At 60.0% G+C, this 57,671-nt stretch carries 52 protein-coding genes (1 of these 52 running past the window's edge); 27 read left to right on the top strand and 25 right to left on the bottom strand.

All coding sequences use genetic code 11. The features are described 5' to 3' along the window. The 10 genes from P0D73_RS36085 to P0D73_RS36040 all read left to right on the top strand — a co-directional run. Positions 1-390, top strand: partial view of a type VI secretion protein gene (locus P0D73_RS36085; RefSeq protein ID WP_408256064.1) — the 3' portion only. It extends 378 nt beyond the left edge of the window; 390 of the gene's 768 nt are visible here — the last part of the coding sequence; its start codon lies off the left edge, out of view; the stop codon is at positions 388-390. Positions 391-393: 3 nt separating this feature from the next. Further along, on the top strand, positions 394-1,443 hold the full coding sequence (locus P0D73_RS36080; protein WP_408256063.1) for a type IV secretion system protein: 1,050 nt from the start codon (positions 394-396) through the stop codon (positions 1,441-1,443). Continuing rightward, entirely contained in the window at positions 1,440-2,810 is a 1,371-nt protein-coding gene (locus P0D73_RS36075; RefSeq protein WP_408434974.1) for a TraI domain-containing protein, read from the top strand. The genes P0D73_RS36080 and P0D73_RS36075 overlap by 4 nt, the downstream gene beginning before the upstream one ends. Further along, complete coding sequence (traD, locus tag P0D73_RS36070) at positions 2,807-4,678, top strand: conjugative transfer system coupling protein TraD (protein WP_408256061.1); 1,872 nt, start codon at positions 2,807-2,809, stop codon at positions 4,676-4,678. The genes P0D73_RS36075 and traD overlap by 4 nt, the downstream gene beginning before the upstream one ends. Before the next feature lie 10 nt (positions 4,679-4,688). After that, positions 4,689-5,207 (top strand): hypothetical protein, encoded by a 519-nt coding sequence (locus P0D73_RS36065; protein ID WP_408256060.1) that lies wholly within the window; start codon positions 4,689-4,691, stop codon positions 5,205-5,207. Then, positions 5,194-5,415 (top strand): hypothetical protein, encoded by a 222-nt coding sequence (locus P0D73_RS36060; protein WP_408256059.1) that lies wholly within the window; start codon positions 5,194-5,196, stop codon positions 5,413-5,415. Before P0D73_RS36065 ends, P0D73_RS36060 begins: the two co-directional genes overlap by 14 nt. Beyond that, complete coding sequence (locus tag P0D73_RS36055; protein WP_408256058.1) at positions 5,408-6,022, top strand: IncC plasmid conjugative DNA transfer DtrJ family protein; 615 nt, start codon at positions 5,408-5,410, stop codon at positions 6,020-6,022. The genes P0D73_RS36060 and P0D73_RS36055 overlap by 8 nt, the downstream gene beginning before the upstream one ends. 298 nt (positions 6,023-6,320) lie before the next feature. Continuing rightward, positions 6,321-7,220 carry an ATPase gene (locus tag P0D73_RS36050; protein WP_408256057.1) on the top strand — a complete coding sequence of 300 codons (900 nt, stop codon included), beginning with the start codon at positions 6,321-6,323 and terminating at the stop codon, positions 7,218-7,220. A 9-nt stretch (positions 7,221-7,229) separates the two neighbouring features. Next, the gene (locus P0D73_RS36045) at positions 7,230-8,954 is read left to right on the top strand and encodes an ATP-dependent helicase (RefSeq protein ID WP_408256056.1); all 1,725 of its coding nucleotides are present in this window, start codon (positions 7,230-7,232) and stop codon (positions 8,952-8,954) included. A gap of 75 nt (positions 8,955-9,029) precedes the next feature. Next, on the top strand, positions 9,030-9,686 hold the full coding sequence (locus P0D73_RS36040; RefSeq protein WP_408256055.1) for an SEN1982 family lipoprotein: 657 nt from the start codon (positions 9,030-9,032) through the stop codon (positions 9,684-9,686). 222 nt (positions 9,687-9,908) lie between these two features. On the opposite strand, the gene P0D73_RS36035 is transcribed toward P0D73_RS36040, so the two are convergent. The 7 genes from P0D73_RS36035 to P0D73_RS36005 form a co-directional block, all read right to left on the bottom strand. After that, a complete protein-coding gene (locus tag P0D73_RS36035) occupies positions 9,909-10,346 on the bottom strand; it encodes a hypothetical protein (protein WP_408256053.1) in 438 nt (145 codons plus the stop codon). Positions 10,347-10,463: 117 nt separating this feature from the next. Continuing rightward, positions 10,464-10,673 carry a hypothetical protein gene (locus P0D73_RS36030; RefSeq protein WP_408256052.1) on the bottom strand — a complete coding sequence of 70 codons (210 nt, stop codon included), beginning with the start codon at positions 10,671-10,673 and terminating at the stop codon, positions 10,464-10,466. Between the two features lie 20 nt (positions 10,674-10,693). Beyond that, positions 10,694-11,119 (bottom strand): hypothetical protein, encoded by a 426-nt coding sequence (locus P0D73_RS36025; RefSeq protein ID WP_408256051.1) that lies wholly within the window; start codon positions 11,117-11,119, stop codon positions 10,694-10,696. 73 nt (positions 11,120-11,192) lie between these two features. Continuing rightward, a complete protein-coding gene (locus P0D73_RS36020; RefSeq protein WP_408256050.1) occupies positions 11,193-11,714 on the bottom strand; it encodes a hypothetical protein in 522 nt (173 codons plus the stop codon). 78 nt (positions 11,715-11,792) lie between these two features. After that, on the bottom strand, positions 11,793-12,245 hold the full coding sequence (locus tag P0D73_RS36015; RefSeq protein ID WP_408256048.1) for a bactofilin family protein: 453 nt from the start codon (positions 12,243-12,245) through the stop codon (positions 11,793-11,795). 11 nt (positions 12,246-12,256) lie between these two features. Then, entirely contained in the window at positions 12,257-13,186 is a 930-nt protein-coding gene (locus P0D73_RS36010; protein WP_408256046.1) for a hypothetical protein, read from the bottom strand. Between the two features lie 93 nt (positions 13,187-13,279). Next, the gene (locus P0D73_RS36005; protein WP_408256044.1) at positions 13,280-13,885 is read right to left on the bottom strand and encodes a DUF1845 domain-containing protein; all 606 of its coding nucleotides are present in this window, start codon (positions 13,883-13,885) and stop codon (positions 13,280-13,282) included. Positions 13,886-14,550: 665 nt separating this feature from the next. Between P0D73_RS36005 and P0D73_RS36000 the strand changes: the two genes are divergently transcribed. From P0D73_RS36000 to gmtX, 10 genes are all read left to right on the top strand, one after another. Then, positions 14,551-14,817, top strand: a complete 267-nt coding sequence (locus P0D73_RS36000; protein WP_408256159.1) for a DUF7696 family protein — start codon at positions 14,551-14,553, stop codon at positions 14,815-14,817. Beyond that, positions 14,814-16,142: a recombination directionality factor gene (locus tag P0D73_RS35995; RefSeq protein ID WP_408256043.1), complete on the top strand. Its 1,329-nt coding sequence runs from the start codon at positions 14,814-14,816 to the stop codon at positions 16,140-16,142. Before P0D73_RS36000 ends, P0D73_RS35995 begins: the two co-directional genes overlap by 4 nt. Before the next feature lie 180 nt (positions 16,143-16,322). Beyond that, positions 16,323-16,532, top strand: a complete 210-nt coding sequence (locus P0D73_RS35990) for a hypothetical protein (protein ID WP_088177004.1) — start codon at positions 16,323-16,325, stop codon at positions 16,530-16,532. Between the two features lie 11 nt (positions 16,533-16,543). Continuing rightward, complete coding sequence (gene ybiA, locus P0D73_RS35985) at positions 16,544-17,026, top strand: riboflavin biosynthesis intermediates N-glycosidase (protein WP_408256041.1); 483 nt, start codon at positions 16,544-16,546, stop codon at positions 17,024-17,026. A 79-nt stretch (positions 17,027-17,105) separates the two neighbouring features. Then, positions 17,106-18,503, top strand: coding sequence for a metallophosphoesterase family protein (locus P0D73_RS35980; RefSeq protein ID WP_408256040.1), 1,398 nt, complete (start codon positions 17,106-17,108; stop codon positions 18,501-18,503). 220 nt (positions 18,504-18,723) lie between these two features. Then, positions 18,724-19,257: a hypothetical protein gene (locus P0D73_RS35975; protein WP_408434972.1), complete on the top strand. Its 534-nt coding sequence runs from the start codon at positions 18,724-18,726 to the stop codon at positions 19,255-19,257. Continuing rightward, entirely contained in the window at positions 19,245-21,566 is a 2,322-nt protein-coding gene (locus P0D73_RS35970; RefSeq protein WP_408256036.1) for an AAA family ATPase, read from the top strand. The genes P0D73_RS35975 and P0D73_RS35970 overlap by 13 nt, the downstream gene beginning before the upstream one ends. 736 nt (positions 21,567-22,302) lie before the next feature. Continuing rightward, complete coding sequence (gene gmtY, locus P0D73_RS35965) at positions 22,303-23,703, top strand: gamma-mobile-trio recombinase GmtY (protein WP_408259143.1); 1,401 nt, start codon at positions 22,303-22,305, stop codon at positions 23,701-23,703. Between the two features lie 8 nt (positions 23,704-23,711). Then, positions 23,712-26,330 carry a gamma-mobile-trio integrase GmtZ gene (gene gmtZ, locus P0D73_RS35960; protein ID WP_408259146.1) on the top strand — a complete coding sequence of 873 codons (2,619 nt, stop codon included), beginning with the start codon at positions 23,712-23,714 and terminating at the stop codon, positions 26,328-26,330. A 32-nt stretch (positions 26,331-26,362) separates the two neighbouring features. Beyond that, complete coding sequence (gene gmtX / locus P0D73_RS35955; RefSeq protein ID WP_408434970.1) at positions 26,363-26,989, top strand: gamma-mobile-trio protein GmtX; 627 nt, start codon at positions 26,363-26,365, stop codon at positions 26,987-26,989. A 356-nt stretch (positions 26,990-27,345) separates the two neighbouring features. Here gmtX and P0D73_RS35950 read toward each other — a convergent pair whose 3' ends face one another. From P0D73_RS35950 to P0D73_RS35940, 3 genes are all read right to left on the bottom strand, one after another. Next, positions 27,346-28,560, bottom strand: a complete 1,215-nt coding sequence (locus tag P0D73_RS35950) for a porin (protein WP_408259487.1) — start codon at positions 28,558-28,560, stop codon at positions 27,346-27,348. 133 nt (positions 28,561-28,693) lie between these two features. Beyond that, positions 28,694-30,040, bottom strand: a complete 1,347-nt coding sequence (locus P0D73_RS35945) for an MFS transporter (RefSeq protein WP_408182323.1) — start codon at positions 30,038-30,040, stop codon at positions 28,694-28,696. A gap of 162 nt (positions 30,041-30,202) precedes the next feature. After that, entirely contained in the window at positions 30,203-31,441 is a 1,239-nt protein-coding gene (locus tag P0D73_RS35940; protein WP_408182325.1) for an isocitrate/isopropylmalate dehydrogenase family protein, read from the bottom strand. Positions 31,442-31,567: 126 nt separating this feature from the next. On the opposite strand from P0D73_RS35940, the gene P0D73_RS35935 reads away from it, so the two are divergent. Beyond that, positions 31,568-32,464 (top strand): LysR family transcriptional regulator, encoded by an 897-nt coding sequence (locus P0D73_RS35935; protein ID WP_408259484.1) that lies wholly within the window; start codon positions 31,568-31,570, stop codon positions 32,462-32,464. Between the two features lie 630 nt (positions 32,465-33,094). Here P0D73_RS35935 and P0D73_RS35930 read toward each other — a convergent pair. From P0D73_RS35930 to P0D73_RS35860, 15 genes are all read right to left on the bottom strand, one after another. Then, positions 33,095-33,832, bottom strand: coding sequence for a sulfatase-like hydrolase/transferase (locus tag P0D73_RS35930; protein ID WP_408259489.1), 738 nt, complete (start codon positions 33,830-33,832; stop codon positions 33,095-33,097). Between the two features lie 294 nt (positions 33,833-34,126). After that, positions 34,127-36,829, bottom strand: a complete 2,703-nt coding sequence (locus P0D73_RS35925; RefSeq protein ID WP_408259482.1) for a tetratricopeptide repeat protein — start codon at positions 36,827-36,829, stop codon at positions 34,127-34,129. Between the two features lie 140 nt (positions 36,830-36,969). Next, positions 36,970-38,124: a UvrD-helicase domain-containing protein gene (locus P0D73_RS35920; RefSeq protein ID WP_408259480.1), complete on the bottom strand. Its 1,155-nt coding sequence runs from the start codon at positions 38,122-38,124 to the stop codon at positions 36,970-36,972. Further along, a complete protein-coding gene (locus P0D73_RS35915; protein ID WP_408259477.1) occupies positions 38,121-39,755 on the bottom strand; it encodes an ATP-dependent nuclease in 1,635 nt (544 codons plus the stop codon). Before P0D73_RS35915 ends, P0D73_RS35920 begins: the two co-directional genes overlap by 4 nt. A 208-nt stretch (positions 39,756-39,963) precedes the next feature. Beyond that, positions 39,964-40,215, bottom strand: a complete 252-nt coding sequence (locus P0D73_RS35910; RefSeq protein WP_408259474.1) for a hypothetical protein — start codon at positions 40,213-40,215, stop codon at positions 39,964-39,966. Further along, positions 40,215-41,078: a shikimate dehydrogenase gene (locus P0D73_RS35905; protein ID WP_408182336.1), complete on the bottom strand. Its 864-nt coding sequence runs from the start codon at positions 41,076-41,078 to the stop codon at positions 40,215-40,217. The genes P0D73_RS35910 and P0D73_RS35905 overlap by 1 nt, the downstream gene beginning before the upstream one ends. 17 nt (positions 41,079-41,095) lie before the next feature. After that, positions 41,096-42,058: a sugar phosphate isomerase/epimerase family protein gene (locus P0D73_RS35900; RefSeq protein WP_408259471.1), complete on the bottom strand. Its 963-nt coding sequence runs from the start codon at positions 42,056-42,058 to the stop codon at positions 41,096-41,098. A 123-nt stretch (positions 42,059-42,181) separates the two neighbouring features. Continuing rightward, on the bottom strand, positions 42,182-43,264 hold the full coding sequence (locus tag P0D73_RS35895) for a Gfo/Idh/MocA family protein (protein WP_408259469.1): 1,083 nt from the start codon (positions 43,262-43,264) through the stop codon (positions 42,182-42,184). Positions 43,265-43,350: 86 nt separating this feature from the next. Then, complete coding sequence (locus tag P0D73_RS35890; protein WP_408182341.1) at positions 43,351-44,745, bottom strand: MFS transporter; 1,395 nt, start codon at positions 44,743-44,745, stop codon at positions 43,351-43,353. Between the two features lie 39 nt (positions 44,746-44,784). Further along, positions 44,785-45,684, bottom strand: coding sequence for an NAD(P)-dependent oxidoreductase (locus P0D73_RS35885; RefSeq protein ID WP_408182342.1), 900 nt, complete (start codon positions 45,682-45,684; stop codon positions 44,785-44,787). Between the two features lie 131 nt (positions 45,685-45,815). After that, positions 45,816-46,688, bottom strand: a complete 873-nt coding sequence (locus P0D73_RS35880) for a sugar phosphate isomerase/epimerase family protein (RefSeq protein WP_408182343.1) — start codon at positions 46,686-46,688, stop codon at positions 45,816-45,818. Positions 46,689-46,723: 35 nt separating this feature from the next. Next, positions 46,724-47,509, bottom strand: a complete 786-nt coding sequence (locus tag P0D73_RS35875; RefSeq protein WP_408182345.1) for a TIM barrel protein — start codon at positions 47,507-47,509, stop codon at positions 46,724-46,726. After that, positions 47,506-48,345: a 5-deoxy-glucuronate isomerase gene (iolB, locus tag P0D73_RS35870; RefSeq protein WP_408182347.1), complete on the bottom strand. Its 840-nt coding sequence runs from the start codon at positions 48,343-48,345 to the stop codon at positions 47,506-47,508. Before iolB ends, P0D73_RS35875 begins: the two co-directional genes overlap by 4 nt. Further along, positions 48,342-50,255 carry a 3D-(3,5/4)-trihydroxycyclohexane-1,2-dione acylhydrolase (decyclizing) gene (iolD, locus tag P0D73_RS35865; RefSeq protein WP_408259459.1) on the bottom strand — a complete coding sequence of 638 codons (1,914 nt, stop codon included), beginning with the start codon at positions 50,253-50,255 and terminating at the stop codon, positions 48,342-48,344. The genes iolB and iolD overlap by 4 nt, the downstream gene beginning before the upstream one ends. Then, a complete protein-coding gene (locus tag P0D73_RS35860) occupies positions 50,252-52,237 on the bottom strand; it encodes a bifunctional 5-dehydro-2-deoxygluconokinase/5-dehydro-2-deoxyphosphogluconate aldolase (RefSeq protein ID WP_408259456.1) in 1,986 nt (661 codons plus the stop codon). Before P0D73_RS35860 ends, iolD begins: the two co-directional genes overlap by 4 nt. A 519-nt stretch (positions 52,238-52,756) precedes the next feature. Here P0D73_RS35860 and P0D73_RS35855 point away from each other — a divergent pair. From P0D73_RS35855 to P0D73_RS35830, 6 genes are all read left to right on the top strand, one after another. Further along, positions 52,757-53,635: an IclR family transcriptional regulator domain-containing protein gene (locus P0D73_RS35855; protein WP_408182352.1), complete on the top strand. Its 879-nt coding sequence runs from the start codon at positions 52,757-52,759 to the stop codon at positions 53,633-53,635. A gap of 569 nt (positions 53,636-54,204) precedes the next feature. After that, positions 54,205-54,390 carry a hypothetical protein gene (locus tag P0D73_RS35850; RefSeq protein ID WP_408259453.1) on the top strand — a complete coding sequence of 62 codons (186 nt, stop codon included), beginning with the start codon at positions 54,205-54,207 and terminating at the stop codon, positions 54,388-54,390. A gap of 80 nt (positions 54,391-54,470) precedes the next feature. Next, positions 54,471-55,097 (top strand): hypothetical protein, encoded by a 627-nt coding sequence (locus P0D73_RS35845; protein ID WP_408259451.1) that lies wholly within the window; start codon positions 54,471-54,473, stop codon positions 55,095-55,097. A 408-nt stretch (positions 55,098-55,505) separates the two neighbouring features. Continuing rightward, complete coding sequence (locus P0D73_RS35840; RefSeq protein WP_408434967.1) at positions 55,506-56,060, top strand: hypothetical protein; 555 nt, start codon at positions 55,506-55,508, stop codon at positions 56,058-56,060. Positions 56,061-56,109: 49 nt separating this feature from the next. Beyond that, a complete protein-coding gene (locus P0D73_RS35835) occupies positions 56,110-56,577 on the top strand; it encodes a hypothetical protein (RefSeq protein WP_408434965.1) in 468 nt (155 codons plus the stop codon). A gap of 270 nt (positions 56,578-56,847) precedes the next feature. Then, a partial coding sequence (locus P0D73_RS35830; protein ID WP_408259439.1) for a hypothetical protein occupies positions 56,848-57,671 on the top strand: 824 nt, incomplete at its 3' end.

Raw genomic sequence — 57,671 nt, 5'->3', positions numbered from 1 at the left:
CCGGCGCAGTGGTTTTCTGATCAGAGCACGCTCATCAGCAATGACGACAAGACGGCCAAACAGTTGTTCCAGATGGGTAACGACGTTGTCTCGCACGTGAGCACACTCGCCAAGCGCCGTCAGGAAATACAGGATCAGCTGAACATGTCGCCGACGGCTGAGGCTACCGCGCAGCTGACGACGCACCTGCTGGACATTGTCGCGAGCCAAAACACTGACATGCTGCAGATGATGGCCGCAAAGCAGCAGAGCGACGCCGTCGCGCAGTCCGCAAAAACGGCCGACGACCAGACGCGCAATACGGCCAAAGCCGCACTGCAGATCCAGTTGGACAAGGAGCGGGCGGCTTACAACGCCACGCTAGGCTCATCGAATGTGTTGGGGCAATAAGTCGTGAGGCTCTTTTCTTTTGCTTCTGTGCGCTACGTGCTGCTTTCGGTCTGCCTGCTGCTTGGGGCGGCGCTCGCAGCGCCCGCTGCTTTTGCAGACGACCTGACGCTGCCGGACGGCTCGACGCTGACGTCCGGTCCTACAGCTACATCGGGGTCGTCAACAGCAGCGCCTCTCTCAAGCCCCAACGGCGAGTTCGCGAAAGGGGCGGGCGATGCGCAGCGGCAGATTTCAGGGCTGGTCGGAAACCTGATACCTAACGCCGTCACAGCAAGCAGCAACGTCCTGCAGTATTCGAACAAATTTGCGTGGGGGCTGGGAGTCATCACGCTCGTTCTGGCGGGCGTGCGGTTCGCCGGGACGCACCACGCGGTAACGGCATGGGTGGGCCTCTTTGAGGAAATTGCCGTTCTCGGTATTTTCGTCGCGTTGTATCTCGGATATACCACGTCCGCGCCGGGCTTCTGGAATTGGTTTCAGGATCTGGCGACAAGCATAGGCGGCGGCGCTAACAACGACATATCGACGCAACTCACGACGCTTGGCGGCAGTTTCCTGGATGCCGTGAAGTCAAAGATTGTGAACATCAAGTTGCTGACCGACTTCAACGGCACGCTCACAGACGTCGTTGCGCTCTTTCTTGCCTTCCTGGCGATGTGCGTCGCCTCAATCGTATTCACGTATTACACGGCAATCGGCCAGATTCATGCGGCCATCGGCATTGTGCTCGGTCCGATCGCAATGGCGCTCGGTTTTTCGAGTTACACCCGGAGTTACTTCCAACGCTGGCTCGACTGGATGATCAATGCTGGCATGTACGTCGTGATGGTGGCGGTCCTGTACAAGCTGATGGGCAGTTCGATTTCCAGCGCTGTCGGGAAGGCAACCAGCAACGGTACAGCGACGCAGCTGAGCGCCGGTTTTGCGTTCGATCTTGCGCTATTTCTCCTGATGCTGTCCTTCGAGATCCCCAAGCTCGCCGGCATATTTGGTGGCGGCTCGGGCGCGACGGGTACCACCGCGCTCAAGACAGCTATGAGGTTTATCCCATGAGCGCCGTCCACCGTCCAATGAAGGCAGGCGACCTGCTGGCGACTCACGGCAAGCGCATTGAACTTGTACGGCAGTGCGCCAATGAAAGCACCGACGCGGAGTTCGAACGCAAATGGCTGTCGGTGTTGCGCCGGTGCGCCGCGTGGTTTTCTTCCATGCCGCTCACGCCCGAACTGCACGCCGAGCCGGGCGGGGCTTTCCGGGCGACCATCGAGTCTACCTTCTATGCGATGCGGTTGGCCGGCGGCCAGAAGTTTGCGGCTGACATGACTTCGGACAAGCGTCGACGGCTTGAACCGCAGTACATCTACGCGGTGTTTCTCGCTGCGGCCTGCTCGTCGCTTGACGAGCCATGCAGGCATTTCGAGTTGGTGCGCGCGGCTGATCACATGCCGTGGAGTCCGGCGGCTCATGGCGCTTTCGGCAACTGGATTGGCGATGGCGACTATTTGGTGCAGCGTCGCGCGGCATCCCTGAAGGGCGAGCGGATGCGCACGGCGATGTTCGCGCAGACCGTCATTACGCCCGAATTGCTGTCGGGGCTGGATAGCGCGGTGCTCGCGGATCTGTTCGGCGCGATCAATCCGGAAAAGAGCCCGCAGGGTTTTGAAGCGCTGGTGCACAAGGTCGTGCGCCAGGCGATGGACGTTTCAGTCGAGTTTGAGCGCAAGGCGCAGCGCGGCGTATTTGCGCCGGTTAAGTTCGACGTGCCGTCCGCGGTGCATGTGGCACTCGAGCTTCAGCCGCAGGTTGTGCCCCGAACGCCCGTTCCGGCCGCCCCGGCGGAAGCTGCACCGCTCGCCCCATCCGCGCATGGAGCCAATGAGCCGCCGGCGGCGCCCGCACCGCCTGCTGCGGCCCATACGACCGGTCCGGCACAAGAGTCGACGCCCGGTTCCGCCTCAGGCGGCCCACAGCTTTCCCAGTCGTTGCTCGATGCGTTGGAGCGCAGCGAAGCCCAGGCCTCCACCGCGGCCGCGACTGGCCCCGTCGAACCCACGGCGCGCGCCACGCCCGCAGGTGCTGTAGACTCGTCGCAGATGGCGGCAGGAGTGCCGACAGCGGGGCGCCCGAGCCGCAACGGTCCCACTGACGAGGAACTGACCGAGGTACTCGGCCCGGGCTCCGCGATGATGCGCGAGTTTTTCAGGGCGCTCGCGGGCGATGTCGCGGCGGGCAAGGCAAAGGTCACGTGGGAAGAAAAAGGGTTGGCCGTGCAGAAGCGCCTGATCGGCGGCTACGGCATCACGAGCGATACGCTTGTTGAGCAACTCAGGAAGCGCAGCCTGCTGCTGCGAGCGGCCGGCAACGACATCTGCATTGTTGAGCGTGCTGGTCGCCTGATTTCGGAGCGCCCCGCGCCATGAACTACATCAACCACTTCCGCCCGATCTACGAGTTCCGCCCGCTGATCGTCTGGCCTGTCGCGATTGTGGGCATCCTCGCATCGGGCATGCCGTACGGATGGGCGTTCTCGCTCGTCTGTCTCGCGATCCTGATCGTCCGCGGCATTCAGGTGTGGCGGGCACTTAGCTTCCGCATGGCGATCTCGACCAAATGGCTCAGCAAGATTCACATCGGCAAGCTGCTGGACACCCAGCGCAAGATGCGCGAGCGCGAGGACTCGATGTATCTCGGCACCGGCTTTGAGTGGACCCAGAAGCACACGCAGATCGCGCACGACATTCTGCGCATGCCCGTCACCGACATTCCGTCCTTGCCAAAATGGCTCAAGAAGACGGAGCTGGGTCGCAAGGTCGAGGAGCGGATTGAACTGCTTTTCGCGCCGCGCGACAGCATCCGCGATCGCATGCCTCAGGGCTCGTCGTGGATTCATGGCATGGAGCCGAAAAAGGTCCGCGTGCCGTTCCACTACAAGGCGATGGGCGGGCACACGCTGGTTGGTGGCACGACCGGCGCGGGCAAAACCCGCACCTACGAGGTGATCTCGACGCAGGTCATCCACAACCCGAAAGACGTGCTGATCATTGTCGATCCGAAAAACGACGATGACTGGAAAAAGCGGGTGGAGAAGGAGTGTGCACGCGCCGGCCGCAAGTTCCTGTACTTCAATCAGGCCAAACCGCACGAGTCGATCCGCCTGAATCCGCTGGAAAACTGGTCGCAGCCTTCCGAAATTCCGTCGCGGATCGCGCAACTGATGGAAGAGGGACCGTTTCGCGACTTCGCGTTCCTGTTCATCGACCGTGCGGTGAAGGGCGAACTGTATGTCGGCGACAAGCCGAACCTGCGCTCGATCCTGAAGTACGCGCAATCCGGCATCGGTACGCTGCTGGAGCGCGGTCTGCGCCGCTTCTTCCTCGAAAACGGTATGGCGAACTGGGAAGAGCTGACGGTCGCCCAGACGGTGAAGGACTCTGTGCGCAAAAATGACATCTCGCTCGTCGACGGGATGGCCAGGCTTTATATGGACCGGTTTGCGGCGCACGACCGCGGGCACGAAACCATCGATGGCCTGATCGCCACGCACACGCACGACCGAGAGCACTACATGCGGATCATCGCGTCAGCGCTGCCGTTGCTGCAGATGCTGGCGACAGGCGAAACGGGCCTGATGCTCGCGCCGAAAGCCGACGACTTCGAGGACGAGCGCGAGATCTGGGACATCGACAAGATCATCAAGCAGAAGGCCGTGCTGTACATGGGCCTCGACTCGCTGTCGAACAACATCGTGCAGAAAGCGATCGCGTCGATGGCGCTGTCGGACGTTGCGGCGGTCTGCGGCTCGATCTACAACTTCTATGCGGAGAAGCCCGACGTCGTTCTGATCATCGACGAGATCGCCGAGGCGATCAACGAGCAGGTGATCCAGATTCTGAATAAGGGCCGTGGCGCGGGCTTCAAGGCATTCGTCGCTTTCCAGGCGCGGGCCGACCTCGAAGCGAAGCTTGGAAACGCCGCGAAAATGTTGCAGGTTTTGGGCAACCTGAACAACCAGGTGATCCTTAGACTTGAAGATAGCGATACCGCCAAGTGGTTCTCGGACAAGGTGGGGGAGACAGCGATTCGGGTGGTCAACATCTCGAACAGCACGAACACCACGACCGAAGCACATGCAATGGAATTCAGTGGATCCCAGTCACGCACCCTTCAACTGGAGAAGGTGCCGCTGATTCCGATGCCTCTGATCCATCGTTTGCCGAACCTGCAGTACTTCATGCGCATCTCGGGCGGTGCCGTCTACCAGGGCCGAATTCCAATTATCGAAGGCTGAACCACATTATATGTCCGCTGTTTTCAAAAACATCATTCGCGATCACAAGCTCTCCCACAAGCTGATCCCCGTTTTCAACGTCGCGCCCGATCTGGAGCTTGCGTGCTCGCGGGTTGCTGACTTCGTTGGCGAACGCTTCGTTGGAGAAAAGGGTCCGCTGGCCGCAGAGATGATCGAATCGGCGCTGGCCAGCTTCAAGCGGGCCAAGCGTTCGGGCGATCAGCATGTCGCGTTCATGCAGGGACTGTTTGAGCCTGCCAAGTCGCTCTATGCGCGCCGCTATGTGGCGCGTCGCGGGGACAAAGTTAGTGTCTGGTCGCCCATGCTGGAGCCGATTCCAGCCTTCGAGGATAGGCACCAGAATGCTGAGATTGAAACGGTCGATGAGCGCTGCCCGGAACACATCACCGAGCGCACCGCGGCTTTCCAACTGGCGTCACGCGTGCTGCAAGGCGAGGCGTTCCGTCGCTACTTCGAGGAATATGATGTCGCTCACCGCTACGATAATAGCGAACTTGTCGCGGGTTGATTCCGACACCGCGAGGCGCGCCCTCAATACCGCGGGCGCCTTCGACGAGCCGGGCGCAACGCCGCCTGAGGAGTTCACATGGGGCGCGGGCGCACGCTGCTATGCGCTGGCCTCCATCGCCGTCAACCGCCCGCAGCTTTTCTGGGGCGGATTGCTGGCGATTGCTGTGGTCCCGCTTCTCTTCGTGGTGAGGCTGATCCATGGCTAGCCGCTTCGGATCGCACATCAAGGTCTGGTTTCTTCTCGTGCCGATACTGTCGATTGCGGTGATGCCGGCGATTCCCGAGCGCAAGCTGTTCGAAGTGCCCGACGCCGAGACCGAATCGCTCGTCGCGTCGGTTGGACAGGAGAGGGCGGACGCGGCAGTGCGCTCGGCGAACGAAGTGTTCAAGCGTTCGTTTGTCGATAACGGCCTCCTGCACCGCACGCTGGCCGCGTCGGGTAATCTCAACGGTTTCAATGACGGCGGCATATCGAACTTCTCGGCCACGTGGACGCAGAACTTCTGGCTGCTCGCCTACCGGGCGATATTCCGCGCGATGGTGATGAAGATGTGGATCGTCGGAACGTTGTGCTTCGCTCTCGGCATGTTCATCGACGGTGCGGCGCGCAGGAAAATCAAGGCGGCCGCAGCAGGATTCGTCAGCCCGCTCTCTTTCCATCTTGCAGGTCACGGCCTGCTGATCGTTACAGGCACGCTCCTTGGCGTGCTTCTTGTGCCGGTGCCGGTGCTGGCGGCCTACTGGCTCGCCGTTGCGGCGCTCCTTGGCGCGCTGCTCTGGAAGGCCGCAGAGTCGTTCCAGTCGGCAAGATAAAGCCTCGGAAAGCAGGTCGGATGCCGCGACCTGCTCGGCGTCCGTTTCCCTCCCGATCTCCCCCTTCTGTCCGTTTCCTTCTTTGCTCGTTGGCATCCCTGCGTTGCCGACGAGACGTCCTCATTTCACGGTCGTCCGCCAGTCGCACGGGCACTTCGCCGCTAAAGGCTTCTGAAATAACACGTGTTTCGGGCGTTGTGCGTCGGGTGAGGCCGCAACAATTGCGTTGTGGGGACGCGTTGCGCGTGCCCGATTACCCAACGATGAAACGACATAGGTCCACCAAGGAGAAACGGGCATGAGCACCACCACTGTGGCAGATACCGAACTGGAACACGCTGTGACGGCAGATTCGCAGGCGTCGGCTGCGACTGCCGCTGATGCTGCGGCCGGTCTGAACGCACTGGCCCACGCATCGCACGTTAGCGGCGATGCAGGCCACGACGGCGCCGATGAAGGCGAGCGCGAGATCGAGAGCGAGCTGACGCAGATGGAAGCGGACGCGGATCGTCTGCAGAAGGAAGGTGTTATTTCGCCCGACGACGCGAACATGAAGCGCGCCGAGGTCGAGAAGACCCGCAAGCTGTTCCGGGATCTGCCAGCGGTTGAGCGTATCGCCATCATCAAGCGCCGCCGCGAGATCGGCCGCCAACTGATGGAGCGTCAGCTTTCCGGCGCGGCAGTCGTGCCCGCGCAGGTCCGCCTGAACCATACGCGCCTGAAGCCGCTGTTCGAACAATGGTGGCCGTACCTGAACCGCATGAGCGTGAACATGCAGCGATTTGGCGACTCGACGTTCGGCGAGGGCGACAAGAACGCGGTGAATAATTTCTTCGAAAAGCAGATCAAGTCGATCGAAGAATACGTGGATGAGTCGTTGCGCGTGGCCGTGGGCTTCCGCGAAAAGAAAGAGGTCGAGCTTCGCGAAGGCGGCGAATTCGTATTCGAGCCTTCGATCCCGATGCCTGCGCTGGACATGACCGTCGAGGTGTATTCGCGTTTCTCGATGCGCGTCCTCTCGGCGATCATGAAGTTCGACAGGGTGATGGACCAGTTCGATTTCATGGTCTGGAACGGCATTCGTGATCAGTCAGACGTCGATGATGAAACGGTGCACTTCCTGAAGAAAGTGAACCCGCTCGGCGTTCGTGGCTACATGACGCACCTGCGCCTGATGACCACGGTTCGCGGCCTGTAAGGGGGCGTCATGCTGGACGAACTCAATCCGCAACAGCGGGAAGTCGCCCAGTTGCGCCAGAACTGCGTGGCGATTGCCTGCCCCGGCGCGGGCAAGACAAAAACGATCGCCACGAAAGCCGCGCTGCTTCTTCAGGAAAGCACGGCCGTAGTGGGCGCGGTGACATTCTCGAAAGATGCTGCGGTCGAACTGCGCGAGCGGATTCTGACGGTTGCAGGGAAGGCGGCAAAAAAGCGGCTGATTGCAGGCACGTTCCATTCGCTTGCCTTCAAGCAGCTTCAGCGCCCCGGTGGCCGGCCGCCCGACATCGCAAGCGACGGCGACCGTCTTGGGCTGCTGATTCGCGTCATGCAGGACCTGGGGCTTGAGGGCAAGGCCGAGGACGTGATTCCGACGATCGAAAAGATCAAGACGAATTTCGGCCGGTGCGACGTCAACAGCGCCGACGGCCAGCTGTACAGCGCCTACCAGGAAGCGCTCGCGCGCAACGGCAAGATCGATTTTCAGGACATGCTGCGGCTCGCCGTCGAGGGCATGCAGAACGGCACGATCCTGCCATATCCCTTCACCTACCTGCTCGTCGACGAGTTTCAGGACACTGACCCGCTGCAATACCGCTGGATCGAACTTCACGCGAAGGCGGGCTCGGTGGTGACGGTCGTGGGCGACGACGATCAGAGCATCTATGCTTTCCGTGAAGCGCTCGGCTACCGGGGCATGGAATCCTTCATCAAGGAATTCGAGGCCAAGCCGGTCGTGCTCGGGAGCAACTATCGCTGCCGCGCCGAGATTCTCGCGGCCGCCGACCGGGTGATTCGCAACAATCCGGACCGTATCCCCAAGGTCCTGCGTGCTGAGAAGGGTGTGGGCGGCCGGGTTGAGACTTCGCGGCACGCCGACGAGTACATTGAAGCGGAAGCCGCCATCGAGGCACTTGCGCCGCTACTGCGCACTGGCAAAACCTGCGCGGTGCTCGCCCGAACCAACCGTATCCTTGATCCGCTCGAGGCGGTCTGCCGCTCCTACGGCGTGAAGTATCACCGTGCGTCGGGCGCATCGGTCCTGAACCGCCCTGAGGGCGCACTGCTGTGCAATCTCCTCGAAATTATCGAGGGCGTGAAGGCGACGGGGCTTGACGCCGTTCTGGCGCACTCGGGCCTTCATGCGGACCATCTCCGTGCGCTGCATGCGAGCATGGGCGCCGAGCTCGTCCAGAAGCCGCGCGGCGAGCTCGTCGAGCTTGGCCTGCCGGAAGACGTGGCGACGAACTACCGGGAGTTCATGAAGCGGCTCGCCGAGTGGCGAGGGCTGTGTGAGCGGAAGTTCTATTCGTTGGTGCTCTCAGGCGTGAACGAGTGGTTGCTCAAGTACACGAAGAAGGAAAACGGCATCCGCACGATCCAGGCAACGTATGACGTGCTTTCACGTCTGAACGGCACTTTCGCCGCGCGGCTGCTCTTTCTGCGACAGGACAACAACGAGCCCGCACCGGACGCGCTGGTCCTGACGACTATGCACAGTTCGAAGGGACTTGAGTGGGACCACGTCTGGATCGCCCGGTCCGAAGACACTATCGTCCCCGACGCCAAGTCAACCGAACCTGAAGAGCGACGGCTGTTCTACGTCGCGATGACCCGCGCGCGAGAGACGCTGATGCTTTCCGGCACCGCAAAGAACTTCGCTTCGCGATTTGTCGCTGAGGCCCAGATCGAGCAACCCGCGCAAGCTGCGTGAAGGCGAATCAGTCCTCGGCGACAGGGCGCTTATTCCACCGTGGCCAGGCCACCGTTCTACGAAAGAGAAACAGCAATGATCAGAAAGCTTGTCACCCCCGCTGCAATGACCGCCGTGCTCGCGCTTGCAGCATGTGGCTCTCCGAAAGACGCTAACAATGGGAATTTCGAAAAGGCGCTCAACGCCCACTTCGCGAGGGAGTGCATTCCTGTCCAGCCGTTCGTGATGGCCGAAAACAGGCGGTACCCGCTGGTCGTGGCCCTCCAGCCCAAACCAACGATAGCGAGCCTTGAGGCCGGAGTAGAGCAGGCTAACGCGTCCGCCACCCGTCCGCTGGACGTACTCGTCCATGCGGGGCTCCTGTCGGTTTCAGAGGGGACAGCGAAGAAACGCGGCTGGCTCGGTGGCGAGTACGTAGCACCGACAAAGACTTACTCCCTGACTGACGCCGGGAAAAAGGCGCTGGTGAGCGAGGACGAACTAACGCTGTGTGCCGGCCATTACAAGGTCGATGAGGTGGCGCGCTTTTCGGAGCCCAGCAACGCGCTCGGGCACACCATCTCTGAAGTGTCGTTCACTTTCAGCCCGACCGACGTGCCGTCGTGGGCGAAAGATGATGGCGTCCAGAAGGCGTACGGGCTCAATGCGCGACTGGCGGACCACGCCAAAGGAACGCGCACGCTCGTTCTGGCCAGCGATGGATGGATCGACTCGGCCGATTTCAGCAAGTAACCGGCGGTGCGGCCGCGCGACGCCGCGCATAAGAAAAAGGCCCGCGGGAGGCGGGCCTGAATCCATGATGGAGGACATGGAGGAGACGGCGTCAGTATAACCCCAGCCCACTTTTCTGCAGGCGCCCCGTCCGATGGTCCGCAACGGGGTGGGGCGTCGGAGAAACGGTGAGACAGACAAAAAAAAGGGAGCCTTGGCTCCCTTTCCTTTTCTGCCTCGCGCTCAGAGCGCGTCGCGGTGAAGACTCAGCACCAGCCTGTACTGCGGATTGTTTAGCGGTACTTCAACCGTTTGTCCGTCAGCGAGCTCGACGGGAATGTCGGACGCGGTGTAGCCGTGGACGTCGACCACCTCCGAGGTGCAGTCCGCGGTTTCCGTCTTGCGGATGCCGTCAAGCGCGGTGTCGATTGCAGAGACCGAGAGCTGGACTTTCCCGGCGTTCGCCGAGACCGGCCTGATGAGCAGCGAGCGGCCGACGAACTTGTTTTCGGCACTCAGGCGTATCGATCCTGCGGCGCCAGTGCAACTGGCGTAGCCGATATCCTTTCCGCTGCGATGCAGGTAGGTTGCGAGACTGGATCCATCGTTCACGATGTGTTGGCCTTTGTCGATCACCTGACCGCCCTTGTACCAGGTCACGTCCAGCGTCTGGACGGTCACCGGCGTAGCCGCGTTGGCGCCGTAATGAGAATTGCAGCGATCGCCGTGGCGAACAGTGTTTTGCGCACGAATTTCATGGTGGGTCTGCGTTTCGATGAAAGGGTCAGTCGTCGGCCGTCATGCCCGCAAGACTTGAGGCGCCGGGTTGAGGGAAGCGGTGTGTTGTTCGAGAAAGGCAGCGGTCAAAGCAAAGCGGCTGCGGTGCAACGTGTCATCCGGCATCGCCTGCCGGTTGATGAAACGGCCATCGCTGAGCATGCAGAAGCACAGCCCGTCAAAGGCGGCTTCCTGCGCTGCAGCTTCCCAGTCGCGGGTGCGGTAATCCACGTCGCTTTTTTTAGAGAGCGTTACGCCGCAGCGGCGGAGCCGTCTGGGCGTTTGGGTGGGAACACGATAGCCAGCGTCACTGCGAGCCAGCTGCTGATCGCCACGCAAAGGAAACCTATTGCTGTATCGCGCCAGACGCGGCGCGCTGTGTTTTCGACGTCTGCGCGAGTCTGCGCAAAGGTGGTTTGCGCGAGCTTGATTTTCTTCTGCAGACTTTCGGATGAACTTAGGCCGTGTCTTGCCAGGAGGACCGATGCATCCTCAGGTGGAAGGAGACGGACATCGCCAGCAAGCTCGGCAAGCCGCACGACATCAGCTTGAATGAGCGAGGCTCGAGCCAAAGCCAAGCCGTTGTCGACATAGGCCGAAACCATGCTCACCACCGTTAGGGGCATCGCAATTGAGACGGCTACCGCAATCCACTTGATTAGAACGCGTAACTTCATGGCTTTTATCCTTATCGAGATAGTCCCGAACATGTCGCTTTTGGCGACGGCCTGGCAGTCCGGACAGTGGTCTTCAAGCGACCTTTGCCTTGATTGTCAGGAGAAGTCCGTTATGCGAGATGGTCATTTCCTGTCCGCGATAGGTGAAGAAATCGCTAGCGGAGCTCAAGTCGTCGGCGCGGCTCAATGTCTGAAGGTCAACTTTGCAGGAAGTGAGAATGACCCCGTCTGCTCCGACTCGAGGTGTGAGAGACAGCGAGAGGCCCGAATGCATCGCGCCGGTCGAACAGCCGTCAGCCGCATCGCACGAGGCTAGGTATGCGACGGTTTCCTCGCTGGTTGCGGTTACCTGTTTGCCGTTGTCCGTCACGAGGTTGAACGACTTCAGAACTTTTCCGTCCCGCGAAAGAGTCACCTGGTAAAAAACCTGCGAGGTCGCGGAGGGTATCCGGCCGGGCTGGTCGCTCGTGATTGCAAGGGATGGTTCGCGCACGTCGTGGGTTGCCGCGCTTTGCGGGTCGGTGGGCAGTGAGTTTTCCACAGCGAGTGCGCTGGTGGCAAAAACGGCTAACACGATAGCGAGGGCCTTTTTCATTCGATTTATCCGCCGTGGACGATAGCAAAGGGTTGGCTGGACGGTTCGTTGCCAGCAATAGCAAAGGTTTCCAAGCTTCTAAGCCTTGGCACGCGAGAGCTCGGTCACATTGGATTCCGCGCGCTCTGGCGCTGCCGCAGTTGTGGCAGCGCTGGCCAGATCGGCATTCGCGCTCTCGTTAGTTCCGGGTTCCACCGTCAGCATGCGCGCCACGCGCTTGAGCGTGCCGTTAAGCGCTGCACGGGGTCCGAGACGGATCGTGCCGCAATACATGATGTCGCCCGAGACGTGTCCGTTGATTTCGAGTGTCCCGCGGGCATGAACGTTGCCGTCGACGCGGCCGTCGATGCGCACGTGGTCGCCCTGGACGTTGCCCTTGATCAGGCCGCCTTCGCCGACGTGCAACAGGCCTTGCGTGGAAATGAGGCCACCGTCGAGCAGGCCGAAATAGCTGATGCCGTGATCAACGATCATGTCGCCGCTGATCGTGCAGCCGGCGGATACAAGGGTGATAGAAAGTTCGTTTTTCATGTCAGGGCTTCCTAAAACATCTTCACTTCGGCAGACCCGGCACGGGTATCGGCCGACGGTCTGGCATCGGTATTGGACTCGGCGTTCTGCTCCGCGCGAGGACGCGAAATGCGGTGACGAGCGGCGTGCGCCGGTTTAACCGCCTCGGCCGGTTGCTGCGGGGTGGCCGCCGCTGGCTGCGCCGCCTGTACCGCGGGCGCGGGCACCTGTGCTGCCGCGAGCGGGGCTTGGGGTCCCGGTGCTGGCTGCGCCGCGCTCTGCGCGGGTGCGGCCGGCTTCGGAGCGGCGACAGGCTGGGCGGGCGCGACCTGCACTGGCGTCGCCAATGGCTGGGCGACGGTTGCGGTTTCGCGGCTGGCGCCCGCGCGATGGATGGGCGAGGCGGCTGCGAGTTGCGCCTCGCCCGTCAGCATGGGCGCGGTGCCTGGCGTCGCGGCCTGTGCGCTGCGCGTCGGTGCTTTCAGGGAATCACGGAACTGGTCCGCAGTCAGCCCAAGCGAGCGCGCAAAAGCGAAGTCGCTGGCGCTCAATGCGGGCGCTGCGCTGACCGGGTGGGTGGGCGTCGCATCGACCTCCCTGTAGGCCGGCACCTCCGACTTGCCTGCTGCTGCAATCAGTTCGTCGCCTTTCCTGCTGGCGACGCTAGGCGCGGGTGCTGCCGTCGATGCCGCAGATGCCGTGTAATGGCGCGCTTTCACGTCGGTGTAAAGCGACGCTGCGCCCATGCCAGCCATGCCGACCATGCCGGCGACGGCGAGCGCAATCGCGGCCAGCCGTGCGCGGGGCGCAAGAGCTGTGAAACGTCCGCCCGTAGCGCGGGCCGGTTCCGACTGCGAAAGGTCGGCGGGGCCGGGGAGTGCGGCGATCTGGCGGGGAAGGTCGATGACCATCGAATCCGGGGCAAACTGCGCGTGCAGTCGCTGGATCTCGCGAATGTCCATGAAGAAGCCTCTTCTCGTTGTGTCGATTACAGCCTGCCCGATGCCGCGCGATGTCTAGGGCGACGTCGATCAGCGGGCGTAAAGCCAGCGGGTTCAGTGGGTGTCGTCGGAGTCGGGAAGCAGGACGCCTTCGGGGGCGTACCGGTCGTTGTCGGGCATGCACAGGATGGGTATCTGCTTGATGCGTGCCGCAGCAGCGTCTAGTGCCGCCTTACGTTCGTGAGCCATGACAGATCGCGCAACGAGGGCTTCCATGGTCTTGCTGAAAAGCTGGTCGTAGATGGTGAGCAGTCGGACCAGTCGCCCCGACATTGGGTGCTTGATTTCGAGCGTCACCCGCTCCGGCTCCAGACCGGTGCTGCGGCCGTGCAGGCGGTTCGCCCAGGCCAGCGCCTTGCGGAAGAACTCTTCGGCCGTACGGAATTCCGCTTCGAGTGCGAGCAGCTTGCCGCTGCGGGCGACTGTCATCTTCGCTGCGCAGAAGTTGTAGTCGGAGCGGACGAACGTGCGGGCAAAGTCAGAGTAATAGAACAACTCGGTTTTTGCGAGCGTCTCGGGATGAATGCGCGCCAAGCGGTCATCGCTGGTGAGTCGTTTGATGGGACGCAGTCCGCCCGCGACCGGTTCGGTCGCACTAGAAGGGGAAATCAGCCGTGCTGGGTCAGCCGCATCGGGCTTTTCCGTGTCGAAGCCAGACATAACATGTTCTCGGTGTATGTGTTCTCTCTCACATAAATTCTCACTGAACACCGCTCAGTCAAGCGGGCAAAAGCTATATCAATTTCGCGAGCTTTCAGACGCCCACACCTGTCATTTGCCCGGATACTTCAATCCATTCCCCGCGTCTCTGACGCATCGACCTCGACTCCAAGCCCGGAGTCCATCTTCTTTCTCCAAGTCGTGCTTTTGCGCATGCTCCGACCGGATAGCTACCGGTGTGGATATTTCTTGTGCCGAATCTGCCCGCTACAGATTCCCCTATTTCAGCTGTGATACTCGTACCTTGGCCTGCATTCATTTGCGCCGGTACATCGTTCGAACCCAGGTTTTCGGGTGTTCTCTCTCCAGAGCCTGATCTGGGTAGAACGATCGAAGTTGGCTGATCCGTGATTCCTGCGGCGGAATGTATTTTCCGAAAATGGGCTGTTGCGCAGCGTGACCATGCTGCGCGAGGACGACTTTACGTCCTCTGACAGAGCGCGCCGGTTTGCCGGTGCCGCTCCCTGCACGCCACGTCCCCAGAAGGGACGTGGCGCGTAGGTCACATCTATCCTGATTTCACGAAGCTCGCTCCCTGACCGGAGCGGGCCTTTTTTTCGTCCATCGGTTCCCCGATGGACTTTTCTCAACTGGAGGTGTTTATGTTGTTGCCCGACCGCCTCGACGATCGCATTGCCGAGGCTATCAAGCATCAGATCGACAACGAGCGAGCCGCTTCAGACACGTCGTCCGACGCCTGGCGCAGTCGCTGTGAGGTTGCACGGGTTGCGATGTTCAGCGACGCCGAGCGCTCTGTCTTTATCCACCATGTCAGCGAACGACGCGGAAACGTTGCCGCCCGGGAGATCGAATTCCAGGCCAGCACGCTCCGCACGAACGCCATCTTTTTTCTCGCAAGGAAACCTTCATGAACGCAGTCGTCCAGATGTTCGACAACGCGCCTCGCAGTCTGGTGGAGGAGCGCGCAATCCGCCCACCGATCATTGGAAAGATCAGACCCGGTATCAAGGTGCTCACGCGAAACGCGCAGGGCAACCCGGACGCGGTCAGGATGTATAACGAGATGGTGGCCGCCGGCGACTCGTACGAGACGATCGGTAAGGTCATCGAGACAAAACTCAAGCTGCGCAACGCGCTTGTTCCTCGAAACGTCGGGCACTTCACGTGCAGACGCTCGGACTTTTCCAATCCCGACACGGCCGACGAGATCCTTCGCCTTTACGGCGAGGACCGCGGCGACGGCCTGAAGCTGCACCGTTTTCCGGTCATGTTCGCCTTCGACGACTGGCTGCGCAATGTGCCCAATCAGATGGCCGCCTATACGACGACGGGACGGCAGTATTTCTCGGAGTATGGTCGCGACGGCAAGCGCTACTGCAAGACGTATGCACCGGTCGAGCGCGATGAGCGTGCGAAGCGGGTGCGGCGATCCTTCGGCGGACGCCTTGTCATCCGGCGGCAGGATGACGACATTCCCGATGGCATCTGTGATCCGCACGTGTGCCCGCAGTATCAGGAACGCAAGTGCAACCTGAGCGCAAACTTCGTGTTCGCGATCCCGGACGTCAAAGGCCTCGGACTGATCGAGCTTCCAACAAATTCGATTTATGTCCTGCAGAAAGCGTATTCGGCCATGCAGACGGTCTCGCTCGCGCGAGGCAGGCTGACTGGCACGCGCTTCTGGCTATCGAAGAAGGAGTTCGACATCACGCGGATCGACGACAACGGACAGGCAGTGCGTCAGAAGCAGATGCTGACGGTGCTCGATGCTGACATCGATCTTGGGGCGCTACTGGATGCAGGCGACGAGCCACAACCGGCGCTTGATGCGGCGAATCGTGCAGTGGCCTTGATCGAAGCAGCAGGCAACGTCGAAGTTTTGACGCAGTCGTTCGAAGAGTCTGAGGCCGGCGAACCGGCAACAGACGGGTCAATGCAAGGGGACGCTAATCGCACCGGTGGTGCGGACGGCGATGACGGCGGATTGACCGGGCAACCGGAGCCGGAGGAAACCCTTGAAGACAAGCGGCACCGCATGTCTGACCTGCTTAACCGGCTCGGTATCAGCCAGCCGGATCGTCAGCAGTCTTTTCGCAAATACGCGCATGTCACGTACGGGCGCGGCTGGGCGGAAAGGCCGGCAGACGTCGATCAGATGAATGCACGCCTCGCGGCAGCGCTCGATGATCCCGTCGTGTTTGACGATGAAATGAAACAGGCGAATAGCTTCGTCTGAACCTGATCGGCCCCCTCTTCAAGGGGGGGCGGTCACCCCTAGTCATCACCCTCTTTCTGGCGCCCGAGAGCTTTTCAGCAAGCGAACTTGCTAAAGCGTTTTCGACCGCGCACCCCTGCGCATCGAATTCTTCCGCCATCACGGCGGATCATTTCCCTGTCTTGATGGAGTATCAGCTTCATGTCGAACGATCTGGGCACCCTCACGGGTCTGCAGCAGATGCGTTGCGGCGGTTGTGGTGGTGACCTGTTCAAGGTCTTCACTGCGGATCGGACGCAGCGGATCGTTGTCCAATGTCAGCAGTGCATGAGCACGTCGTTCATCGAACCCGAACCTGCGAAGCTGCAGATCAATTGGGGAGAGGGCGACGGCTGCATGACAGTCTTCTAGGAGCTTCAACCATGCGCAAGATCGCAAACTTCACGCTGTTTTTTGGTGAGCAGGACGCGCTGAGTAACTGGCATCGCTGCCAGTTCGCTTATCACGGCGTGAATTTCACGTCCGTTGAACAGTTCATGATGTTCTCCAAGGCCAAGCTTTTCGGCGACGAGGCAGCGGCGGAAGCGATCCTCGCGGCACGACACCCGAAAGATCAGAAGGCGATCGGACGGGGCGTCAAAGGTTTTGACCTTGCAGCGTGGGAAGCGAAGCGCGAGTCGATCGTCTATGTCGGATGCCGGGAGAAGTTTGCCCAGAATCCGGGATTGCGTTCGCTGCTACTGGCGACCGCGCCGACCGAGCTTGTCGAAGCCAGTCCCTACGACCGCATCTGGGGAGTAGGACTTGGCGAGCGCGACCCGCTGATTCTCGACAAGGCAAACTGGCGGGGCACGAACCTGCTTGGCGTCACGCTGATGAAGGTGCGCGACACGCTGTCCCGATAACCATTTTTCGAACGCGCCGCACGGCGCGAAATCCATTGAGGCTGCCTGCGGGCGGCCTTTTTCTTTTTCAGGAGGCGACGTGAAAATCGCTCACATGTCTGACCTGCATTACTCGCCGGAAAACCGAGATGAGGCGGACCGGTGCTTTTCCTTCGCGGTGCAGGACGCAATGAACCGGTGCATGGATGTCGCTGTCATTTCGGGCGACTCGACTGATCATCGACTCGATGCCCACGCGCCCGCCCTGAACCGGCTGGCGTGGAACATCAACCATTTGAGCCTGTCGATGCCGGTCCTGATGCTGCAAGGCACGTTCTCGCATGAACCACCGGGAACGCTTCGCAACTTTGCGTTGATGGGAACGAATCACCCGGTTTTCATTGCCGAGCGCGTGCAGCAGGTTAGCCTTCTCGAAGGAAAGTTCTTCGGTTCGGCGGGGCCCGTGTTCGACGATGAGGAGCTGCACAGCGTGCTAACTCTCGGCGCCGATGTCGTTTTCACCTGTCTGCCCTCGATCAACAAGGGGCAACTGGCGGCGGCGGTCGGCGCGAAGAATGCCGCGACAGGGCTCGAAGCAGTGCTGGGCGACTATCTGGCAGCTGCCGGGCGCATCAATGCCCAGCTTCGGGCGGCCGGCATTCGGACGGCCGGCGTGTCGCACGGCACGGTCAACGGGTGTACGACCGAGCATGGCGTCACGATGGCGGGCTTTGATCACGAGTTCTCCCTCGGTGCGTTGTTCGAGGCCGAATGCGATGCGTTCATGCTCGGCCATATCCACAAGTCGCAGCAGTGGGAACGCGGCGGCCGGGTGGTGGCTTACGCGGGGTCGCCTGGACGTTTTCACTACGGCGAGGAAGGCGACAAGGGCTACCTGGCGTGGGACGTCGAGGCGGGCAGCGCGAGAGCGTTGCTTGTTCCGACGCCGGCGCGCGAGACGGTCTGTGTTGACTTCGACGGCCCTCCGGACATGGAGCGACTCGCGGCCATTGCCGCGGACGCGGGCGACAAGTTCGTCCGTGTTCGTTGGCAGATAGACGAAGAGCATCGTCAATCCGTGGATCGGGAAGCGATTGAAGCGCTGTTTGTAGGCGCTTCGGCTCTGAAGCTGGAGCCGCGCATCTCGCCTGTGACTCGCTCGCGATCGCAGGGCATCAGTATCGAGCCGAGCGTCGATCGAAAGATCGAGCGGTGGGCCGAGCATGCGAACGTGGATGCCGCGCCCATTGTCGAGCGTTTCCGGCTGCTTGAGTCGGGCTATCCGGAAGCGATTGCTGCCGCGGTGCTGGCCGATCTCACGGATGGCGAAGCTGGTGGTGCTCTGGCGGAACCGATGCCTGAGCCAGCTGTTTCGTCACTCGAACCACTTACGGCCGTGCTTGCCGAGCGTGAAAGCGATACGGTGCCTGATGCGACGGTCGAGGTCTTGCCCGTCGCACAGAAGTCGTGGCTCGAAGACGATCTGTTTGCAGCGTAGTTTGCTGCCCGAACGCGGGGGAGGCCGGTACGGCTCTCCCCGCAGTGGAACAGTAGCCCTGTTTCCGATAGCTCCTGAGCTATCGAAACGAGGTTTCACCGCGTCTCACGACGCATCGATGTAGTCGTTGCTTCACCTTTCTCAGCAGTTCATTTCCTTTACCCTGGCGGGGAGCGATCCCTACCGGGAGCACTCCGCCTGTCAATTACGGAGTGCAATCATGTTTGGTCTTTATCCTGCAGGTGCAGAGTGGGTTCGCGTGTTCGTAATGGACGATCAGGACGCACGCGACCTGCAGAAGTCACTCGCTGACCACGCTGGCTTTACGCCTGCGATTCTTCATCAACCCTTCGGTAAGGACCGTGGGGCAGTGCTGGCGCAATCCGGCCCGATGCTTGTTCTGCGTGCAACGACGCCTGGTGCGAATCAGGTAGTCGTCACCCCTGCCGTCGAAATGCAGCACCTGCTCTGGTCGTATAAAACGGGCATGGCGACGCAGTGGTCCCCGATGGAAATTCGCACCCTGACCGGCTACGCCGGATGGGACGAGTTGCTCACGAATGCCCGGCGGGAGTTTGCCCGGGCCTGCGAGAGAGTCGAGGCTGCGATCGCGGGCACGCTTGGAGCGCCTGTAGCTGTCGTAGGAAGAGTCGATCCCATGATCGAGCCGTTTCCCGACGATGACGACGTCGCTTTCTATTCGCGAATGGCGGCGATGTCCGAAGCGATGGAGGTGCCGCCATGCGTCCTCTGAAACTGACGCTCGAAGGCTTCTACGGCGTTCGTGACGGCATGAAGCGCGAGAGCATCACGCTCGATCTGGAGACGCTGCCGGAAGGCCTGATCGCGCTTGTCGGCCCTAACGGGGCGGGCAAGACAACGATCATGGACAACCTGCATCCATATCCGATCATGCCGTCACACGCTTCGATGCTATCGGTTGATGCCTTTTCGTACTGGGACCATATCTGTGGGACCAGTGCGCTGAAAGAGCTCGAGTGGGAGCACGACGGTATCCGGTACCGCTCGACGTTTTCCTTCAGAAAGCCCGGCAAGACGGGCAAGGCGGAGTACTACCTTGCGTGGCGCGGCTCGGATGGCGCGTGGCATCCCGTCACGTTGCCAGATGGCACGGTGTCCGACGGCAAGGCGGCGACGTATAACCGCTGTGTCGAAGCCATCAACGGCTCGCTTCAAAGCTTCTTTACCAGCGTCTTTTCTGCTCAGGACCGGCGGCCGCTCGCGTCGTATGGTGCTGGAGAGATCAAGGCGCTGCTCGCGGAGATGCTCGGCATTGAAAGCCTCAAAGCGCTGTCGGTGAAAGCCGGCGACGTGGCGAAGATTCTTGGCCGTGCGCTCGACGAAATCCAGACGGATCTGACGGCACTAGCAGGAAAGCGGCAGCGCAAAGCTGACGTTGAGCGCTCAGTGCAGGCACAAGGCGAGCTCCTGCGCGCCACACGTGCACAACGCGATCTGAAGCTTGAGGAGGCTGGGAAGCTGACTCAGGAGCGTGCGACGCTGGCAGCGAAGGCAGGCGAATCGGCAACCGCCGAAGCGCGACTGCGCGAACTGTCGGTGCGCGCGCACGAACTGGTCAAGGGCGTGCAGGCGCTGGATGGTGACGAACGGGCAGCATCCGTTCGGACCCAGCAGCGCGTGAATGCCCTGAAGCAGACGCTGGCGACTCATCAGGCGACGCTTGCCCGCAAGGAAGCGATTCTGGGAGCGGCGGCGAAGCGCGATGAAGCGCAACTGCTGATCGGTCGCGAGGAGGCGAAGCTCGAACCTCTGCAGCGTGCGATCGCGGATCTTGAGGCTAAGCAGGTCACTCATGCCACGCTCCAGACCGCGCTTTCGGGCCTCATGACACAGGGTCAGACGAAAGCCGCCCACTTCGAGACGTTGACGAAGCAGGCGGCAGTCGTCGACCAGGTGCCGTGCGTGGGGCAAGCCATGCATGCCACGTGTCCGCTGCTCAGTCAGGCACTTCAGGCGAGATCGCAGGCAGAAGAGCAACGGGTGTCGGTGGCCGAACTTCGCGCGCAGTATCGCGAAAAGAAAGCCCAGGCCGATCTGCTTGCGCCGGTCGTCGCAGAGCTTGCTGCAAAGCGCAGCGAACTTGCTACGTTGACCCGTACCCTGGGTGACGCCCGGCGTGACCTGCAGGCGGCGACAGAGCTTGCAGCGAGCAAGCCACTTCTGGATGCGGCTGCGACGGGCCTTGAGACCGCTAACGCGGAACTGAGGGACGTTGCGGAGGAAGCTGCTGTTCGATCTGCCCGATACGAGTCCGAAAAGGCACGTATGACGGCAGAGATGACCAGAATCCAGCAGGAATCGAAGCAGCTTGCAGCCGTCGACGTGACAGCCGCAATTGCCGAGATCGACCGGAACCTGGCCGCGAACCGCGAAGCTGTGGCAGCGCTCGAGGGCAGCACTGAGGGTGCGATTCGCGCCCAGACAGTGCTCCAGGCCGAAGCCGACAGACTTGCTGCTGACCTGAACGGGTTTTCTGCCACGCAACGGCGAGCCGACCGGCTCTCCGACGAAATTGCGCAGTGGAAGCTACTTGCGAAAGGTCTCGGCAACGACGGCGTCATTGCGTTGACGATCGACGACGCTGGCCCTGCACTGGCCGATACGGTCAACAGGTTGTTGCTCGCCTGTTACGGCACGCGGTTCACGGTTGAGATCCGCACACAGCGCGCGCTTGCAAACGGCGAGCTGCGTGAGGGTTTCGAGATCCTTGTTCATGACGCTGAAGCTGACAGCACGAAGTCCGTGGCGGTGATGTCCGGTGGCCAGAAAGTCTGGATCAACGAGTGCCTCACGCGTGGCATTGCGCTGTATCAGGCCAAGAACACCGGGCAGCCTTACCAGACGCTTTTTAGCGACGAGTCCGATGGTCCGCTCGATCCGCAGCGCAAGCTGCAGTTCATGCGGATGAAGCGGGAGGTGCTGAAGCAGGGTCGGTATGAGCGTGAGTTCTTTATCTCCCAGACGCCCGATCTGGTCAGCGAAGCAGATGCTGTGATCGACGTTGAGGCGCTCGCCGCCTGAGCACATTTTTCTTTTTAACCCTGTGGGGAACGATCCCCATAGTTATTCTCCCCAACTCGGAATACATAGTTCAGGGCAAAAGAGGCAAACTTGACACCGGTACCCCTCTCTGAGGGGTATTTTTTTGGCGTGATTAGGTTAAAGCTATACCTTAATGCTGCATCGCGTGTAGAAGTCAGGTGCTCCAATGGAATGCCGCGCTACCACCCGCGCCCAGATAAATCTTCCTCGCGGTCCTCGCTCAGTGCGCTTCACTGGCGCCTATTCATGTCCCAGCCCTAATGGGCTTTCCTTGCCGTCATTCGTCGTCTGGCCGGCATCAAACAGGAGAAGCACAGTCGCTTGAGTGCATTGCACCGCCCGCATTCGTCATGTATAACGTCGCCCTCCCAGTCCTCACCTCTTCATCGATTGGAGCATCGCGATGTCTCTCGACTATTGCCAAGCGCGTCTGGAAACACACCGGTACGTTTGGGTCGGCAAGCTTGGCGACGCTACACCCGTGACCGGCGTCAACGCAGAAGCCGTGTCGTGCTTCTGCCTAGTGCACCGAGGCAAGGCGCTGGTTGTGGTGAACGATACTCATCAGATCACTGAAGAAGGGTGCGAATGGACATGTGAGTCGCTTGGCGATTACGTACAGCCGCGAGCACGCTATAGCTAATGGGGCGATCTGCACCAGTTAACGGTTTTTCTGGTCAGTCTGACCAGAAAGACCCGTGATTAAAGGTCACTCGTGTTTGTAACAGTCAAAGCTCGCGTGTACACCGACACGTCTGGCGTCTATACGCAACTTCCTGTGCTGCTGACACCTGCTGGCGCGCTGGAGCCGCTACTTGATTACTGTCTCTTTCGCAGCCATGACCGCAGCCTGACATGGATGGCAAAGGTGACCCGCGCTGTGCGGATGTTCCTCGAATACCTGCACACTAACCCCGTTGAGGTTGACTCTTACCGGCTGTTCCAAAACTTCGCCCAACGGTTATATACCGGGACCTTTGACCGCGCTTCGGGCCTCGATCCATGCGGCCTATGCTGGCACCCGAGATCACCGCAGGATGCCTCGCACATCATCACCTTCCTCACCGACTTCTTCGACTGGCTGGGCGAAATGCGTCCCGAAGCGGCCAACGTGAATCCCCGCTACTCGGGCGGCTCTTTCGACAGACGGACCGACGAGGCTGCTTACCAGTACAGACGCAGCAAGGCTTTCCTTGGGCACACCTGGGCGGCGAACGTATCCCCCGCCGAGATCGGGCACCGTGTGCGAGGTCGACGCCTGCCCAAGGTCGAAAAGGGCGAACCGCCGGCATTCCCGGAAGAGCGCTTCGAGGAACTCTTGGTGAAGGGATTCTGCGCGGCGGGACGTCAAGACTATCGGGGCATGCTCATCACATTGTTGCTGCACGGTGCGGGCTTCCGCGAATCCGAGCCCTTCCACCTCTACATCCCTGACGTGTTCCCTGACCCAGCCAACCCGCGCCAGGCGAAGGTCCTCATCCACCACCCGAGCCACGGCAGAGCACCTCCCGAATGGCGCGATGAGCGCGGACGGGCGCGACAAGGTAACCGAGCGGGATACCTCGCCCACCAGTTCGCCCTCGCACCGCGCACTGATCTGATGGACCGTCGTCATGCTGGGTGGAAGGGTGGCACACACGATGGTCCCTACTACAAGCAGGCGTACTGGTTCCTGCCGGAGTATGGCGAGTGGTTCCTGCACCTCTGGCACCGCTACCTCGAACAGGTCGCATGTATCGAGCGCGACCACCCCTTCGCCTTTATCAACCTGAACCGCGAGCCCGTCGGCGCCATGTACACGCTCACTCAGTACAACAAGGCGCACGCCGCTGCCTGCGAGCGTATCGGGCTCACCGTAAGCAAGGCGCTGGGCACGACGCCGCACGGCCACCGCCATTCCTATGGTCGGCGACTGCGCAACGCCGGCGTCGACAAGGCGCTCATCCGCCGCTTCATGCATCACGCCTCGCTGGAAAGCCAGGAGGTCTATACGCAGGCGAACACCCGCGAGGCACAGGCGGTGCTCGAAGCGGCCGGGCAATGGCTTCGGGGCATGCACCGGGGTACTCAGTCGGTGTCCGGCCTTTTGGTGCCCGGCATCGAGTTCAAAAACTAAGGAACCTCATGCCCGACAAAAAGAAAAAGACTACGTCCCAGGCCGCCACGCTGCCGGTGTCCAAGAACAAAGGCGTAACCCGAGAAACAGATACCACTCTTAGCTGGGTCGAGCGAGACTATCCGCAGCTCGCCGCATGGCGAGTCTTGGCGGTGGAGTGGCTCAAAGGCGAAACACGCGGTGTCGCTTCGAAGCTCAAAGCATTGGCTGCCTTCTTTGAGCGCTACCTTGTCCAGCAGGTGCTGCCACTCGACCCGGCAGTTTTCCTGGCGCGCACCGCTGTCCTGCCCGACTTTTATCGAACGGCCTGCCCTGACTCGGAACAGGGCATCAAGTACAGCAACGCCATCAACGCATTCCTGCACTTCGTGCTGCTGCGCGAGTTCAGCGCCTTCGACGATGACGGCCAACCGATGGTCACTCCGGCCTTTCACAACCCGGTGCCCAGGATGTCCAAGAGCGGTCTGCCCCAGCGCGACGAAAGCGTGCATTCGCCGCTGCCTTACGGCTACATCGACGAACTGAGGCAGATGCTCGCGGCCGGCCCGCACTTCCGCGACTGGCATTGGGCGCAGAGTGCACTCGGTGCTGAAATCAGTAAAGGCTGGCGCGTCGCGCCCGGCTGGTTCGAAGTGGCCGAGGATCAGATTGACCGGAACGACCCGGACTGTGTGTGGCGGGTCCGGAAGGTGACCCACAATCATCGCGGTGGGCAGGTGCTGGAGATGTGGAGCCCAGTGCGCTGGGTGGCCCTGCTCGTGAAACTCATTCTGCCGCTGCGCACCTTCCAGGTCCGCATGCTCGACTCGGGCGAAGCAGATACCTGGCGCTACGTGGCGGGGAACTGGACGCTAAATTCGAGCCGGCTCGCGCAGGGCAGTGAACGGAGACCGCTGCAACAGGGAGTGTTCCGCCGTAGCGACCCGCTCGCCAATGGCGAGGCCGACTCGACCGTCCTCCATATCAACACCAACAAAACCGCCGACATCGCTAGGTCCGGTCCCGAGAAGGGCTACTTATTGCCGTGGTCTTTTGGCGGGCCTGTGCATCAGGACGTCTTCTATTGGCTGGCGAAACTGTGTAACTGGCAGGAGAAGTACAACCCCGTCTCGCGGCGCACGACTTGGGCAGAACTGGATGGTCGACACATCAACGCGAAGAGCGAGGTACAACTAGCCAGCTACCCGGACACCTGCTTCCTGTTCAGGACCCGAGAGGCCGCTGAGGGCGAGCACCATCTGCCTATCCGAGACAGGGGCCTGAATCGCTGCTGGTTCCGCCTGCTGGAAGCACTGGAGGTACGGCTGGCTGACCGGGGCGAAATGCATCGCAACGGTACGCCAATTCGTTTTCTTCCGCCGTCGGAAGAACAGAACAAGGGACGGACAACTCTCTTTCCCCTGCACAGCCTGCGTGTTTCCCTTATCACCGCGCTGGCCCTAGAGGGGCAGGTACCATTTCCGGTGCTTCAAAAGCTCGTCGGACACGGCCGCCTGTTGATGACTCTTTACTACACGAAACCCGGCGCGACCCACATCCGCGACGCGCTCCGTGACGCAGCGGAGCGACTGGAGGCAAACAAGGAGGCTAGCATTCAAAACTTCCTGCTCGACACCGAGCACGACGAACTCCTGCAAAAGGCGATCTGCAACAGCGTGCCTAGCCTCGCCGCCGCGATCCCGCAGCATCCGGCCGCGCGCAACGCGGTGGGCTGGATGCCGATGCACCACGGCCTGTGTCTCGTCGGCGGCAACACCAGCGAGGTAGAGGACAACGGCTCGGTGGGCGGCTGCTACGACGGTGGGCCGATGATTGCCAAGGGCTCTTCGTCAGCGAATCCCAAGTACGGGCCCGTGCCGGGCGGCAGCCGGAACTGCGTGCGCTGTCGCTGGTTCGTGACGGAGCCGTATTATCTGCCGGCACTGGCCGCCCACTTCAACACGCTCGCCTATCACTTCGATGAGGCGCGAAACGACTGTCTCACTCGTGAAAACGAGCTGCGGGACCTGAAGCAACAGAGAGCCGATGCGGAAGACGCGGGCCAACCGTTCGCTCGGATGGAAGCCTACCGGCAGGCCGAGCGGGTGTGGGAGAGCACGATGAAGCGCTTCAGCGACCTCGCCGAAGACCTCGTAGCCTGCTGGCGTCTCCTCGAACGCTGCAAGGTGGCACTCGATGCGCTGCAGGGCGACGGTACCCAGTTGGTGGCCGCCGGCACGATGGGCGACGTGCATGTCGCCTTCGAGGAAACGGAGTCGGAATTGCTCCAGCTCGCGGGCGTGTGCGAAAACGTCGAGGTTTACCCCGACCTCGAACCCGGCAAGGCTGTATTCCGCCGCAGTCAGTTGCTCGACGCGGCGCTCTACCGCGACGTCCGGCCGCCAGTGTTCATGCTGCTGAGCGAAGACGAGCAGCTTCGTATCGGCAACGCCTTCATGCGTCGCCTTGCCCAGCAGATGAACCCGGCGAATCACGGGGTGGGCAAACGGGAAGTGATTCGCCTGATGGATGCAGGCTTGAAACTCAGCCAGTACTTCGACATTGACCTCGCCTTGCTGCTACCCACGACAAATCGCGTCCAAGCGTTCCCTGTTCGTCACCAGGCCCTCACGGGAGATGAAGCATGAATGGCACAACGGACATCCACCCCGAGGCGGTCTTGGAGTCGCTGCTCGCGAAGGGCGGGCGCTCGAACAGGCGCGCGAACTTGGCGAATATGCACGAGGTTTGCCGCAAGCAGTATGAAGCCGGCTCGCGCGACTTCTCCCTGCCCGCCATTGGTCGCCAGGCCGAAGCCGAAAGCATCATGAAGGGCCGCGCGCTCTACAACGCACAGTCCGCCGACTACAGGACGCTCATCGAAGCGTGGGCGGCCTATGCCGGGCCGCCTGCGCCCAAGCCGTCGAAGACGCTGGCGAGCCACGAATACTTGATGCGCATCGAGGACCCGGCCATCCGCTCCATCATGCAGGCCATCATCGCGGAGCGCGACAAGCTCAGAGCGCAACTTAACGTACTGAAGGCAAACTCGCAGGTGACTGTGGATCGCCGTCCACTTGGCGCAACCGTCGCAGGTGCGCCCGGCTTGCCGCCGGTTACCGTGCTCGCACCGGCCGCCCAACTCACGCCGTCAGAGCGCGAAGCATTGCAAAAAGCCGTGTCGGCCGACTATCTCGAACGGTGCGGCTTGCGGGAAGGCAGTCACGGCGAAATTCTCAACGAGCGCGGCCGGACGTTGTTCGAGGTGGGATTCGCTCGTGCGATTCGGAGGATACTGGGCGATTGAACTTGTCGAAAGAAAGCTCCGCGCGGGGTATGCGCGGCTACCGAATAATAAGTTAGCCAGCGCCTATTCGGCTATGTATCTTAGCTGTCGGATTCGACAGGGAAGCATCGTCGCAAGCCGGCCAACTTCGGCCGTTCGCCTGCACTTTCGCTCGGACGTTCGAGCGTCGGCTCAACTCCGATATGAGACGATCGCCGATTGACCACGCAAGCTGGCCTTACGCGCCAGAACTTGCGGGCCAAAAAAAGCAATGTTGACGACTGGTACAAGATCTAGCCACCAGCCCGCAGCATCCACGGGCAGAGTTCGCGCTAGCCCTAGTCATCGCGCAGCGCGTTCCCTTGTCCGCGGAGCTGTCAAAATTTCACGCGAAACCCGGCCCGAACGAGAGCAGCGTGGTTTCCCGCTGCGGCGGTCAAACTCGCAATGCTTGCGACGGCTTGCTGCCCTGTCGAGTCGATGCCAGATGCTTTTTGGTAAATGCCGAGCAGGTAGACATCCGTGCGCTTTGACAGGGAGTAATCTGCGCCAAGCGTGAACTGATGGTACTTCACGCCAGCGTTGTGGACCGTTGCGTTTGTACTCGATGCCCCGGTTCCTTTGGTGTAATCATACGCAGCGCCAACCAGCAGCGCCGGTGTTACCTGATAGGTTGCGTTGACTTCTGCATTATTGAATGTCGCGTTGCCGGTATAGTGCTCTGGATTGGTTGCCACCACGGCACTATCACCAAGATGGTCGAAGCGGATATTCGAGTAGGTTGCGCCCAGCGTTGCGGCGCCTATCTTGTAGAGACCGCCTGCGGCTATAACCTGATAGGTGCGGGCCGAAGCATATCCGGACAATACCGGATTCGTTGTGGCAGAGATGTTGTTCGCCGTGGCCGAGCCGTTCGGATTATCTCCGAAAAAAGAGACGTTCGGGTTTCGCACGTTCAGATACGCTACACCAACAGAGGCAGCGGCCAACTGCAAACTTGCTCCGGCGGAATAGACCTGGTTTGTCGAAATCGAACCCGGTTGCCCCCCGAAGCTGTATAAGCCACCAAAAGAGAATCCCTTGTAATTCTCGCTTGCATACTTGATGGCATTATTCGTTCGAACGGAGTTATTCAGATTGTCGAGGTCACCAGGATGAGCTGCGCGGTGACTACCATTCTTGTCAGAGATGCCGAATTGTCCGACATAGTCCACCACGCTGTCATACTGCCGCCCCGCTGTCACCGTACCGAATTTGCCAGTGGAGATGCCAACATATGCCTGACGCCCAAACATGGCCCCGCCTTGCCCAAGTTTGCCTGTATTGGCGTCGAACCCATTTTCCAGAACGAAGACCGCGCGGACACGATCCCCGAGATCTTCCGCGCCTCTCAATCCCCATCTCGACCCACTGAGACCGCTGAGCGAATCCAATTGCACAACGGATTTACCTTGATTGGGCCCTACCTTTGTATTGCTGACATATTCCAGGCCTTCATCGACAACACCATATAGAGTAATGCTGCTCTGAGCATATGCCGTCGTGCCTAGCGCGGCGTAAGCAATGGCAGCGCAGTAGCGAAAAGTTTTCATTTTTTTGTCTCCGTATATTCTGTTTGTCGGATGGGTCATTGAAATGTGCGCGCCAGCCAGCAGCGTCCAGACGCGCGCCGACCTGCCGGTCCCAGCAAGCTGTTTCCTGCGGTCGGAGAAGGACTATTTTTCTTCAGTCAACTTTGGTAGTGACCGGTTCTATGATCGTCAGCAGCAGTACGAAGCCGACAGCAGCCGCAATTGACATGGTCGTAAAGACCGCTGACCAGCTGTAATGATCCAGCAGAACGCCAGTGATAATCGGCGTGCAGGCGCCCCCAAGTTGCCCAAGCGTGTTAACCAACGCGGTTGCAAGTGGAAAGAGATTTCTATCCGTCAATCCGGACGGGTAGATGCAGAACGAGGAGTACCCGAGACTGAGCAACGCACCGGTTGCGAAAAGCAATGCAGCAAGCATTTGCTGTTGATGCGGTGCGGACTTCAGTGCGTACATCGTGATGATCGTCGCCACGCAACTGACAACCATTAGCGGCTTTCGGCGACCGCCAAGCATGCGATCTGAGATGATCCCGCCAGCCAGATTCCCGAGCACCGCCCCAATGAACGGCGCTGCGGACATCATTCCAACATCTACGATGGTTAGGCCCTGTACATTCTTGAGGTAGGTCGGAAGCCAGGTAAGAATGAAGTTGATAATCCCCGCCAGCAGGAAATAGCCGAGCGATACGCCGATGATGTTCCAGTTTGTCAACAGACGTCGGATGGTCGTTATGCGTTCAACACTTCGCGCACGGATGAGTCTGTCCAGCCGGGGGAAATGCCCCTTGCTTTCCCGCTGCGTAGCTGTCTCGGCAGGACTGTCCGACGATTCAATCAGGTCTCGCTCGCCTGGTCCTACGAAGCGGCTTTCCCGCGGGTTATTCGAAACAGTGAGCAACCAGACGAAGGGAAGGACGAGACCGGGTAGCGCGAACGCGGTAAAAATATGATGCCAGGTCCAGATCGTTATGATGAGTGCGGCGATTGGTGGAACCAGCACTGGACCGATCTTGTTTGAGGAAAGGAATAGTCCCGCAGCAGTGCCTCGTTCCCGATATGGAAACCAGTTGTTGATGGTTGTTATGCAACTGATTGCCAAAGGCGCTTCCGATAGCCCCAAGCCAATCCGCGCAAGCTTCAGTGCCGTAACTGAAGAGACGAGCCCATGCATCGCTGTGAATACCGAAGTCATGAGAAGCGCAACGGGCAAGACCGTTCGAACGCCGAATCGCTTAACGATAAATGCCGATGGAATCTGTCCGAATGCGTATGCGAAGAAGAAAAGACTCGCGAGACTACCGGCACCGGTGTTGGTCAGTCCGAAATCATGTTTGATGTAGGGTAGTGCGATACCGATGTTTGCACGATCTGCCGCCGCCACCGCGTAAACGACAACAACGAGAGTAATGACCACCCATCGAAATCGACCTATCGATGTTTTTGTTAGCGGTACCCCTGTGGAGCGGGCTAAATTTGACATGCTTGTCTCCTTGGGGCGAATCTTGTTCAGTGCCCGAGGCACCAATGATCCGCAGGCTGATCCGGGCGCGTAACGCAGACACGTTCGCGCTCTTCTTGATGCGACATATGAATTCTTGGGGCACGAACCGTGTGTCGGTTCGCGCTTCGCCGGTGCTAGATGTTATGCGGCAGCGTGAGCGTTTTTGGGAACATGCAAAGCCAGGCTTTGCGCAATTGCGGTCGCCACTGTCGATGTGTCGCTACTTCCCCCAAGATCAACCGTTCGTGGACCGGTCAGGAGAGAACTGGAGACTGCGTTGCGGATCGCAACGCATGCCATGGCACAGCGATGGTCATCATGCTTTCCCGCTAACCACTCAAGCATCATTGCGGCGGATAGGATAGCCGCGACGGGATTGGCAAGCCCCTTTCCAGCAATGTCAGGTGCGCTGCCGTGCGATGGCTGGAAAACTCCGTGGTTGTCGCCGATATCTGCCGAAGGCGCGATGCCGAGTCCGCCCACCACGCCTGCGGCAATCTCTGAGGTAATGTCACCAAAGATGTTTTCAGTAACGACGACGTCATAGCGTTCCGGATTGGTCACCATGTACATTGCACCAGCGTCGACATAAAAGCAGTCAGTCTGAATGTCTGGATATTGCTTGGCGACCTCAAGGAAGACTTTCCGAAGCAGGACATTGCTGCGTAGTGCATTGGACTTGTCAAGAAGGGTGACATGGCCACGCGTACCATAGAGACGTCGGCGGGCACGGGCCTGCTCGAATGCAACGCGAAACAGCTTTTCGCTTGTTGCGCGGGTGATCGTCATCCGGTCACTCATCTGTTCATCGCTTTCTTCCTGCGGGTCTTTCAGGCCGGCGAACATGCCCTCCGTGGTCTCACGGATAACAAGCATGTCTACGTCTGACGAGCGGATGTTGGTGGGCACACCTTCGAACAGCTTTGCCGGACGCAGGCTCGCGAACAGTCCATAGTAAGCGCGCATTTCGACCTGAGCACCCCATTCACGACCGTCTGGAGTGCGGACGTCAGGAAGTCCCATGGCGCCAAACAGAATGGCATCCGATTTGCCAATGACATCCATATCGGTGGGGGTAATAAACTTACCCGTACGCTGATAAGCTTCGGCGCCAAAATCGTAGAACGTATAGTTCAGGGCGAAGCCACACGCCTCAGCTCCTGCGCGAAGTACTTTCATTGCTGCGTCGGTTACTTCCGGTCCGATTCCGTCGCCGGGCATTACCGCGATTTCGTAGGTGTTTTTCACAATTGACCTCAGATGGTGGTGCTTTGCTGGCAAGCTCGCGCTTGCACGACTACCTTCGAAATCAAGTTTAGTGGCTTGATTTTTCTGTTCTGCGATATCTTGGAACGCGTTATTTTCCGCTTTGGAACACACATGGGCGGCATCACCGAACGGGATGCCAGTGGCGACCCGGTCGGCGCGATGCTAACGTTGCACGTTTGACATACTTACGAAGCAGACCCTCGGGCAGGGTCGCGGCCACGCATACGACAGAGACTTATGAAAAATCTCGATCTAAATTCGCTCAGACTATTCGTCGCAGTCTGCGAAGCGCAACAGATTACGAAAGCCGCGCGTAGCGAGCATATCGTGGGGTCAGCCATCAGCAAACGTCTGGCCCAACTGGAGGATGTTGTCGGAACGACGTTGCTTGTCCGGAAACGGAGCGGGATTGCGCCAACGGCAGCCGGGGCAACGCTACTTAAACATGCAAAAACAATGCTCGCCACGGCGGCGGAAATTGAGCGCGATATGGCGTCCCATACGCAGGCGATCGACGGAAACGTCAAGCTTGTTACGGCCGCAACAGCAATAGCGGAATCGCTGCCAGATGCCATCGCCAGTTTTCTGCGCGATCCTCTCCATCGTTCCGTCCGGGTTGAAATTCAAGAACGCGTAAGCCACGAGGTCGCCTCTGAAGTACGGAGCGGTGCTGCGGCGATTGGTATCTGCTGGGATGTGGTCGATCTCACGGGCCTGGAAACCAGATTTTATGCGGCCGACCAACTAGGCATCGCCGTGGCTCAAAGTCATCCCCTAGCCAACCGGTCGGAGATTCGATTCGAAGAGACACGTCCTTATGAGCATATCGGGATGCCCCCGTCGAGCGCGTTCCAGGCTGCTCTCGATCACGAAGCTTCCGCATCCGGGCAGCAAATTAATTATCGCGTCGTCGTTAGTACCTTTGACGCAGCAATTCGGGTTGCTCGATCCAACCTCGGACTCGCCGTAGCGCCGAGAGAAATCGTCGAGCAATATATTGGTCCAGGCGGCCCGTGCTTTGTTCCTCTTTCCGACGACTGGGCCCAGCGGCGTTTTGTACTGTGTTTCAAGCAACTGGCTTCGTTGTCCGTGGCTGCGCATTCGCTGCTTGATCATCTCGCGTTGTCCAAATAGCAGAACGATGCACCGAGGCAGTTTTCCGTGGTTGGGTCTGCCAGAAGGTAACGATCTGGCGGAGATAGTGAGATACGCTTGCCCGCCATAGCAATTGGACGAATGGCTGCTGTCGCCCCTGGAACCCGCCGTCAGAATCACACTGTGACGACTACCTCCTTGGGGTCGACTGCAGGCATTCAGGCGCACGCGACTCCATGTTGAAATACCTCTCGATCATACGCGGACGCTCTGCGGCGAGAATTCGCGATTGGAAGCCTTCCACGGCAAGCTGGCGGGATGACGCATGAGCCCGCAACCTACCCAGTCTGGTAGGTCCACGGGCGTTCCCTCTTCGTCTATCGCACGATGGCAGTTCGTAGAGCAAGCCGCGAAAAGCGTTGATCTGCATGATGCGTATTTTCATCAACTGCGCGAACCCCGTCATGGACTTGGGACCGCCAACGACGGCCGTGCTCGCCCAGACGCCACGCTCGACAGGGGCCGCTGGCCCGGGCAACCAGCGGCGTGAGGAAGTCATCGGTCAAGCTTGATGGCGGCCTGGACGAGACTTATGAGCATGGCAGCCACACACTGACATGCGCAGGCGGGCACGACGTCTCTGCAGACTGCACCACACGCCCCGCCCGCTCAACCGTGCCTGCGTATCTGCACTTGCACTTTGCCGTCGCGAATCGGCATCACATCCGGACTGTCCTCGCCCACTTCGTTCGCAATCATGTCGTTGAGTTTGCTGTTCATCGCGAGGAGCAGCTCCCCGTTGCGCGTGCGATCCGTGGCGAGATTGCGCAGTCCCAACAATGTCGGCGCGATGTCGATATGTGAAGTCAGCGCGTTGCATTGTTTGCCGCCGGGATAGGCTGGGTGGCGGATCACCAGCGGCACATGGTTTTGCGGCTGATACGCGGTCGCGCCCTTGCCCACCAGTTGATGGGCACCGACGTGGTCCCCGTGATCCGCGGTCATCACGACGATCGTGCGTTCGTCGAGTCCCAATGTTTGCAAGGTCTGCAACAGCCGCACGACATGGGTATCGCAGTCGCGAATACAGTTGAAGTAGTTGTTCTGGTACGTGCGGATGCGCTCGTCGGTGAACGGGTAGGCGCCGACGAGATTCGCGTGCGCCGCGTTGAACATGCCGTGCGCAGGCGGCCTGCCAGGTTCGTCGTAAGGTTGATGGCGCGAGGCCGCGAGCGGCGTACGATCCCACGTCTGCTGATAGAGCGCGTCTTCCGGCGGCCGCGCATTGCCGAGCATCGGCTTGTTACTGTCTTGCAGGTCCGAGCCGGGCGGATCGGTGTTGACGAACATCGCGTCGTGCGGATTGACGAGATTGACCGCGAGAAACGCAGGCTGACCGGCCGTTATAGCTTGGCAGCCGCCGTTGACAAGTCATGGGATCGGCGGTCCGCTTGGGGTCGGAAATACGCACTGGCGACTGGTCGCTTCCGGGCAGCGGAATGTCACTGGCCGCTTTCGCGCGATGGATTTGAAGAGCGGACTGACGCGGCCCAACGGAGACCTAGGCAGCGTCTGCCTTTGGACGGCAACCCAGATTGCCGTAGCATGCCAACAATCTCGTCGAGAACGGTTCGGAGCCGGCCACTCCTTGCTCTGACCAACGACGAAGCCCAGCGGCGCGGTCTAATCTCAGCCTTCGAGTTAAAGCCCTTGTCGCGCGGACAGCCTGTGGCCTTCAGCCTTTTTCTGGCTCGCCGCGACTGCGTATTCCAGGTCCTGCCGGGCATTTGCGTCTCCGAGCTTCGAGCGGATATCGTAGCGTAGCTCCAGAAATTCGCTCCTGAAGTGTTCGCCCTTAAGCAGTGCCAGTGCCGCGTCGATCCGCACGAGTGCCCCGGCAGGATCGCCAAGTGCGAGTCGCGTGCGTGCCAGCAGGCGTTCGACCCATGCCGTTGACTCCTTCTCCACTAAGCCCAACAGCACCGTCTCGGCCTCAGCCGCCCGGACCATGTCTATCAGAAGTTCAGCGCGCCGCTGGGCGTGGAAGTCGGTCGGCTTGACCATAGCGTCGTAGAAACGAAGCGCTTCGGCCCGCAGGGCCACGGCGTCCACGCTCGGGATCCTCGCAGCCTCGGCGAAGATTTCTGCCCAAGCGAAGCGGTCGGCGTCGGTGCCGAGACCTTCGAGCACCGGCACCGGGATCTGGCGAAAGATGTCCATGAAGAGGTCGGGCATTTCGGTGGAGATGAACCGGCCCAGCGGGGCGAAAGCCCGCGGGCCTTGGCCAACGCCTTGGTTCGAGGCCTCGACGATGGTGGTTTTGATCGCCTCAGCGTTGCGGGCGATGATGTCGTTGCGCCAGTGGCCTTCGCCGGCAGGCAGGCGTTCGATGAGGCCCAGGATCACCGAATAGGTCACGTCCTCGCCCGCGCCCCATCGCGCGAAAACCGCGTTGACCAGCGCGATGGTCTCGGCTGTCTTCTTTGGATCGGACCTATAGATCGTAACTAGCTGCAGCCGCGCCTCGTCCATGGGAAAGGGCCCTGCCAAGACAGCCTCGAACCGCTCGGCCGCTTCTGCCGGGCGGTTCAGGCGCTTGAGCGCCTTCGCTTCGTGATGCTGGATTTGGGCCAATTCGCGCGACGTTAGGTCCGGCAAGGCGGCCAGGGCGGCGAAGACCGGCATCCGCTCTTCCAAGCGCTTACGCGCCACGCGATCGCCCTCACGCTTGTCGACCAGGAAGAGCTGTTCCACCGCTTCGATGGTGGTAATTACCGCGAGGGGACCACGCGGACCATGGCGCAAGCATGCCGCCTCGGTCACGGGGTTGCCGACGAGGTCGGGGCGTACCTCGTCCGGCTCCCATACCTCTAGCAGGGCGTAGAGGCACGGACCCTCGTCGAGGCCGGCGGCTACCAAGGCCTCGAGCTTGGGCATCATGGCGCGCACGAGGGTCCACAGGCGCAGGCCCGGTTCGTTAGCGACCTCAACGATGAAGGCCTGAAGCGCCTGGTCGAGCTTCGCTGATCGGGCCGCGTCGCACCAGTCGAGGCTCTTGAGAGCGGCGAACACTACGTCGTGCAGACGCACCAGTCCGCCGCGATCGACACTCGTCAGACCATAGGCGTTTAAGTTCCGCACGCCGACCCGCGCGACCTCGTGGGTGAGAAAAGCCGTGTCGACGGCCGGCAGTTCGGCCCACAGAAACACGGACAACTCCTGCCGAAGCTGGTTCTTCAAGCGGTCGAGCAGCCTGTCGACCAGGCGTATGCCGTCCTCGTCCAAGAGCTTACCAACCGCACGGCAATCGTCAGCCAGATCGTCCCAGGTTACGCCCGACCGGGCAGCGGCCCGCAGCAGGCTCAGGCATAGGGGGTAGCCGTTGACGCTCGCCCAGATCGTCTCGAACACCGCCGGCGGGCAGGGCGGTCCGGACGCGTCCAATATCGCCCGTGCTTCGTCCCGCGTTAGCAACGGCGGCTCGTAGGCCCCGTGTCGAGCCAGACGGCGGGTCAGGATCACGTGCGAACCCTTGCCGCAGTACTTGGTCAGGGCCTCGACGGAGATATCCTGGTGCGCGTCGTCGATGACTAGCAGGCAGCCACCAGCTTCGAGCAGGCTGGCGATGTTGCGGGGGTCGCCGGCCCGCACCAACGGAAAGGCCCGCAGGCTCTCGGCCCGCTTGATCTTGTCGCCGTCGAGCCAGAGGCGGATCTGGTAGGTACCGCGATGTGCGTCTGCGTAAGCCATCGCCGCGACCGACTTGCCCAGGCCGCCCATGCCGGCGATCGTCAGTACGGGTTGCACGGCCAGGCGGGCCACGATCTCGACGTCCACATTCGGCCGCGCCAGAGTGTCGGAAGGCAAGGAGGGCACCAGCGCCGCCGCCACTTCCTCGTCGACAATGCGGTGGAGATCGGACAAATAGGGCGTCAGCCGCCCGACTATCTGCTCGTTGAGCAGCAGATGATCGACGATTTCGGTCGCGATCTCCTCACTGCCGAATAAAGAGAGAGCCTTGCCAGCCATCTGCGGCCAATCGCGGATTCGCGCCTTGAAGTCGGCGACCTTCTGGGGGCGAGCGCGCTCGCCAGCCACCAAGTAGATCTGTTTGGCCGCCGGCCGGTCCTCCAGAACTTTCAGCAGATCCCTCTCGGCCTTTGCCATGGACCCGTCGAAATACCCGCGGCGATCCGAATATTCGACCGCCTCCTGGCCATCGTCGCTCTCGCTGTCGACGACGCCAGCAACGGGATAGCCGCGAAGGTTCACTCCGGCATGTGTCATGCGCACATGCGCACGCGCGCCCATCACGATCCCGGCGAACCGTTCGAACTCGGGACCCACCTGCTCCACCCCTTGGGCGATTGTCTCGATGAGGGCTGCGCGGCGCTTGGAATGCATCTGTTGGGAATCGGCGGATCAGTGGAACAGTCGCGATCCATTCTATTGGAGGCTGGTCCGCAGCGCCAGCTATGGGTGCCGAGCGCGGCCAGACAGTCGAGCGGCGTCCCAACGTCGCGGATCGGAGGACGGGGCCGACGTTACGTTGGCGCCGCGCGCTCGTAGAGCGAAAAGCCTGCAGGCAGGGGCGCGGCCCCCCAATTCATCGCGATGGCCACGCTAAGGCGACCCCGCGTGAGCGCGACGTAAAATTTGGCTCGACTCTGAGCCTTCAACTCGGCCGACGGGTCGACCAGCCACTTTTGCATCGGCACCGTGGGAAGGATGACCACATGGTCAAAGCCTCTCCCCTTGGATTCTCCAAAATTCATCGCGGGTGACCTCTCGTCGACGCCACTACTGGTGATCTTATCGCGCAACTGCATCGGTCTGACACTCGCCAGATAATGCGCGTAATCGGCGGTCTTGAGGACGAAGACACCTGCGCCCGTCGGCGAACCTTTGCGGCACTCAACACACTCGCAGGCTTGACTGGCGGCAAGCGCTGGAAACAGACGCGAGGAGACCGCGCAGATGGCGGCGCTGTTGCGATGCGATCGGCTCAAGCTCGTTTCGTCGATCTCGACAGCGACCTTCCGGGGAAGCTCCTGCTTCAGGAAGGCGACGATACCGCCATCGGCGTATTTCCCATGGCGGCGCTCGTGATGGGTCAGATAGGTCACCTGCCGCGGGTCGCCGACCATTAGCAAGTGCGCGGAACTGCGGGCGAGCGCCGCCAAAATGTCGAGATCGTAGCCGGCCAGGTCTTGGACCTCGTCGACGAAGACGTGGGGGAACACGCGGCTAAGCCGATCGATGACGGCGCCGCCGCTTTTGTCATTGCACCGGATAACGAGCTTCGCGAGCTTGTCCGAATAGACCCGGCCGGTTGGGTCGAAGAAGTGCTTTCCGATCTCCTCTTCGGGCCACGGCACTGCTATGCCTTTGTTGTTGCGGAAGCGAATTCCCGACTGCGCTTGGACCAGCAGCATGCCCGTGAGGGGAAAATCGAACAGGCCGCCCTGGAAGGGCTTTACGCCGTGGGTGATCAGGAGGCTAAACCAAGTCATGATCACGACATTGGCCGGCACACGACCCACGAGGTCGAAGAACCTCTGGCGAATCTCCGCCTCGTTGGACTCTGTGTAGGTCGTGATCAGGACCCGCTCGCTCTTGATCTTGACCGCGTGCTCGACGAGGTAAGTCGTCTTGCCGGAGCCGGCCGCGGCGATGACGATCTTGTTCTCGCCTGTCACGGCGCGATGGCCTGCTTGATATAGTCAGGGTAGGCGATCGCGGTCGTTGATTTGAAAATTGACAAAGCGCTCTCAGTCTTGTTGGCTCGCATATGGGTGCGAAGCTCGTCGTCCGTTTTCGCCGATGTTCCCAGCACACTGTTGAGGGTCGCGAGACTGTTCGCCTTCAAAATTTTCGGTTCCAACGTGTTGTAGTTGAACGCCTTGCCTTTAACCGTCAGAGATCCGCTGTCTACGACGGGATCGAAGCAGATATTGACGAGAGCTTCGCCTTTGTACGCGGCATACTTCTTTTCGACGGCGGCGGTGTCGCCGTCGTTGTCGGTCACCACAGCCACCGGAATCTTCAGCGCCGTCGCCAGCTCAAGGAAGCGCAGGAAGGCGGTGCCGACCGAGATAACGTCGATGCCGTCCTGGATGGGCAACCGTCCGCTGTGGGCGTCCATATAGGCCCGCTGGACGACGAGCTCGTCAGAGTCGCCTTCCACCAAGATTGCCTTTCGGGCCAGCGCTAGGCGCAAGGTGTCGTATCCTGCCAGCTTCTTGAAGAAATCGCTGGCCTCCAGCTCCGAGATCCGCACCACCTTGCTGTAACGCAGCACGATCAGATGATCGAGACCAAGCTTGTTCGCCACAAAGCTGCTGTGGGTGGAAATGATGATCTGCTTCTGCCCGTGCTGATCGGTCAGGTCGGTAATCAGTTCGTTGAGCCGCGCGTGCGACAGGTGGTTCTCAGGTTCTTCCAGCAGGATGGCCGTGGCCTCGGCGCTCTTCTTGGTGCTGAGAGCCAGCTTGGTCTTGATCACACATTGCTCGCCCTTGCCGATATACTGGAACGGGATGAAGTCGATGTACGTCATGAGGCTGCTCTCCCAGGCGGTCTGGGATGACAGGTCGACCGAAATGCTGACCGACTTCTGGCTGATTTTGGCGGCCTTGGTGATCCGCTCGTTGATTAGCTGCAGGTTTCTGTCCTCGACGAAAGCCTCCTTCAGTTTTCGATGGGCCTGCGAAATCGACGCCCGCTCGGTCTCCTCAAGCACGTCGCGAATGATCCGAGAGACATAGACGTCGGAGCCATTCTGCAAACGGGCGCTCGATGAATCGATCAAGGCGGATTTGATCGGGATGCTGCGCGAGGTGATGCCCTTGCGCGCGAACGAGCGCATAGTCGCCGTGTAGTACTCGACCGGAATGGAGGTCAGCTCGCCGGCCGCCACCAGCGCCTCATACGGCCCCTTGTAGTTCTCCTCGTCGAATTCAACGCGATAGACCACGCCGCTGGCTTTGATTTTTTCTGAGTTTCCATCGCCTTCCAGTTCAGCCAGTTCGCTTGAATCCCCGGAGAAGAACAATTCGATGGTGATCGTTGGCGGCGGCAGCGGAGAACCGGTGACGAGGCTCTGCACGTACTTGGTCTGTGCTGCCAAGTTGAAGAGATAGCTTGTCAGGTCGCTTTTCAGGGGCCGGCCGTGCAGGAGCCCCGTCAGCGCCAGATGGATCGCTTCCAGGATCGTGGTCTTTCCAGACTCGTTGGCACCGACGATGACGTTCAGGCCGTCGTTCAAGACGAGAGTGAAGGTCTCCTCGTAACACTTGAAGTTCGTGATCTTGACCTTGGCAATCTTCATGCGCCCTCAGTTCGTCGTTGCGCGCTGACGCGCTGATTCAAATTGTAAGGCCAGCGACGCCGTAAGGCGAGCAGCAAGCGGCGCAATCAATCCGAGAGCGCCGCTTTTCTGCTGAGTGGTCTCAGAGCCCTTAGCCCTCGAATGTCCGGAAACTGGAGCCGAGCTAAGGGCAGGTAGTGGCCGATTCGTTGAGGTCGCCAACGGCCGCTTAGTGGCATTTGAGTTTGCAAAAACTTGATTCTGCTGACTGACCGGTTTGGAGAAAGTTATCTGACCGTTGTGGGTCGAAATATGCCGATCGCATCAGGCGGTCATCGGCCAGCAAAGGACGTTCGCCCGGCGCGTCGACCTGACGTTCAGATGATGGCTTTCCTAATAATTCGGCCGTTCGCTGCCGCAAAATGCTTTTATCGCCGATTTTCCAAAGAGCCAGCGGGCTTACGAATGTACGAAACTCCATTACCGCGTTCTAGTCAGCAGTTGCATGTGTTCTCTCATTCGTTGCTGGTCCGCGGCTATTCCTGTGAACAGACGAAATTGCTCGGCGGCCTGCGAAAAGAACATGCCTTTGCCGTTATTTGTCCGCGCTCCCAGCAGACGAGCAGCTTTAAGAAGTTCGGTCTCTTCTGGCGAGTAGATCAGGTCGGTCACCCACAGATTCGGGCGTAGCAAACGCGCTGGGAGTGGGCACCCGGGATGTGCATCCATGCCAATAGGTGTCGCATTCACGAGGCCGTCCGCGCCGGCGAGGGCTTCGGTCAAGTCTTCGACGATACTAATCCGGTCGGCTCCATGAGTCGCGGCGAGACTGTCGACCACAGGCTTCGCTTTATCCGGATTCCGAACCCAGAGATTTACGTGGCCGACCCCGCAGGCGAGCAGTGCGTGCGCGACAGCCTTGCCCGCACCACCCGCGCCAAGTTGTACGACCCGGTCGGTTTTAACGTCTGTCATGTTGCGTCGGAACGAATCCGCAAAGCCGAACCAGTCCGTGTTGTGACCGATCGATCTGCCGTCTTTGAGAACGACGGTGTTGACCGCACCCAGCAGCCGCGCGTCACTCGACAATTCGGAGAGGTGCGGCAGAATAGCTTCCTTGCAGGGATGCGTCACTGCAAAGCCGTTGAAGCCGAGTTGTGCGCCCGCCTGAAGAAGAGTAGGTAGAGCGTCATTGCTCAAGCCGAGGGCGGCCAGATCGACCAGACGATAGATGTACCGCAATCCACATTTTTCTCCTTCCTGCATGTGAATTTGCGGCGCTTTTGAAAACTGCAGATTCGTGCCGATCAAGCCGATCAGGATCGCGGGCTTAGGTTCAGACATGGTTTGCTCCACTGAAATCAGATTGACTGCGGTGCGAAGTCGGCGCGCTCGACCGGCGCAACGGCCTTCAGCAGAGCAACCGAGCGACGAACTCCTTCGACGCGCGACATCAGCACGTCTTCATGCTCGATGGACATCCATCCGTCGTAGCCGTTCATGCGCAAGCGATAGCAGAAGTCTTTCCACCATGCTTCCGGGCGACCGTAGCCTAGCGTGATGTAGCTCCATGCGCGTGCCGCGATGTCATCGAGCGGACCATTTTCGAGCAGACCCGTCGTGGCGCACCGGGTCGGATTGATCCCCGTGTCTTTCGCGTGCACGTGATAGATGGCCTTGCCGAGTGCATCGACGGCGGCGATCGGGTCCGCACCCATCCACATGAGGTGACTCGGATCGAGGTTCGCGCCGACGACGGGGCCCACCGCCGCTCGAAGCTTCAAAAGTGTGGGGACGTTGTAGACGAGTTGATTGCCGTGCAGTTCGAGGCACAGACTCGTTATCCCATGATCCGACGCGAACCTCACGAGCGACGTCCAATGCGGCAACAGGACCTCGTTCCATTGCCAATTGAGAATCTGCTGCGTTTCTGGCGGCCAGGAAGACACGATCCAGTTCGGCATGCGATCTCCCGGTGCACCGCCTGGCAGGCCCGACATCAGACACACCCTGTCGAGGCCCAGCTCGGCGGCAAGTCGGATGGTGTCGCGGACCACAGCCGATTGTCGATCCCCGTCCGTCGGATGGAGCGGGTTTCCATTGGCATTCAGGGCAATCAGGGAAAGCCCGCGATCTTCGAAGGCATCGAGAAATGCGCGTCGTTTGCCACTGCTCGCGAGCAATCCCGCAAGATCGATATGAGGCGCCGATGACCAATTGCCGGTGTTTATCTCCACGCCCGCTATTTCCATCTCCTGTGCCGCCTGCAGCATAGCGCTCAGCGAGAGGTGGGACAGACTGTCGGAAACAAGTCCGATCTTCATTGATAACCTCTGCAAGGGTTGAGTCCGTCGACGAGACTTTCTCGCTTGCCTCGATGACGCTGCTTCTTTATCGTTCGCGGCAGACGAGTGATGGAAGGGCAAAAGGCGTTCATTCAACGGCTCCTATGAAAGCGGCACAATCCAGCCTGTTGCCGCGGCCTCTTTCACGGCGAGGGTCGCCGCGAGCGTCTTCGCCGCGCCGCGTGCGTCGAGCAGCGGCTTTGCTGTCCCACGGATGACTTCGCAGAAGTGCTGCATTTGATTCGTGAGCGGGTCGCTGGTCGACTGCAACGTGAAAGGGTCTTGCTCCGGAATTGAAGCCCGCTCCGAGCGCAGAGGCGACCACCAGCTCAAGTCCGATCCGTGGTGCCATAGCTCGAGACGCGGCACCGACAGGGATCCCTCCATGCCGGCCACGAAGTAGCAGGCTTCATCGGTTCGCGGGAAGGCCCGGTTCTCGCCGGCGGTCATCTCCCAGTTCCAAGGCGACACAGCGGCGTCCGAAATCGCTAACGTGCCGATTGCACCATTGCGAAATCTAAGGATGATGCCGACCGTATCCTCGACCGGAAAGCCGCGAGCCGCATTCGAGGACGATGCCTGCACGCTTTCGATGTCGCCGCAAAGGTTACGAAGGTCGTCGATGACGTGAATCAGGTTGAGGAGCAGTACGCCGGCACCGGGCTGCCCGCGCCACGCGGTCTTGCCTTCGAAGTAGTCCTTTGGCTTGAGGAACCAGCAGAATCCTTGAACCGCGGTGATGCGGCCCAGACGCCCTGAGTCGATAATGGACTTCGCGCGTTGTGTGAGTGGGCTATGACGGCGATGGTGACCAACGAGGACCGGGACGTTGGCAACCTCGGCGGCGTCGGCGAACCGAATAGCTTCTTCGACGGACTCACAGACGGGCTTCTCCATCAACATCGGCACGCCGTGTCTGATCAACTCCATGCCAGCCTTGAAATGGAACTGGTTCGGCAAGCCGATGACGACGCCATCCGGCTTTTCCTTGGCCAACATGACCTCGAGATCCGGGTACCACGATACCTGGAGGCTTTCTGCCTGCTCTTTCGCTTTTGGTGCAGGGTCAACGATAGCCGCCAGTTGCGCGCCTGGCACCGCAAGCACTCTCTTGATGTGTTCCTGGCCAATGAGCCCAGCACCGGCAACCGCGATTCGAACGGATCTAGTGTCTTCTGCTGCCATCTAGCGTCTCCTGTCTAAACGATGGATCTTCGTGTTGCACTCCACACATGGATCAGGAGTGTCCATGCCCTTCGGCAAACGGCTGGCTAGACGGCAATCTTCCGGCTGGCTTCGATGCGAATGCGTTCATATTCGATTTCGTCGACCGGTACCGCATGCTTGTTTCCGAGGTCCTCCATGCGAATGCGGTAAGTCTCCCGTGCACTCCATGCGGCGAACGCGGAGAGACAGGCGACCGCGAAGGCAATCGAGCCGACCTTCAGCGGAATGTTCGACGATCCGGGCGGCGCGACGGCCACGAGCAGAATCGGAATGAACGAACCCAGCACGACACCGATGTTGTGGGAGATTGCATTGCCGGTAACCCTGAATCTCGTCGGGAAGAGTTCCGGCCAGAAGCTCGGCACGATGGCGTTGTAGCCTTGATACACTACGCCCCACGCGATCATCGAGACGATGAATGTGAGCATCATGCTGTGGATGCTAATGGCGTAGAGATAGAGCACGGTGGCGATGCCGGAGCAGATCATGCCGACGACGAACGTCGGACGACGGCCGATCTTGTCCGAGAGAATGCCAGCGAACGGAATGGTGATGACGGCTATCACGTTCCCCAGTACCGGAATCCAGAGGAACAGCTCCTTCGGAAAGCCGATGCCATAGGCCGGCTGAGCGGCGTAAGCGGCGCCGAACACCGTGATCGTCGCCGGGACGACGTAGGCGAGCGCCATCCCGATGACTCTCAGCATATCCGGCCACGCAAAGCGGAACGTCTCGAGGATCGGCGCCTTCGACACCTGACCGGACCGGACCTCCTTGGTGAACTCCGGCGTCTCGTCGACTTTCCTTCGCACGAAGAGACCGACGATCACGATGGCTACCGAGAACAGGAACGGAATCCGCCAGCCGATGCTATAGAACATCTGTTGCGGCATGAAGTGGAGGAGCGGCAGGAACACACCGGCTGCGAGAATCTGTCCTGCCTGCGTGCCTTGCGCGATGAAGCTGCCATAAAAGCCACGGCGTCCAAATGGAGCATGTTCCAGGACCATGGAATTGGCTCCGGGCTGTTCTCCGCCGAGCGCGAAGCCTTGCACCAGGCGCAGCACGATGAGCATTGCCGGCGCCCAGACGCCGATTTGTTCGTAAGTCGGCAGCAACCCGACGCAAGCCGTCGAAATCCCCATCAGGATCATCGAGAATACAAGCACGCTTTTGCGACCGTGGCGATCACCCCAGTGCCCGAGGAAGAACGCGCCGAACGGACGCGCGAGAAAGCCGACTGCATAGGTCGCAAGCGAGGTCATGATCGCGACCGTAGGATTGCCCTTGGGAAAGAACAACTGCGGGAAGAACAACGCCGCGGCAGAGCCGTAGACGAAAAAGTCGTAGTATTCCAGTGCGGATCCCATCCAGCCACTGGCTGCTGCCTTGTTGACCTGAGACCTGTTGCTTGAAACGCGTTCTGTTGACGTGCTCATTTGTCATCTCCTCCAACTGTTGTCCCGCCGCTTAAAAGCTCACGTAGTTGCTTTCTTCACTTCAACGCCGATTACTTCTTCGAGTAGCTTGATCAGGCACTGGTTGTCGTCCGTCGGATAGCGGGTGTTGGCCGCCTGGAAGAACTGTGTCGCCACGCCGGTAGCCATCATCGGTACGCCGTGCTCCTGCGCGAGCGCCATCGTGATGGTCAAGTCCTTGTAGGTGTTGTAAATGTTGGAACCGCTGCCCGTGAACCTGCGCTCCATGATCGCGGGCACGGTGTTCTGGAAAATCGGCGTGTTGGCGACGCTCGTGCCGATGACGTTGTAGATCGACTCAGCGGAGAGGCCAGCTTTAACACCGAGTGCAAGCACTTCGAAGATGCCGGAGTAGATGCAACCGACAAGACCCTGAAGACAAGCCTTCATCACCTGACCCTTGCCGACTTCCTCACCGATATAGTTGATGTTCTTCGCGATGGCCTTGAAGGCATCGAGGCACATCTCGTAGGCTTCCTTATTGCCCGACATCATGAGCGTCAGTTCGCCGGCATCCGCGCCGATTCGGCCGCCGGATACTGGTGAATCGATAACATGAATCTTGAATTCCTTTGCGGCTTCTTCCATCTCGCGAACCGCGGGACTACCGATGGTGGCAGTCAACACCACGACCGAACCTGGTTTCATTGCGGCGAGAAGCTTGCCGTTTCCGACCAGCACGTCCTTGGTCTGGCGCGCGTCCACGACCATCACGAAGACGACATCCGACGATGCGCCGACTGCCGCAACGTCGGTGCCGGCTTTGCCGCCACAGGCGACGAAATCAGCCAGTTTTTCTTTGCTCATGTCGTAGGCTGTGACAGAGAAGTCTCCGGCGACGAGATTCTTTGCCATGCCCATACCCATATTTCCAAGACCTACCACGCCAATGTTCTTCATGACTCAATACTCCTAATAAAATGAATTTCCTGCCGGAGAAGACCAGAACGTGCTGGATCGACCTGAACCCGCGACTACGTGATTGCGGTTCCGTCGCGACGCTCGTCCGAGCTTCGCGGTGAACCGAAGAATTAGACGGCGGAGCCGAACACTTCGATGAATCGACCGACTGAACGACGGAAACTTTCTTCGAGCGAATCGCCTTCTGGCCGGTACACGTTTTCAAGAGAAACGACGCCGTCGAAGTTGTCCGCGCGGAGCGCTTCGGCGAGTGGCACCAGATATTCGGCGAGGTCTCCATCGCCGAGTGCGCAAAATTCAACCGAGCCGTTCTTGACATCCACGCGTGCGTCTTTCAACTGGATATGCACGAGATAGTCCCGAATCTGGTCATACGCTTCCGGATACGGTGTCTCGGTCGAATAGAGGTTGTTACCGGTGTCGAGCATGATGCGCAGATGTTTCGATCCCATCTCTCTGACCATGCGTGCGGCCAGCGAGCAGGAACTGAGCATGGTGTCGAAGCCCGTCTCCACGGCTATGACGATGTCGTTCTCTTCGGCAATGCGCAATGGCTCTTCATACAGCTTGAGCAGCTTCGGCCAGGCCCGATTTTGATTGGCGAGAAAGCGCTCGGCGCCGTGCGCACCGAAGATGACGGGTGGCCGCTGGAACGGCATCGCGCGAACAAGTCGTGTGCCAAGCCGCTTCGCCAGCGCGATCGACTTGCGGAACGCGTCGAGGTCCTGCTGATAGTCGTCGTCGGTGGCTTCGGTCGTGAGTGCCGGGAGCATGTAGAACGACCGCGGCGAGACGGCCGAAACAGGGCACTCCGATGCCTTGATCAGCCGCACGATGTTCTCGGTTTGCACATCGTCGTGGCAACCAGCCGGAAGATTCCACGCGCCGCAGAACTCCGCGTAAGGCAGCTTCAATTCGCGCAAGACCTTGAGGCTGTATTCAAGGTCTTCGCTGACGTGGTTCGTGATTGCGCCAATCTTCATCCGATGCTCCTCATGCTCTGGTTTTGTGTGGCGAGTCAGTCGTGATATGCCGAAAAGATCGATCTGAATCTCGCCAGTTCGGCCTCGCAGTCACCGGGTGCGAAAGCTTCGAGGCCAACGCTGCAGTCGTATCCGAGCCTTACCATCGCTTCGACGACATTCGCATAATGAATTTCTCCCCGGCCCGGAACATCGCGCATGGGAACATCGGCGATCTGGACTTCTCCGACGAAGCCTCGACACTTCTCGAGTAGATTGATCAAATTTCCGCCGTCCTTCTGCGCATGAAAGAGATCGAGGTTGATCCGAATGCGAGGGCTGTCGACTGCCTTGACGAGGGCAAGAATGTCCAGCGCACTGTGAAACGGCACTCCCGGATGATCCAGCGGATTCAGGTTTTCGATCGTGAAATCGACGTCGTGCTGTTCGCCTAACTCGGCGATCCGGCACAGCGTGCTTCGCGCGTTCATCCACATCGCGCCGGTCACATGCGAGATCGGATTCATCGCAGGACCATCCTTGGTCAGCTTGCCGCCATGCAGATTCAGAAGAGGTCGTCCAATTGCCTTGGCAAGCGGAATCTGCTCGGTGATGGATGCGATCATCGCGTCGGCGGCATCGGGAAATGCCAGATTTCCACGGCCGAAGCCATCGATCATGGAGTAGGTCGCTCCTATGCTTGCGAGGCGCTCGACGTCGTAGCCGTCCAGACTCCAGAGACCTACGCGAAAGCCGAGTTGATGCAAACGCCCGACTCGTTCGTAAAACGGTAAAGCCGGAAACGTCATCTCTGCGTTGACCGCAAGCTTTAGCCTGCTCATGATGCTTCCTTGTTCGATCCGACCGCGTCGATCCGAGCGTTGTCCCGCACGGCGATCCAGTCGTGTTCCGGGTCGTTTTTGAAGTGCCAGGAGCGTTTGTCGCCTGCCATGACGTTGAGGTAGTAGCTGTCGTAGCCATAAGGAACGACCACCGGGTGATAACCGCGTGGCACCATCACGACGTCATGATTTTCAACAGCCATGGTTTCGTCGAGATCGCGCTTGTCGGTATAGACACGCTGAAACGCAAAGCCCTGAGGTGGATTCAGTCGATGGTAGTAAGTCTCCTCGAGCGAGCTTTCTACGGGCACGTTGTCATGGTCATGCTTATGCGGCGGGTAGCTCGACGAATGTCCGCTCGGTGTGATGACTTCGACCACCAGAAGTCCTTCGGCGACTTCCGTTTGCGGAAGGATGTCGCATACATAGCGCGTGTTCGCACCGGTGCCGCGCGTCGAGCGTTTCATTTGCCCCGGCGTGATCAGACGCGGCGGATAAAGACCGGCTGCAGGCGCGCTGGCAACGCCGATTTCGGCCGCGCCCTCGGCGCGCACGCGTGCGGTGATCCCTGGAGGAAGATAGAGCGCATAGGGAGCTTCATCATCGAAAACGCTTTGGCGCGTACCAATGGATTCCCAGCGCTCGTCGCCCGCCTCGATAGTCACCGTTCCCGACAGCACCACGATGCACACTTCGCGCTGCGGCTCGTCGATCGTCACAAGGTTGCCTCGCTCGATACGATAGGCGGCGAATCCGACATGCTTCCAACTAGCCGACTCCGGCGTCACGCGGCTAATGGTTTGCCCTTCGACGGACGCTTTCACCAACAGACTCATCGTTGTTCTCCTTTCTCGACCTTCGCCCGCAATGCAAGTGCGGCCTCGTAGGTAGCTCGTGCACTGCGTACCGCATCGCGTTCGGAAACCTCGGGGACCGCGACTTCCCACCAGCAGCCGCCTTCGTTCGACGGGCGGCCGGGGTCGGTGTCGATGCTGATGAGGTAGCTTCGATCGGCGGAACGTGCGCGCTGCATCGCCGCTTCGAGTTCGTTCAGATTGGAAACGCGCTCGGCGAGGGCGCCCATCGATCGCGAATGCATGGCAAAGTCGATGTGCGGGGCGCCGTGTGGCCCTTGCCAACAGTCGTCGATCAAGTTGTTGAAGGGCGCGCCCCCGCACGCCTGCTGTAACCGGTTGATGCACGCGAAGCCGCGGTTGTCGAGCAGGACAACAATCAGCTTCGCGCCGAGCATCACCGAGGTGGCGAGTTCGCTGTTCATCATCAGATAGCTGCCATCGCCGACCATTACGATCACTTCACGCTCCGGGCGGGCGAGCTTCGCGCCGAGGCCGCCAGCGATCTCGTAACCCATGCATGAATAGCCGTACTCCATGTGGTAGCCGCCGGGCGTGCTCGTACGCCAGAATTTCTCCAGGTCCGCCGGCAGCGTTCCCGCGGCGCAGACCACGATGTCGTCGTGTACAGACCGCGCACTGGAGCGTTGCACGGCGCCGATGACTTCGGCTTCGTTGGGCAAGCGCTCGTCCGGCATGGTATTCGTCACGCGCGCGACGGTATCGCGCCAGCCTTGAGCGCGCCGCTGCGCATCTGTCGTCCACTGCAACGGAGCGCGCCATTCAGCCAACGCCGCGCCGAGCGTTTCAAGGGCCATGCGGGCATCGGCTTGAACTTCGACACCGTTTCCCTTAATCGCGTCGAATGCGTTCGCGTTGATGCTGATGAGGCGTGCCCGGGAGAACAGGGCATTCGACCCTGTCGTGAAATCCTGCAGCCGGGTGCCCACGGCAAGGATGCAATCGGCTTCGGCAGCGGCTTCGTTCGCCGACAACGCGCCCGTCACGCCGACGCCGCCGAGCAAGAGAGGGTGATCCCATGCAAGGGCGCCTTTCCCCGCCTGCGTTTCGGCTACAGGGACGCCATGCCGTTCGGCGAAACGACGCAGTGCATCGGCGGCTCCGCTATACAGTACGCCGCCGCCGGACACGATCAAGGGGCGCTTTGCGGCACGCAGCGATTGTGCCGCGCGCTCGATTTCGTGAGCCACAGCGGCGGGCGCATGAAACTCGACGACACGAGGCTCGAAGAACGACGTCGGGTAGTCGTAGGCCATTGCCTGAACGTCCTGTGGCAGCGCCAGAGTCACGGGGCCGCACATCGCAGCATCCGTGAGGACGCGGATCGCACGCGGCAGCGCGCTCAACAGTTGCGCCGGATGAACGATGCGGTCGAAGTAGCGCGACACTGGCTTGAGCGTGTCGTTAGCCGAAAGGCCGCCGTCATGGAAATCCTCGACCTGTTGCAGGACCGGGTCGGGTGCTCTCGAGACGAAGATATCGCCCGGGAGAAGCAGCACCGGGAGCCGGTTGACGTGCGCGAGAGCCGCGGCGGTAACCAGATTTGTGGCGCCTGGGCCGATCGACGTGGTAACGGCCATCATGCGCCGGCGCATGTGTGCCTTGGCATAGGCGATCGCGCTGTGCGCCATCGCCTGCTCGTTGTGGGCCCGGTAAGTCGGAAGCACGTCACGGTGCCGATAGAGCGCTTCACCGATGCCGGCGACGTTGCCGTGCCCGAAGATCGCGAAGACGCCGCCAAACAGCGTATCGTTGGCATCGGTGCGCAACGCGACGAGATAGCGCACGAGCGCCTGCGCTGCCGTGAGACGAATGGTGCCCCGTGCAGGCTCCTGCGTCATGGCTTCGGGCTGGCGTTCACGCTGATTCATGCCGCGCACTCCTGAGAAGCCTGCCTTGCCGCATCGGCACGCGCGGCGCGCCATGCGCCAATCAACGTCTCAAAGGTTGTGCGTACTCTCGCGATCAATTCGTCATCGTCGATTTCTCCGGCGAACCACGCGCGGCTCGGTTCATTGAAAATCGTGCGGCCGACCGTGAAACCCCGGCAAGTCGTCGAAGCCGCCGCGGCCTTGAAGCCGTCGCACACCTTGTCGATGGGCGCGGACAACCCCAACAGCACGACACCCCGGCAATACGGATCACGTTCGGCAATGAGCCTGTCGATCGCGCGCCACTGAGCGGCGCTCATCGATTCGAGCTTCCACCACTCGGGAAAGATTCCGATGTTGTACAGGCGGGCGAGCGCCCGATAAACAGTGTCATCCTGGATTGCGGGACCGCTCTTCGGAACGACGATTTCAAGCAGCAGTTCGTTGCCGCTATTCTTGACCGCTTCGTATAGCCCCTGGATTTGTGCCTCCTGCTCGAGTCTGAGCTCGGCGGGGTGATCCGGATGGTATTGCACGAGACATTTCGCAATGTGTTCTCGCGGCCAATCGATCAGCGTCGTCCCAACGGATCTTCCCTGATCGAATTCGAGCGGAAGCGAACCGGGCAATTCGACGGGACGTCCGATCCACCATCCGCGCCCGGTTGCGGCATTCAACGCATCCTGACCATAGCGGCCATCGATCAGCACGCCGATCCTGCCTCCCAGGGCGAGATGTTTCTCGGTCTGCGACGCGGCTTCGACGAAGAGTTGCTTTAGCACGGCGATCCTCGCCTCGTCTGCTCCGGATTGCCGTGCCATTTCGAGGAACTGCGGACGATGGTCGAAGGCGAATCCGAGCACCTCGCTCCATTCAGTGCGCGCCGGCGTCACGCGGTGCAGACGTGCAAGCTTCGCGTCCAGGTCCGGCCTCGCCATTCGGTCAGGCGTAAGCTCTGCCGTTTCGAGGAAGTAATCGAGTTCCGCGGGAGTCGGCATGGCCGGCGCGCATCCGTGACGCGCCACGACGAGCGCGCCGCACGCGTTGGCTTTGCGCGCGCAGGCTTCGAGGGGTTCGTCACGCAACCAGCCTGACAGGAACCCGGACGCGAATGCGTCGCCGGCGCCGAGCACGTTGAGGACTTCGACCTGGACGCCGCCATGGATCGGCGCATCATCGATCGACGCCGGTACGTCTCCGTGTACGATCTGACAGCCCAGCGGTCCGCGCTTGACGACGAGCGTCGCCTCGGTCACGGCTCGCACGGCGGCGAGCGCTTCAGTCAGATCGTGCTTTCCGCCGGCGATCCGGAATTCTTCCTCGGTTCCGATGACGAGATCGAACAAGGGAAGGATGCTCTGGATATGCGTCGACACGCTGTCGTTCGCCACGAACCGGGTCTCGCCGTCTGCCTTCGCGGTCAATCCCCACAATACCGGCCGATAGTCGATATCGAGCACCGTGCGGACCTGATTGCGGCGCGCGTAGTCGAGCGCGCGGCGACTCGCCCGATTCACCTGGTCCGTCGAAAAGTGAGTGCCGGTGATGAGAAGGGCCTTCGACGATGCAATGAAAGATTCATCGAAGTCGGACTCGTCAATTGCCATGTCGGCGCAGTTGTCCCGATAGAAAACGAGCGGAAACGTGTCCCTGTCTTTCAGCCCCAGAAGAACTAGCGCGGTTAACCGGTCGTCGTCGACGCGCACGTGACTGACGTCACACCCTTCGTTGGCCAACGTCTCGGTCAGGAATCGTCCCATATGATCGTTGCCGACACGAGCGAGCATAGATGAAGCGAGCCCGAGCCTCGCGCAGCCGAAAGCGATATTTGCCGACGAGCCGCCAAGGTATTTGGCGAAGCTCGACACGTCTTCCAGGCGCGCGCCGACTTGCTGCGCATAGAGGTCGACAGCGAGACGGCCGAGACACACGATGTCGATTGGCCGTCCTTGACCGAAGCGACTATAAATGTTTTTAGTCATCCTAAATTCCACAAATTAATAGATTCGGATAGTGACTTGTAGTTGCTGGACGAGGGCGTGCTTTCTCCTTTGAAAAAAGCGATCTCGAAGAAAGCAGGAAAGCCTTATTAAAGGACGTCCGTCGCTACGATGTGTCGATGCCGAAAAATGTCAGGGACGCTGCAGCACCGCTGCATAAGCGCATGTGGAGCTTTGACACATACCTCGGTGCCGGGAATGGTCTAGTTGTTGCACTGCCGTCTCCTATCGTATTGATTTCTGGGCGACGTCAACGCCGCTCGGTCATGGTTGCTTTTCTTTACTGCTGGGGCGACTGTTTTAGTTTGGAAGTTCCGCCCGCTGTTTGATTGAATGCTAACCGCTTCCTGCGAGCAAAAGTGGGCGCTTATCGACAAAGTGTGCGACATACGCCCACTTTCGTGTCACCATCTAGCAGGGGCGGCAGACGGTTTCGTAAGACGAGAGCATCTGTCTCGCCGCGAGCGCCGAATTCGCACGTACTGTTTGGGACCAAGCTATATGAAGTCATTGACCGATTCAGACCTTGCCGAAGACAACGAGAATGCCGCTCCATCGCCGCTGGGCGCGGGGCTGCTCGATCCTCACTCACACCTGGCGGGCGCGATTGAGCGATTTAGTGATGACCCGGATTTCGTGACTGCGCTGGCGCGCGGGCTAGCGGTGATTCTCACGTTGTCGGAGAAGCGCAAGCGGATTTCAATCGCCCAAGTGAGCTACCTCACTGGAATTCCGCGGGCGGCAGCTCGCCGCAGTTTGTACACCTTGACCAAGCTCGGCTTCGCCGCAATGGACGACTCCAAGCATTTTTATTTGCGCCCTCGGATTTTGACGCTCGGACATGCTTACCTATCGACCTCACCGGTCGCGGTACTTGCTCAGCCAATCCTCGACCGACTAGGTGAGACGCTGGAACACGGATGCGCGCTAGCCGTGCTCGATAACGACGAGATTGTCTATCTCGCGCGCTCGGTCTCTTCCCGCGTACTTTCGCCGGCGCTAAACGTTGGTCGACGCCTGCCAGCCTTCTGCGCTTCGATCGGCCGGACTCTACTTGCTCAGCTGCCGGAATCCGAACTGGAAAGCTACCTGAAAACCACCCGGTTTCAAGCGTATAGCAAACATACGGTCACCAACCCCGATGAATTGCGCGTGCTGCTTCAGAAGGCCCGCGCGGATGGCTATGCGTTCACGAGAGAGCAAATTGAACCTCATCTGTGCTCGATCGCTGTCCCGGTCCGCGACAGCGCGGGCAATTATGTCGCGGGGCTGAACATCATCATTCACGGGAATCTGATTACCGAACAAGAGGCTTCTGAGCGATATTTCGAACCATTGCACCAAGCCGCAAGGGTGCTTGGTAACTCTTTGATCCTCTAGGCGACCGGCAGATATTCGCCGAATTCCCGATGCCACCGCGTTCGAGCTTTTGGGATTTAAAACTTTAGATTTCAAAAAGGATGGTGCGTGGTGGGTAGATGGGATGTTGCGAAAATCGGGGAGGGCGCGCTCGGCGCAACAACCTAATGTCAGTTGGCATGTTCGCAATTTGTCTTCGCCAGTGGCGGTTGTAACTTGAAAGCCGTCGTTGCAATCTCGCGAGTTCGAGCGACGGCTCAGGGTCGGCTACGGTCGACCGCCTTGCGACTTCGCATGCCGGCTGAGCGGTTCCATCGATCCGTCGGAATCGGCCGGTCGAATCCGCAGTCCGGAGTGGTCATTGTGGACGCTCCAATTCGGCGAACAGAGCACACGTCGGAATGAAGGGACCGGTGTAAACACCGATCCCTAGCGTTTGCATGTCTTACGATGCATTCATACATACATCACAAGAGTGCGTACAACTCCTCGCTGGTAAAGCGGAAAACCATTAGCCCTATCAAAAATGCGTGATTAAGGTATAGGAACCACAGGGGCGTTTTCTCGCCGTTTCAACAACGAGGAACGCCATGTCATTCAATCGAAATTTTCATGTACGTACCGAAGCGGTAACGCTTTCGGTTCGTCGCTGCAATCCGCGCGTTGGCACCACGCACACCTACGTCCTGAACGGCACGCTCCTGCGTGACGTCCTTGTCGAAGGCAGGTGGGTGACGGTGCACGCGAGCAACCATCTCGAACCGCGGGCCGCGTAAGCGGACGCAGCGCCCTTGATTTACGACCCCTACGGGACACGCCCCGTAGGGGCGTGCTCCGTACTTTTCCGGAGCATTGCATGAGCATGCAAATTAATACTGCTGAACTCGGCACCTTGTCGCCCGAAGCTGCCAATCAGAAGCAGTGTTTCACAGACCTTGAACAGTTCATCAAGATCTCTGCTGACTCGATCGGCGAGTTGCGCAAGGTGGATGTGTATCGCGTCATCAGTTCGGTACGGTCAGGCAACGTAGACGGCGTAACGAGACGCGATTTGGCCACTTATATCGCGGCGAAGCGCCACGATCTCGTCGCCGAAGTCACGGATGTCATGCAGGAGGATTTTCCTCAAGATGACTGGGCGGCAGATTGTGTCGCGGGTCGGAAAATGGTGCCCACGCCAGATGATGTCCATCGTGTGTGGCTTGCTAACCTGAAAGAAGGCGATCGCGTCGAGGTTCCGTATTCCTTGGCAAAGGAAGACATTAATCTCATGACGGTGTTTGAGAACGACGGCGTATGGATTCGCTTGCTGCCAGACGGGTTCAGCAAAGGGATAGACAACACGGTCCTTGTAGACGCCGTCAGCGGCGTACTGCATTACGCGTCAGTTCAGATCGGACCGCCAGGAACAACGAATGGAAAAATCCTGTCGGTTTCGGCCGAGGTGGATCAGCAGCACGGTTCGCCGTCGCTCAGCATGTAATCGATCAACCTGAAAACCCGCCCGCCGCGTGTCCCCCAACGGGACCTTCGGCGGGCTTTTTATTTGTCCGCGGCGCGCAAAGTATCCGATGCAGGTACCGACCATACACAAGGCATTCGTCGGGTGGTGGTTGATGCGCCGGATATAGCGATGGCGATTCCGCGTTTTCGCTTTCGGAGGCGAGCCCCATCGACGGCTGGTGATCGGCTTTGGTAGAGCATCAAGCCTCGGTCGATAGACGCCACAATTTCAGCATCTTTTCACGGGAGCGGGCCCCAGCGGTGGGCTTACTCTAAGGAAATTCACCGCGCCACAGGCGCATCGACTGGTCCGGCAACGGACCTTTTTCATTTTGTCCCTATGGGAGCTTTCTCCCACGGGGAGGGCTCTCGGTCAACTGGAGCCTTCATGAAGAGCATTCCTCACACACCGCGCTACCGCTCCCGTTCTTGGGAACATGTCCGCCGGGCATCCACGAGAGACTTGCCTGCAGATTTCGCGCGTCACTTGCGCGAAGTCGCCCGTCCCCTGCAGATTGCCTACCACGGTCTCATTTCAGCGTTTGACGGTCACCCGGCAGGGATTGAGTGCCGCATCAAGGACCGCGACTCCTGGGCATTCGTGCTTCCGGATTCGTCTGGCGTAAAGGCGTGGCGCATTCAACAGTTCGACCAGGACGGATTCGTTGGCCATCTATGCTTCGACTCCATCGAAGAGGCGGTCGAAGACATGCTTCGCATGGGCTATTGCGTGACCGATCCAGGAGCGCTGGATCGTGTCGGATCGACTAACCGTTGGGCGGTAGGAGTACGTCGTGCGGCGATCATGCAGAAACAGCAGGAAGGCCTTATCAGCTATCGCCAGATGGTCGAAGAGCTAGCGGCCTTTTCAAAGCATCCGTCGACATCCCCTGCCAGCGGGATGGTCTCATCTCCGGCGACCCATCCAAAGTCCTGTTCTTGAGGCGTCGAACATGAACACTGCACAGCGAATCAAAGCCGCCGCAATGCGCATGCAAGACGCGGGCGTAATCATCGATTCCGAAGCGGACGCCGACCGGTTACACATTGACGCGCGGTCGTTGGAAGGCATTCCCGACGAAAGTGTGTTCTTTCTCGAAGGCGAACCTGCCGCAAACCTGATTTCCGAAGCCCAAGCCTACGCCGAAGGTGTCACGTTCGACGAAGCGTTAGCGTTCGTCGTCGAAGGGTACCTGGACAATTACAAAGAAGACGCGCCGCGCAAGGCGAACACCGTGCGCGAAGCCATCAACGCCGAATTCTGGTGTGGTCTTAGCCCAGAAATCGCGGGCATTGAAGCCGACTGCGTTGTTGGCGAGGCCGTCGTCAAGTTGCTGACTGTCGTTCATGCGATTTGCACGCGCGTCTACGCGGAAGACGGGGGCGCGATGGAGTCGCACTACGTCTTGCAAATGAAGCACGTCGCGCTTCGTCAATGCAACTGTTGGTATTTCGGCTAGTCGTCCCCGACTTCCTTGCCGGGGAGTCGATGCCCTGCGGGATACGTGCGGCGGCTTTTGTATGAAGACGTTTCACGCCCGTTAAGGCGTTAGCTGTTCATCTTTTTACCCCGCGGGTAAGCGATCCCGCCGGGGTCGCTCCGCATTCACTTGTGGAGTTTCTATGTTCGAAGCAGCAATTCTTGGCGCATATCCCGCACAGTTCGAGACGGAAGCTGAAGCGATGAAGTACATCGAGGGTCAGCAGACGTGTCCGAATGAAGTTCGTCCGTGGGTGCGCAACATGAAGCGGGCGGCGGGAGAGAAGGAATTTCTCGTCATCGGTGGCAGACCGACGCCCGACCGGGGGGCAGCGTGATGAGTGCGGCGCTTACCGAGCCGAGCTGGCTTTCGGCGTATGCGGTCGGTCAAAAGCAGGGATGGGCACAGGCTGTCATGGCCTACGCCGATTACTACTGCGTTGACGGCAGTGCCGATGACGATCCCGATATCGAGGAACGTCTGACCATGCATCGCCCGCCGATGGTGGGCTATGCAAGCCGTACGGGGACGCGTCGCAATCTCGAGGCCCTCTCCGATGCGGACTGGCGTCTTCTGGTCTCGGCCAAAGGCGAACATCGCACAGAGGGTATGCGCTATGCGATTGATAACGGCGCGTGGACTGCGTATCAGCGTGGCGAGCCGTTCGATGAATCCGCGTTTCTGGCGGTCGTCGAAAAGCTCGGCGAGCGCGCGGACTGGATCGTCCTCCCGGACATCGTGCAGGGAGGTCTCGCGTCGCTCGACTTCTCGTTGCGCTGGAAGGAACGTCTTCGGGGAATTCCGTCACAGCTGCTCATCGCGGTGCAGAACGGGATGCAACTGGAGGACGTCGCGCCGCTCCTGTCGCCCGTCGTTGGGATTTTCATCGGCGGATCGACTGAGTGGAAAGAAGCAACGGCAGAAGCGTGGGGATTGCTCGCACGCCGGCGCAACTGTCACCTTCATGTCGGTCGCGTCAATTCGGCTCGTCGCATCCGCATCTGTGCCGCTGACCGTTTAGATCTGGAAGACTGTCGCAAGCTGAAGTCCCTCAACCGCTACCTGACGCGGAA

Origin of the sequence: Paraburkholderia sp. RL18-101-BIB-B, from assembly GCF_046026985.1 — a bacterium.
In the GTDB taxonomy this organism is placed as follows: domain Bacteria; phylum Pseudomonadota; class Gammaproteobacteria; order Burkholderiales; family Burkholderiaceae; genus Paraburkholderia.
Note: the sequence above shows the minus strand (reverse complement) of the source record. Positions and strands in the feature narration are given on the sequence as shown.

Bases quoted from the DNA above. Each gene is read 5' to 3' on its own strand.
- P0D73_RS36075 (WP_408434974.1), top strand. From the start codon at position 1,440: ATGAGCGCCGTCCACCGTCCAATGAAGGCAGGCGACCTGCTGGCGACT.
- traD (WP_408256061.1), top strand. From the start codon at position 2,807: ATGAACTACATCAACCACTTCCGCCCGATCTACGAGTTCCGCCCGCTG.
- P0D73_RS36065 (WP_408256060.1), top strand. From the start codon at position 4,689: ATGTCCGCTGTTTTCAAAAACATCATTCGCGATCACAAGCTCTCCCAC.
- P0D73_RS36055 (WP_408256058.1), top strand. From the start codon at position 5,408: ATGGCTAGCCGCTTCGGATCGCACATCAAGGTCTGGTTTCTTCTCGTG.
- P0D73_RS36050 (WP_408256057.1), top strand. From the start codon at position 6,321: ATGAGCACCACCACTGTGGCAGATACCGAACTGGAACACGCTGTGACG.
- P0D73_RS36045 (WP_408256056.1), top strand. From the start codon at position 7,230: ATGCTGGACGAACTCAATCCGCAACAGCGGGAAGTCGCCCAGTTGCGC.
- P0D73_RS36040 (WP_408256055.1), top strand. From the start codon at position 9,030: ATGATCAGAAAGCTTGTCACCCCCGCTGCAATGACCGCCGTGCTCGCG.
- P0D73_RS36025 (WP_408256051.1), bottom strand. From the start codon at position 11,119: ATGAAGTTACGCGTTCTAATCAAGTGGATTGCGGTAGCCGTCTCAATT.
- P0D73_RS36020 (WP_408256050.1), bottom strand. From the start codon at position 11,714: ATGAAAAAGGCCCTCGCTATCGTGTTAGCCGTTTTTGCCACCAGCGCA.
- P0D73_RS36015 (WP_408256048.1), bottom strand. From the start codon at position 12,245: ATGAAAAACGAACTTTCTATCACCCTTGTATCCGCCGGCTGCACGATC.
- P0D73_RS36010 (WP_408256046.1), bottom strand. From the start codon at position 13,186: ATGGACATTCGCGAGATCCAGCGACTGCACGCGCAGTTTGCCCCGGAT.
- P0D73_RS36005 (WP_408256044.1), bottom strand. From the start codon at position 13,885: ATGTCTGGCTTCGACACGGAAAAGCCCGATGCGGCTGACCCAGCACGG.
- P0D73_RS35995 (WP_408256043.1), top strand. From the start codon at position 14,814: ATGAACGCAGTCGTCCAGATGTTCGACAACGCGCCTCGCAGTCTGGTG.
- P0D73_RS35990 (WP_088177004.1), top strand. From the start codon at position 16,323: ATGTCGAACGATCTGGGCACCCTCACGGGTCTGCAGCAGATGCGTTGC.
- ybiA (WP_408256041.1), top strand. From the start codon at position 16,544: ATGCGCAAGATCGCAAACTTCACGCTGTTTTTTGGTGAGCAGGACGCG.
- P0D73_RS35975 (WP_408434972.1), top strand. From the start codon at position 18,724: ATGTTTGGTCTTTATCCTGCAGGTGCAGAGTGGGTTCGCGTGTTCGTA.
- P0D73_RS35970 (WP_408256036.1), top strand. From the start codon at position 19,245: ATGCGTCCTCTGAAACTGACGCTCGAAGGCTTCTACGGCGTTCGTGAC.
- gmtZ (WP_408259146.1), top strand. From the start codon at position 23,712: ATGCCCGACAAAAAGAAAAAGACTACGTCCCAGGCCGCCACGCTGCCG.
- P0D73_RS35950 (WP_408259487.1), bottom strand. From the start codon at position 28,560: ATGAAAACTTTTCGCTACTGCGCTGCCATTGCTTACGCCGCGCTAGGC.
- P0D73_RS35945 (WP_408182323.1), bottom strand. From the start codon at position 30,040: ATGTCAAATTTAGCCCGCTCCACAGGGGTACCGCTAACAAAAACATCG.
- P0D73_RS35935 (WP_408259484.1), top strand. From the start codon at position 31,568: ATGAAAAATCTCGATCTAAATTCGCTCAGACTATTCGTCGCAGTCTGC.
- P0D73_RS35925 (WP_408259482.1), bottom strand. From the start codon at position 36,829: ATGCATTCCAAGCGCCGCGCAGCCCTCATCGAGACAATCGCCCAAGGG.
- P0D73_RS35915 (WP_408259477.1), bottom strand. From the start codon at position 39,755: ATGAAGATTGCCAAGGTCAAGATCACGAACTTCAAGTGTTACGAGGAG.
- P0D73_RS35910 (WP_408259474.1), bottom strand. From the start codon at position 40,215: ATGGAGTTTCGTACATTCGTAAGCCCGCTGGCTCTTTGGAAAATCGGC.
- P0D73_RS35905 (WP_408182336.1), bottom strand. From the start codon at position 41,078: ATGTCTGAACCTAAGCCCGCGATCCTGATCGGCTTGATCGGCACGAAT.
- P0D73_RS35900 (WP_408259471.1), bottom strand. From the start codon at position 42,058: ATGAAGATCGGACTTGTTTCCGACAGTCTGTCCCACCTCTCGCTGAGC.
- P0D73_RS35895 (WP_408259469.1), bottom strand. From the start codon at position 43,264: ATGGCAGCAGAAGACACTAGATCCGTTCGAATCGCGGTTGCCGGTGCT.
- P0D73_RS35890 (WP_408182341.1), bottom strand. From the start codon at position 44,745: ATGAGCACGTCAACAGAACGCGTTTCAAGCAACAGGTCTCAGGTCAAC.
- P0D73_RS35885 (WP_408182342.1), bottom strand. From the start codon at position 45,684: ATGAAGAACATTGGCGTGGTAGGTCTTGGAAATATGGGTATGGGCATG.
- P0D73_RS35880 (WP_408182343.1), bottom strand. From the start codon at position 46,688: ATGAAGATTGGCGCAATCACGAACCACGTCAGCGAAGACCTTGAATAC.
- P0D73_RS35875 (WP_408182345.1), bottom strand. From the start codon at position 47,509: ATGAGCAGGCTAAAGCTTGCGGTCAACGCAGAGATGACGTTTCCGGCT.
- iolB (WP_408182347.1), bottom strand. From the start codon at position 48,345: ATGAGTCTGTTGGTGAAAGCGTCCGTCGAAGGGCAAACCATTAGCCGC.
- iolD (WP_408259459.1), bottom strand. From the start codon at position 50,255: ATGAATCAGCGTGAACGCCAGCCCGAAGCCATGACGCAGGAGCCTGCA.
- P0D73_RS35860 (WP_408259456.1), bottom strand. From the start codon at position 52,237: ATGACTAAAAACATTTATAGTCGCTTCGGTCAAGGACGGCCAATCGAC.
- P0D73_RS35855 (WP_408182352.1), top strand. From the start codon at position 52,757: ATGAAGTCATTGACCGATTCAGACCTTGCCGAAGACAACGAGAATGCC.
- P0D73_RS35850 (WP_408259453.1), top strand. From the start codon at position 54,205: ATGTCATTCAATCGAAATTTTCATGTACGTACCGAAGCGGTAACGCTT.
- P0D73_RS35845 (WP_408259451.1), top strand. From the start codon at position 54,471: ATGAGCATGCAAATTAATACTGCTGAACTCGGCACCTTGTCGCCCGAA.
- P0D73_RS35840 (WP_408434967.1), top strand. From the start codon at position 55,506: ATGAAGAGCATTCCTCACACACCGCGCTACCGCTCCCGTTCTTGGGAA.
- P0D73_RS35835 (WP_408434965.1), top strand. From the start codon at position 56,110: ATGCAAGACGCGGGCGTAATCATCGATTCCGAAGCGGACGCCGACCGG.